This window comes from Pseudomonas sp. B22129 (assembly GCF_044218875.1).
In the GTDB taxonomy this organism is placed as follows: domain Bacteria; phylum Pseudomonadota; class Gammaproteobacteria; order Pseudomonadales; family Pseudomonadaceae; genus Aquipseudomonas.
The window spans coordinates 2,714,201-2,770,293 of sequence record NZ_CP162592.1; the positions used below are offsets into that span (position 1 = coordinate 2,714,201).

The following is a 56,093-nucleotide window of genomic DNA, read 5'->3' on the forward strand; positions in this document are numbered from 1 at the left end:
GCGTGCGTGCAGGATGATCTTCTTCTGGATACCGATCAGCTCGGCGTCACCGATTTCCACGCCCAGGTCGCCACGGGCAACCATCACGGCGTCGGAAGCCTTGATCAGGCCGTCGAGGGTTTCGTCATCGGCCACCGCTTCGGCGCGTTCGATCTTCGCCACCAGCCAGGCAGTGCCGCCGGCTTCGTCGCGCAGTTGACGGGCATATTCCATGTCGGCGGCGTCGCGCGGGAAGGACACGGCGAGGTAGTCCACTTCCATTTCGGCGGCGAGCTTGATGTCGGCCTTGTCTTTTTCAGTCAGCGCCGGGGCGGTCAAGCCACCGCCACGACGGTTGATGCCTTTGTGGTCGGACAGCGGGCCGCCGATGATCACGGTGCAGTGCAGCTCGGTCGGGGTTGCGGTGTCGACGCGCATTACGACGCGGCCGTCGTCCAGCAGCAGCTCGTCGCCGACGCCGCAGTCCTTGACCAGGTCCGGATAGTCGATACCCACAACTTGCTGGTTGCCTTCGGTCAGCGGGTGGCTGGTGGAGAAGGTGAACGTGTCACCGATCTTCAGCTCGATGCGCTTGTTGGCGAATTTGGCGATGCGGATTTTCGGGCCTTGCAGGTCACCGAGCAGCGCTACGAAGCGACCGTGCTTGGCGGCCAGGTCACGCACCAGCTTGGCGCGAGCCTTGTGCTCGTCCGGGGTGCCGTGGGAGAAGTTCAGACGGGCAACGTCCAAACCAGCCAGAATCAGCTGTTCGAGGACTTCCGGCGAGTTGCTGGCCGGGCCAAGGGTGGCGACGATTTTGGTACGACGGACGGACATGCACAGACTCCTGAGTTCAAGCGCTGAGGAAGGCTACTATGCTCTTTCGTTGTAGTCATTGTTCGTTTGCACTACTTATCGACGATCGGCTTGTTTTTGTTGCAGATGAATCGACCCACATCCTTGAAGATTTTCGACGAGGGGTCGATACACTGCACAAGACAGGAGAACCCCCATGCGTATTTTGCTCGTTGCTGCCCTGGCCGTCAGTGTTGTCGGCTGTACCCGCTGGTCGATGGACCACCATTTGAACAATGCGTACCGCGCCTACGGGGTGGGTGATTGCGAGCGTGTCACCCTGGAGTTGTCCCAGGTCGACCGTGAAAGCCGCACCCGTCGGTACGTGCAGCCGGAGGTTTCGATGCTGCGCGGACAATGCCTGGAGCGGCAAAAACTGTTCGTCGATGCTGTGCAAACCTATCAATTCATCATCAGCCAATACCCGTCGAGTGAGTACGCTTATCGCGCTCGCGCCAGGCTGGATACCCTGCAGCAGTTGGGGCACTACCCCGGCGCCAGCGCTGCGCAGCCACGCCCGGCGTCTTTATGATTATATTTGTCATTCTATAGCTGGCCTGTCGCCAGTCTTGGGCTATTCTTTGGATATTCGTTTGTACAAGTTTCCATGCAAACGAATGCCAAACCCGATTCGGCAGCTGTGCGACGACACAGAGGATGTGCGTTGTCATGCCCAGATCTGGGAGAGTGAGCTATTGGCTTATTCCGAATCACTGGCCCGGCCAACATGGCCAATGGATGGCGACCTCACATGTTTAACCACCGACGAATTGAGCGGCATCAATTATCCTGCTTTCTGCAGGTGTTCAATCGCCTCACTGACAAGCCTATCGGCTATCTGGGTAATGTCTCGGCAAACGGGCTGATGTTGATCAGCCAATTGCCGATGATGGTCGATGCAGAGTTCGAACTGTGTTTGAAAATCCCTGGGCCGGAAGGTGAAATCCAGACCATTGACGTCACGGCTACGTGCCTGTGGAGCCATGAAGATATCAACCCTCAGCATTATGATTCGGGGTTCAGCGTGGTGCAGGCGTGCGACGAGTACGCGCACCTGATCGCGGCCTTGTTGAATTACTTCAGTTTCGACCCCTTGCAGGCATCAGCCTAGCGATCAACTGTTATCGGACCGGTTCGGGGATACCCCGGCCGTAGTCCGATCTGCGGTTTAGAATACACCGGCTTTTTTCCAGCCCAGGTAGCGCGTAACCAGCTCGGCACCCAGCTGCGAAGGTGAAGTGTCCACGACCGACAATCCCTGTGCGTTCAGCCGGTCATGGAGTGCATTCCGTGCATTGAGGTAGTCGACTGTTCCGCTGTAGGCCAGAGCTTCCGGCAACGTCTGCACGGGGGCCTGGCGCAATTGATCGAGGACCTCTTCGCGCAGGCTGGCCACAAGGACCCGGTGCTGCCGGCTGATACGCTTGACCGCTGTCATCAGGGCCTCTTCGTCATCATCCTGCAGATTAGTCACCACGATAACCAGCGCACGACGTTTTTGGCGTGCCAACAGTTGGCTTGCGGCGGCTTCGTAATCGGCTGTTCGACGGGTTGTGTCGAGGTCATATACCGTATTGAGCAGCAAGTTCAATTGGCCAACGCCCTTGACCGGGGCCAGGTAGCGTGGTTGATCGCCAGCGAACGTGCACAGGCCCACGGCATCGCCCTGGCGTAACGCTACATAACTGAGTAGCAGGCAGGCGTTGAGCGCGTGGTCGAAGTGCGACAGTTCGCCATCCTGGCTGCGCATGCGCCGGCCACAATCGAGCATGAACACAATTTGCTGGTCACGTTCATCCTGGTATTCCCGGGCGATGGGTGTGCGTTGGCGTGCAGTGGCTTTCCAGTCGATCTGGCGCAGGCTGTCGCCTTCACGAAACTCGCGCAGTTGATGGAATTCCAGGCCCAGCCCCCTGCGCTGGCGTTGCCGTACGCCAAGTTGGCTCAGCCAGTTATCCACGCCCAGAAGGTGTGCACCGTAGAGTTTTGCGAAATCCGGGTAGACGTGTGTGGCGTCACTCACCTGCACATACCTTCGTGCCGACCACAAGCCAAATGGGCTCGGAAGCTGAACCTCGCAACGGCTGAACCTGAAGTGCCCACGCCGCAGAGGGCGCAGGCGGTAGCCCATTTCGCTGCGCTCGCCAGGGCGCAATTCAATGGTCTGGGGCAGGTTTTCCAGGCTCAGGCCGTCCGGGACGTGATCAAACACCGTTACCCTCACCGGTTGCGAGTAGCTGTGCGTCAGGGTCAGGCGTACTTCACCCCAGCGGCCCAACGCCAGGCTCCCGGGCATTTGCCGTTGCACCTGTACAGAGGGGCGGCGACGCAAGCGAATGGCGTCTAACACCGCCATCAGTAGCAGCGCCAGCAGCAGGCCCCAGGCTATCGAGTGCAGCGTGCCCGGTACGTTGAACTGCAAGGCTACAGCGCCGCCGAGCAGGGCATTGAGGCCCAGCAGCACGCTCAGCCAGCTCAGCAACAGTCCCGTCGGCTTCATGGGTGGGTCACTGCCGTGGAGCCGCAATCTGGTCAAGCATTTGCTGGAGCACCTGATCTACCTCCAGGCCGTCGATGTCCAGCTCCGGCGCAATGCGCACCCGATGACGCAATACCGCCAGCGCGCAGCCCTTGATGTCATCGGGGGTGACAAATTCGCCCCCGCGCAACAGCGCTCGCGCCCGGGCACCGCGGACCAGGGCGATGGACGCTCGTGGCCCGGCGCCGATAGCCAGGCCGGGCCAGGTGCGCGTGGCCCGCGCCAGGCGTACTGCGTAGTCGAGCACCTGTTCATCCAGGGCCAGCGCGCTGGCGATCTGCTGCAGCTGCAGTACGTCTTCTGCCTGCAGCACGGTGCGCAGTGGCTGTACATCCAGCATGTCGGCCCGGGATGAACGGGTGACTTCGCGCACCATGTCCAGCTCCTGCTGCGCATCGGGGTAATCCATCCGCACCTTGAGCATGAAGCGGTCCAACTCGGCCTCAGGCAAGGGGTAGGTGCCTTCCTGTTCAATGGGATTCTGGGTGGCCAGCACCATGAACGGTTGGCCGATGGGCAGCGCCTCGCCCTCAAGAGTCACTTGGCGCTCCTGCATGGCTTCAAGCAAGGCGGCTTGAGTCTTTGCCGGGGCACGGTTGATTTCATCGGCCAGCAGCAGGTGGGTGAACAGAGGCCCCTTGCGCAGCTTGAACTGTTCTGTGTGCAGGTCGTATACGGCATGGCCGGTCACGTCGCTGGGCATCAGGTCCGGTGTGAACTGAATACGCGCGAAATCGCCTCCAAAGCAACGGGCCAAAGCACGTACCAGTAACGTCTTGCCCAAGCCTGGTACGCCCTCCAGCAACACATGCCCTCCGGCAATCAATGCAGTGAGCACGTCGTCAATCACCTGGTCCTGGCCAATCACCGCCTTGCGTAGTTCAACGCGCAAGGCTTGTGCTTGCCGGCTGGCTTGCACAAGCGCTTCGCTGGTTGGAAGGGTGGCTGCTGGAAAATCGCTCATAGGGCATTCCTGAGGGTCTGAAGGCACGCCACCTGACGGCTGAAATCGGCGCTGCTGAGCCGTTTTTCCGGGAGTGGGCCAAGGGCCTGGCTGATGACATTGGAGGGTTGGCGCGTCATGCGTTCGAGCACCTGACACTGTTCGGTGGTGCCCAGATATTCAAAACCCGGATGACGCCGCCTTGCAGCGTGCTGGATATCACGTTGCAAGGCGCGCAGCAGAGGGGCTTGGCCACTGCGCCGCAGCAGGAAGTCGGCGCTGGCCTGTAAATGTTCCTGCAATTGCCGACGAGCCTTGGACGCAGGTGCCTGGATCGGGCCCTGGCGCATGCCCGCTCGCCAAAGTGCAAAGGCAATCAGTGCTGCGAGCGCCACCAGAGCTTGCGGGAAGTTCCGTAGCAATAGCGTCATCAGGTTGTCCACGTCGCTATTGAACAGCACTGTCACATGGGTGCCCTGGTTGAGGTACCACAACAGCCAGGCATTATCGTGGTTGCCGATGTTTGAGGTTTTCCACAAATCGCTGTCGGTTATAACCGTTACGACGCCTTGCCCGAGGTCGCGCTGCATCAGATGACTGGATTTGGCACTGTTGGCGGAAAACTGTGAGAGGTGCTTGGGATCAACGAGGTTGAAGTCGGTATCGAAGCTGAAATAGGCCGGGGCGGTTTCATTGTCGACGTAGAGCTTGGTCAGGTCCGGCGCTTTCTTTTTGCGCGGGGAGGCCGGCTCCTCGTAGGTGTCGCTCAAGGTTTGGTGGATATCCACTCGGTCGAGCAACAGGTCGCCGCTTTTGCCGGTTTCTTCATCCCACAACGCTTCGGCGACCAGCAGCAGGTGGCCGCCGGATTTTGCCCAGTTCACAAGCTGGTCCACCTGGCGTGGGGTCATGTGGCTGCGTTCGCCCAGCAGCAGCAGGCTGTTTCCCTTGGGAGAAAGGTCGGCAAGCCGTTCGAGGCCTTTGGCCTGTTCAACGGTGATCCCTTGCTGGCGCAGGAAATATTCAGCCGCCATATAAGGGTTCGCTCGGACCTGCGGCGATGGCCCGCGATCGACCACCTCGTCATAGGGGATTGCCTTTTGCCAGAAATAAAAGGCACCGGCTCCCAGCAGGCATGCGAACAGCAGCCCCACCCAGGCGAGCGGCCGGTTCATCGGGCGGCCTCTGAATTGAACAACGCACGCCAGTCTCTGCACAGCTGCTGCTGTACGGGGGCTGGGGGCAGCCGGTGACCATAGGCAAGGTTTTGCCAGTGACGGGTCAGCTCATCGCTGAATGCCAGTACCTGGGGGTGCTGCAATTGATGTACGCGCTCCAGGACCTGGCCTTCGGTATCGGCACTTTTCAGCGGCAGGTTGAAATCGTGCAGCAAGCGGCTGAGCAGGCCACGGTATAAAAGACCAAGGGCCTCCCGTGGTCGGGTATGCCAGAGTTTTTCGGCGGTGGTGGCGATGTCTTCGGGCAAGGTTTCAATACCCAGCTCCAGGCCAAACAATTGCGTGGGGGCGGATTTTTCGGCCTTGGGCTTGCGCCCTTCGCGCCGGCTGACAAAGGCTTGCAGCCAGCTGCGGTAGTACCAGGCAAGCAGGGCGAGAGCACCGATCAACAGGCTCCACAGCAGTATTTTCAGGCCCTGTGCAATATGTTTGAAGGTATTGCTGTTGAAGTTATCCAGCAGCGCCCGTAGCCAGGCCGGTAGTTTGCCGTCGCCGTGGGCTTTGCTTGCAGGGGCTGGTTTTTCTTCGCCGAAACGGTAGCGGGTGACGGTTTCCGGGTTTTTGAAGGGCGGGTTTTCCAACTGCGCCTTGATCGATCGGCTGGCCGCTTGGGGGCTCAGTGGTTTGTGGTCATTGGCCTGGTCCGCATGGGCCGGGTGGCTGGTTTGTACCAGGATCAGCCCGACCGCCAACAGTACGCCTGTTGCAACGCTGCTCAAGCGCTGGCGCAGTCGGCGGAACACCAGCTCCAGGTCCCAGGCCTCCAGCACAGTGCGGCGGTTGAGATAGAGGCTGAAGCCGCAGGCCACGTAGACAGGTTCCCAAAACACCAGGACCAACGCATAGAAAGCATTGCTCAGATGTTCCAGCCATAGCCCTTGCGAACCGCTGGCGAGTGCCAGCCGTTGCCAGTCCCAATCCAGCTCAAGCTGTTCAGGAATGAAAAGATAAAACAGTGCCATGCAGCCAAGCCACAGGCCGATTTCCACGTGTACCCCCAGGAGGGTCAGCCAGCGTGCGGCGCCGGCGTTATGTTGCAGCAACACGCCCAGGCGCTGCTGGCGTGCCTGCCCGTCCAGCCCTTCAAGCTGGCTGACCGGCATCAGGAAACTGCGGCTCAGGCTGAGCCGTCGCCATGTCAGGCTGGCCAGCAGTTGGCTTTTGAGCAGGCGCGGCCAATGACGTATTGCCTGTTTGGTGCTGGGTGTCTCGCCAAACAAGGCTTTGGACAGGATGTACAGCGGCAAGCGGTCGAAGGCTGGCTTGAGCCACCAGAACAGAAAAAGTGCGGTTGATGGGTGCTCCCAGAGCAACACGGTAAGCAAGGCAAATACCGGCAGGCTCACGAGCGCCCAGGTACTCATCAGCAGCAGGCGATGCTCGCGGGCCATGAGTATGCCAAGGTCCATGGCTTCCCAGGCTGTACGGGGGCGAATCACGACGCTCGCATCACTCAGGCGCATGGAGGGCCCGCCCGGCGAAAATCAGGTAAGCGGCCACCAGCAGCCACAGTGTGGCGCCGACCAGGTATTTGATCCACGGGGCCACAGTCGTGGTGGATGACCAGTAAGCTTCGATAAACGCGGCGATCAGCAGGAATACCATTACGCCACACAGCATCTGTACGCTTTTGCGTGCAGCCAATCTCAGGGATTCGCTGCGTGCCAGGGGGCCTGGAGCAATCAACGCCCAGCCCAGTTGCAGCCCCGCCGCTCCGGCCAGGGCGATTGCGCTCAGTTCGAAGGCGCCGTGGCCGATCACAAACGACCAGAAGGTCTGGCCATAGCCTATTTCGGTAAGGTGGCCGGAGATTGCACCGATGATCAAACCGTTGAAAATCAGAAAAAACACGCTGCCCAGACCCAACAGCAAACCAGCGGCAAAGGTCTGGAAGGCGATGCCGGTGTTGTGCATCACGTAGTAGCCAAACATCATCCAGTCTTCACTGGAGGCCCGGTCGGCAGCCCTGCCCAGGCGACTGGCATCGGGGTCGTACATGCTTTGCATCTCGGCGACCTGTTGTGGGCTGATGATGCTGTAGATGAGGTCGGGAAACAGGTAGACCAGTAAGGCTATGCCCGCCAGGCTGCCAAAGAACAGCGCGCTGGCGATCGCCACAAAGCGCCACTGCTCGCGTACCAGGCGAGGGAAACCGGCCAGCAGGAAGCTCAATACATTCGCGGCCAATTGGCTGCGGTGGCGATACAACTGTTGGTGGCCGCGCAGGGCAAGCTGTTGCAGAGGGTCCACCAGATAGCTGCTGTAGCCCCGGTCCTGTGCCATCGCGAGGTGCTGGCACAAACGTCGGTATTGGCGGGGGAAATCGGCCATGTCGCTTGCCTTGGTTTTGCCTTGCTCCAACTGTTTCAGTTGTTCTGCAAAGGCCTGCCATTCAGGTTGGTGACGGCTTTCGAACAGGCTCTGTTTCATGTCGGCCCCAGCAAACCACGGGCCACGCCGTTGAGGTGTTCTGTCGCCCGTGCGGGAGATACCTGCAGGGGAGCGGCGAGGATGGCGGCCAGTTCCCGTACCCGTTCGCTGGACAGTTCGCCTTGGCGTTCGGCGAAGCCGAGGATGGCGCGCTGCTCACTCAGCTCCAGGGTGAATGGCAGGCGCAGCGCAGGGGCTTGGGGGATAGCGGGGCGGGCAAGCGGTAGCGTTTGGTAAATCACCAGGGTTCCGGCGGCCAAATCGCCCAGACGCTTGAAGTGAGGGTGTTGCAGGCAACTGATGGCGCCGATGAAGTAGCCAAACGGCAACATGTCGACAAAGCGCAGCAGGTTCCGGGTCAGCGAAGCGGACCAGCCAACGGGTGTGCCGTCGTCTTGAATGACCCGCAGGCCCATGACTTGCTTGCCGGGTGAGCGGCCCTGATTGAGCACTTCGAACAGCACCATGTACCACCAACTGACCAGGAACAGCAGCAATGAACCCAGGCCAATCCCTACATTGCCCAGCAGGGCCAGGGGTACCAGCAGGATGCCCATGATCAACCCGCGCACGCCCAGATCGAAAGCGAAGGCCAGCATGCGTGGCGGCAGGCCGGCAGGGCGCAAGGGCAGATCGATGCCCTCCGGGGTTTCGATCTGGTAGCAAGTGTCCAAAGGAGCTGATGGCATTGCGATCCTTGGCAGTGCGAAGCGGTTGAGAGAGTCGGATGCTAGCAGTGTCAACGGTGGAAGCAACCACTCAAGGTTTTGCTGGATGTTTGTACAGTGAAGGTATTGCTGGCCGCGAGCGCCATGCAGCGCCTAGACTTTGTCGGTCTTCAACACAGGAACAGCCCGTGACCACCATTTTCTGGTACGACTATGAAACCACTGGCATCAACCCGCGCAGCGATCGCCCGCTGCAGGTCGCCGGTATTCGTACCGACCTCGAACTCAACGAGGTCGCTGCGCCGGTCAACCTGTATTGCCTGCCCGGCGACGATATCCTGCCCCATCCGGCCGCGTGTGCAATCACCGGCATCTCCCCCGCCGTCCTGGCGGAGAAGGGCCTGAGCGAAGCCGACTTCATGACCCGGGTGCACGCCGAGTTGGCCGCACCGGGCACCTGCGGCGCCGGTTACAACACGCTGCGATTTGACGATGAGATGACGCGGTACAGCCTGTATCGCAACTTTTTTGACCCCTACGCACGCGAGTGGCAGGGCGGCAACAGCCGCTGGGATCTGATCGATGTAGTGCGCACCGCGTATGCGCTGCGCCCTGAGGGTATCGCCTGGCCTGAACAGGATGGGCGCGTCACCCTCAAGCTCGAGCGGATGACCGAGGCCAACGGCATCGATCATGGCCAGGCCCACGATGCACTGTCTGACGTGCGCGCGACCATCGCCCTGGCCCGTCTGGTGCGTGAGAAACAGCCCAAGCTTTATGAGTGGTTGTTTCAATTGCGCAGCAAGCAACGGGTCATGGACCAGGTGCGTCTGCTGCAACCGATGGTACATATCTCCGGGCGCTTTGCTGCCGAGCGTCATTACCTGGGAGTGGTACTGCCACTGGCCTGGCATCCGCGCAATCGCAATGCGTTGATCGTCTGCGACCTGGGGCTGGACCCTCAAGGGTTGCTGGATCTCGACGTCGATACCTTGCGTCAGCGCCTTTACACGCGCCGTGACGATTTAGCCGAAGGTGAGCTGCCCGTGCCGCTCAAGTTGTTGCATATCAACCGTTGCCCGGTGGTTGCCCCATTGAGTGTCTTACGGGCGCAAGACTGTGAACGACTGCACTTGGATATGGGCACCTGCCAGGCGCGGGCGCTGCGACTAACTGACGCACAGGAAGTTTGGCGTGACAAGTTGGCGGCCATTTATGCCGAGGAAGACTTTACGCCGAGTGCCGACCCGGAGCAGCAGCTCTACGACGGTTTTATTGGCGACCGCGACCGTCGTTTATGCGAACAAGTCCGCACGGCTGAACCTGTGGATCTTGCACGCCAGCAGTGGCCATTTGATGATCATCGGTTGCCCGAATTATTATTTCGCTACCGTGCCCGCAACTTTCCCGACACCTTGAACAACGAGGAACAACAACGCTGGAAACTGTTCTGCCAGCAACGTTTGTCGAATCCGGAGTACGGGGCGCCCAATACTCTCGAGGCATTTAAGCTGGCGCGTGTTGAGTTGGCTGCTAGTGCTACATCGTTTCAGTGTCAGGTGCTGGATCAGTGGCAGGAATATGCCGACACTTTAGCCGCTCGTCTGGATCTGTAGTCGGGTAGTTGTAGAATATTCGGACAATAAAAAACGCCAGCGAGCTGGCGTTTTTTATGTGCAGCGTATCAGGCAAGCGCCTGGCGAAGCTTAGCCCAGCAGGGTAGCCCAGCCTTCAACGACATCGCCGCCCCACTTGGCTTTCCACTCTTTCAGCGTTTTGTGGTTGCCACCTTTGGTTTCAATCACTTCGCCGTTATGCGGGTTCTTGTATTGCTTAACCTTGCGGGCACGCTTGGTGCCGGTAGTTTTTACAGCGCCGCGCGGTGCTTTAACTTTCGACTCTGGATCCAGCAGCGCGATGATGTCACGCAGGGATTTGGAGTATTCACCCATCAGGGCGCGCAGTTTGCCTTCGAATTCCAGCTCGGTTTGCAGCTTGTCGTCTTGGGACAGGTTCTTCAAACGGGCTTGCAGCTCTTTGATAGCTTCTTCGGTGGCGCGGTATTCGTTGATCAGTGACATGTGGACTACCTTATGTAGAGCGCTGATTGACAGGGGAGTGACTCAATAATAGTCAGGCAATTTCTCCAAGTAAACATTTAAGGGTGCATTTATGTGAATTACTTTCAATGTTTGTGGCAAACCTGCGCAATCGAGTTAATTAATAGGTGGTAAGCCTAAAGATTATTCCGCTTGTGTTTTGATAACTGGCCACCTCTGCCGTTTTACGGTCATCTAGTGGTGGTAAAACCTTAGGCAATTAAGGGTGATGGCCGGGCGCGGGTGTGGAACAAGCCTCAATCAATACTGCAGTTTTTCTGCGTAATCGCTAGAATGGCGGCCTTTGCGAAGTTCTGGAGTTTCCCCCTAATGCGCACTTTTCGGCTGGTGATTGCTTGCCCGGACCGGGTTGGTATCGTTGCCAAAGTCAGTAACTTTCTGGCTTCCCATAACGGTTGGATCACCGAGGCGAGCCATCACTCGGACGATCTCAGCGGTTGGTTTTTCATGCGTCACGAAATTCGTGCCGACACGTTGCCTTTCGGCCTTGAAGCCTTTCGCGAGGCGTTTGCGCCAATCGCTGAAGAGTTTTCGATGACCTGGCACATTACCGACACCGAGCAGAAAAAACGCGTGGTGCTGATGGCCAGCCGTGAGTCCCATTGCCTGGCCGACTTGCTGCACCGCTGGCACAGCGATGAGCTCGATTGCGAGATCGCGTGTGTGATCTCCAACCACGACGACCTGCGCAGCATGGTCGAGTGGCATGGCATTCCTTACTACCACGTACCGGTCAACCCGCAGGACAAGGAGCCGGCATTCGCCGAAGTCTCCCGCCTGGTCAAGCAGCACGAGGCCGACGTGGTGGTATTGGCGCGCTACATGCAGATCCTGCCGCCGGAACTGTGCCGCGAGTACGCCGGCAAGGTGATCAACATTCACCACAGCTTTCTGCCATCGTTTGTCGGCGCCAAGCCTTACCATCAGGCTTCCCTGCGCGGCGTGAAGCTGATTGGCGCTACTTGCCACTATGTCACCGAGGAGCTGGACGCCGGTCCGATCATCGAGCAGGACGTGGTGCGCGTCAGCCACAGCGACAGCATTGAAGACATGGTGCGCTTCGGCCGTGATGTCGAGAAGATGGTCCTGGCCCGTGGCCTGCGTTACCACCTGGAAGACCGCGTGCTGGTACATGGCAACAAAACCGTGGTGTTCTGATACCCGCGGCTTTTGATTGATCAAAAAAGGGCCTGGGCGTTAAATCGTCCCAGGCCCTTTTTCATTGTTGCTGTTGAGGATTGAACGATGAGCGATCCACTGGACAAAGCCACCTCCAAACCACCCGCGACGCTGGGGGAGGGCTGTTTGAGCCGGTTTGACCCGGATGACCTGGACGCTGAAGACGGCACCGAGTTTCCCGGTGCCGCCGAACTGTGGGAGCAGGAGAAGGGCAAGCCCGAGCCCACAGCTGAATAACGCGGGCCCAGGGTCAGATCCGGAAACTGCCCACCAACTGCTTCAAGCGCGATGCTTGTTGTTCCAGGTCGGTGCAGGCCCGCAAGGTTGCGTGCAGGTTTTCCACACCTTCCTGATTGAGGGTGTTGATCTCGGTGATGTCCATGTTGATCGACTCCACCACGGAGGTCTGTTCCTCGGTAGCGGTGGCGACCGACTGATTCATGCCGTCAATCTCGCCAATACGTTGGGTCACGCTGTTCAAGCGCTCACCCGCCAGGTTGGCAATCTCCACGCTGTCCAGGCTGTGGCGCTGGCTTTCACTCATGGTGCTGACAGATTCACGCGCGCCGACTTGCAGTTCCTCGATCATCTTCTGCACTTGTTGTGCCGATTCCTGAGTGCGATGGGCCAGGTTGCGGACCTCGTCGGCCACCACTGCAAACCCGCGCCCGGCTTCACCGGCACGGGCGGCTTCGATTGCAGCGTTCAGGGCCAGCAGGTTGGTCTGCTGGGAGATGCTGGTGATCACCTCGAGAATTTGCCCGATATTCACCGTCTTGCTATTGAGCGCTTCGATATTGGTGCTGGAAGCGCTGATCATTCCGGACAGCTGGTTCATGGCCTTGATATTGCGCTCCACCACCTGCTGGCCGTCTTGCGCCAGTTGCCGTGCGTCGGTGGCCTGATGGGAGGCTTGCGCTGCATTGCGTGCGATTTCCTGGGCGGCGGCCCCCAGTTCGTTGATCGCGGCGGCGACGCTGTTGGTACGGTTGGCTTGCTCGTCGGAGTTGACCATCGATGAGTTGGAGGCGCTGACCACGCGCAGGGCAACTTCGTTGACCTGTTGAGTGGCCGAGGATACTTCGCGAATCGACGTATGAATTCTCTCAACGAAGCGGTTGAAAGCATTGCCGAGGGTGCCGAATTCGTCGTGGTTCTGGATGGTCAAGCGGCGGGTCAGGTCACCTTCGCCATCGGCGATGTCCTGCATGGCGCGGGTCATCAGGTGCAGGGGTTGCAACAGGACGCGGATCAGCATGCCCAGCAGCGCGATGATGATCACCACGGCGATGACGGTGGCTATCACCGCCGAGGTGCGGAATTTGCTGAGCATGGCGAAGGATTTGTCTTTATCCACCGAAATGCCCAGGTACCATTTTACCGACGGCAGGCCTTTGATCGGGGTAAAGGTCACGATGTTGTCTTTGCCGTTGGCTTCGACTTCGCTGAAGTCACCGCTGATTGTCGGTGTATTTTTTGGGTACACGTCCGCCAGGGTCTTCATCACCAGGGGTTTGTCCGGGTGCACCAGCACTTTGCCATCGGCACTGACCAAAAAGGCATAGCCCATACCGCCAAAGTTCAGCGCGCCGATATTATCTACCAGGGTTTGCAGGCTCAGGTCGCCACCTACCACGCCGATGCTCTGGCCGGCTTTGGCACTGGGCGTGGCGATGGAAATAATCAACTGCCCGGTGGCTGCGTCGATGTAGGGCTCAGTCAGTGTTGAACCGTTACTGCTCTGGGCGCCTGTATACCAGGGGCGAACCCGGGGGTCGAAGCCGTCCGGCATCTTGGTATCGGGGCGGATGGTGAAGGCGCCTTTGCTGTCGCCCACGTAGGTTGCCATGAACGAGGAGGTCAGGGCTTTCTGTTCCAGCAGCGTTGCGACCGCTGCCGGTTCCGGGTTGATGGCGATGTTTTGTGCCGCGTTTTCCACCAGGGCAATACGCCCGGCGAGCCAGGTTTGAATATTGCTGGCGGTGACATCCCCCATTTCATGCAGGTAGTTGTTGAGGTCGTCGCGAATTGCGTTGCGTTGCAGGTAGTCGTTGTAGAGGGTAAACAGTGCGAAGGCGGCGATGACGATAAGGGAGGCTGCAAGCAGGATTTTGTGGCTGAAGCGCAGATTTTTATTCATGGCTTGTAGGGTCCGCTAAGGTCTTAATATCCGAAGCGCGTCCTTGTGGGAGGCGCAAAATGGCAGCGTTAAAAAAAGGTGTGATATTTCTCGTTAGTCCCTGTAGGAGCTATCTGACCTATTTTTAGACTTTGTGGGTCTCACATGTGTCTATATCGACCTGGCGATACTAAAGATTAACCATAGGTGACGAAATGCCTGACTCTTCGCAACTCCTTATCGGCGCGGGCCTGGATGGCCAACCCATCGCTCAGGCCATGCGCCTGGCCAACCGTCACGGGTTGATTGCCGGCGCCACCGGCACAGGCAAGACCGTCACGTTGCAGCGCCTGGCGGAAGCCTTCAGTGATGCGGGCGTGGCCGTGTTTGCCGCCGACATCAAGGGCGACCTGTGCGGCCTGGGCGCTGCCGCCAACCCTCAAGGCAAGGTGGCCGAGCGCATTGCGGGCATGCCCTTCCTCAATTACACGGCGAAGGCTTATCCGGTCACGTTGTGGGATATCCACGGGCAGTCCGGTCATCCGCTGCGCACCACCATCAGCGAGATGGGCCCGTTATTGCTCGGCGCGTTGCTCGAGCTCACCGACAGCCAGCAATCGGCGCTCTACGCGACATTCAAGGTGGCAGACCGCGAGGGCCTGTTGCTGCTGGACCTCAAGGACCTCAAGGCCCTGCTCAATCACCTGCGTTATCACCCGGAGTTGCTGGGCGACGACGCTGCGCTGATGACCACCGGCTCCAGCCAGGCATTGCTCAGGCGTCTGGCCGTGCTGGAACAGCAGGGCGCCGAAGCGCTGTTTGGTGAACCGGCTCTGCAGCTTGAAGATATTTTGCAACCCGCCAGCGATGGTCGCGGGCGCATCCATTTGTTGGACGCCAGCCGTCTTGTGCATGAGGCGCCCAAGGTCTACGCGACGTTCCTGTTGTGGCTGCTGGCCGAGCTGTTCGAGCAATTGCCGGAGCGTGGCGATGCCGACAAGCCGCTGCTGGCACTGTTCTTCGACGAAGCGCATTTGCTGTTCGCGGATACGCCCAAGGCATTGCAGGACCGTCTGGAGCAAGTGGTGCGTTTGATCCGTTCCAAAGGGGTGGGCGTGTATTTCGTCACTCAATCTCCGGGCGATTTACCTGACACGGTATTGGCGCAACTGGGTCTGCGTATTCAGCACGGCTTGCGTGCTTTCACAACTAAAGAACAGAAGTCCCTGAGGGCTGTGGCGGACGGCTTCCGACCCAATCCGGCCTTCGATACGCTGTCTGTGCTGACGGAGCTGGGCACGGGTGAGGCCTTGGTCGGCACCTTGCAGGAAAAAGGCACACCGCAAGTCGTTCAGCGTGTGCTGGTTGCGCCGCCGCAGTCGCGGATCGGGCCACTCAGCGAAGCTGAGCGTGCGGCATTGATCGCCAGTTCGCCGTTGCTGGGTCGGTATGACAAGCCGATTGACCGCGAGTCGGCCTACGAAGTGCTAATGGCGCGCAAGGACCTTGGGACGACCGAGGAGGCCAAGCCGAGCGCCGAAGAGCCGAGTTTCACCGATAAGGCCGGAGAATTTTTGGGGACTACGGCAGGCAAGGCGCTCAAATCGGCCATGCAGCAGGCCGCCAACCAAATGGGCCGTCAACTGGTGCGTGGCCTTTTGGGCTCGTTGTTGGGCGGTAGCAAGCGCAAGTGAGGGATCAGGGTTTGGGCCTGGCGTGGGCGGCCAACCGCTCCAGTGCTGCGCGCAAGCCCGGATCGCTGATCCCGTCGGCCGTTGCCTGGATGGTCTCGGCGGCGTTTTCCGAGAGGTCCAGCGTATGTCCCGCCGCGCCTTGCAGCACGGCGGGCGGCTGAACCTTGAACTGGATACGCGTCAGGCTGGCGAACTCATCAAACAGCATTAACTGGCGCTGCAAGCGTTTTTGCTGATAGCGCAGGCGGGTCGCCCAGTGGCCGTCGGTGACAATTAACAGCAAATTGCCTTCACGCCAGGACGCCACACGGCAATGTTCCCGCGCGGCGGGTTGCAATTGGCTGTCGAGCAAGCGCTGCAAATGGCCCAAGCGTTGCGCGTGGCCGAAGATGGCTTTTAACGGCTTGGCTTCGCGAAGCAACACGCTGGGCGCGCGGGCTGTATGTGGGCGAAATGCCATGTTTAGACACCTTAAGTAACAGAGCCGCCATCTTAGCAGAAAGCGCCCGTGTGCCCCCGGGCAAAGCGCTGGCCGGGCTTTGCCGGGGAAATCAATAGGTAACTTCTGCGCTTGATGGGTTGAAGTTCCGGTAAAAGCCCTTATTTTAAACAGGCCCTCTCACAGCACCATGCCAGCATCGGGGAACAACGCCACTTTCCTCACCCACGAATCCGGGTAGAATGCGCGTTCGCATGCGGCCGTGAGGGCTGCTCGGGCCACTCACGGTGCGCCCTCCATCCCTATGTGTGGAAGAACCTGCCGATATGTTTGCGCCTTTGTTAAAGAAACTTTTTGGAAGCAAGAATGAGCGCGAAGTTAAACGCATGCTCAAGACGGTGCAGCTGGTCAATGCTTTCGAAGAGCAGATGGTTGCCCTTTCGGACGAGCAATTGCGCGCCAAGACCCAAGAGTTCAAGGCCCGCATAGCCAAAGGTGAAACCCTCGACAAGCTGCTTCCCGAAGCCTTTGCGGTCGCCCGTGAAGCCGGTAAGCGTGTCATGGGCATGCGCCACTTCGACGTTCAGTTGATCGGCGGCATGACCTTGCATGAAGGCATGATTGCCGAAATGCGTACCGGTGAAGGCAAGACCCTGGTGGCAACCCTGGGCGTTTACCTCAACGCACTGTCCGGCAAGGGCGTGCACGTTGTGACGGTGAACGACTACCTGGCCCGTCGGGACGCCAACTGGATGCGCCCGCTCTATGAATTCCTCGGCCTGACCGTCGGCGTGGTTACGCCGTTCCAGCCGCCGGAAGAAAAGCGCGCCGCCTACGCTGCCGACATCACCTACGGCACCAACAACGAATTCGGTTTCGACTACCTGCGCGACAACATGGCGTTCAGCATGGAAGAAAAATTCCAGCGCGAACTCAACTTTGCCGTGATCGACGAAGTCGACTCCATCCTCATCGACGAAGCCCGTACCCCGCTGATCATCTCCGGCCAGGCTGAAGACAGCTCGCGTCTGTACACCGAAATCAACAAACTGATTCCGCGCCTGACCCAACACGTTGAAGAAGTTGAAGGTGTGGTGACCAAAGAAGGTCACTTCACCATCGACGAGAAGACCCGTCAGGTCGAGTTCAACGAAGCCGGTCACCAGTTCGTCGAAGAGATGCTGACCCAGATCGGCGAGCTGGCCGAAGGCGAAAGCCTGTACTCGGCACACAACCTGGGCCTGTTGACCCACGTGTATGCCGGCCTGCGCGCCCACAAGCTGTTCCACCGCAACGTTGAATACATCGTGCAGGACGGCCAGGTTGTACTGGTCGACGAACACACCGGTCGCACCATGCCGGGGCGTCGCCTGTCCGAAGGCCTGCACCAGGCCATCGAAGCGAAGGAACACCTCAACATCCAGGCCGAAAGCCAGACGTTGGCGTCCACCACCTTCCAGAACTACTTCCGTCTGTACAACAAACTGTCCGGCATGACCGGTACGGCCGACACCGAAGCGTTCGAATTCCACCAGATCTACAGCCTGGCCGTGATGGTGATTCCACCGAACAAGCCACTGGCACGTAAAGATTTCAACGACCTGGTGTTCCTGACGGCCGAAGAGAAATACGCGGCAATCATCAACGACATCAAAGACGGCATGGCCCAGGGCCGTCCGATCCTGGTGGGTACTGCCACCATCGAGACTTCCGAGCACGTGTCCAACCTGCTCAACAAGGAAGGCATCGAGCACAAGGTTCTGAACGCCAAGTTCCACGAAAAAGAAGCCGAGATCATCGCCCAGGCCGGTCGCCCTGGCGCGCTGACCATTGCCACCAACATGGCCGGTCGTGGTACCGACATCCTGTTGGGCGGTAACTGGGAAGTGGAAGTTGCGGCACTGGAAAACCCGAGCCCCGAGCAAATCGCCCAGATCAAGGCTGATTGGCAGAAACGCCACCAGGCCGTTCTGGAATCCGGTGGCCTGCAGGTGATTGCGTCCGAGCGTCACGAATCGCGCCGTATCGACAACCAGCTGCGTGGTCGTGCCGGCCGTCAGGGTGACGCCGGTTCCAGCCGCTTCTACCTGTCCCTGGAAGACAGCCTGATGCGCATCTTCGCCTCTGACCGGGTGAAGAACTTCATGAAGGCCTTGGGCATGCAGTCCGGTGAAGCGATCGAGCACCGCATGGTGACCAACGCCATCGAGAAGGCGCAGCGCAAGGTTGAAGGCCGTAACTTCGACATTCGCAAGCAACTGCTCGAGTTCGATGACGTCAACAACGAACAGCGTAAAGTGATCTATCACATGCGTAACACGTTGCTGGCCGCCGACAACATTGGCGAGACCATCGCCGATTTCCGTCAGGACGTGCTCAACGCCACCGTCAGCGCACACATTCCGCCACAGTCCCTGCCAGAGCAGTGGGATGTTGCCGGTCTGGAAGCGGCTTTGAAGAGCGATTTCGGTGTGGACTTGCCGGTTCAGCAATGGCTGGACGAAGACGACCACCTGTACGAAGAGACGCTGCGCGAGAAGCTGATGACCGAGCTGCTGGCCGCGTACAACGAAAAAGAAGAGCAGGCGAGTGCCGAAGCACTGCGCACCTTCGAGAAACAAATCGTACTGCGCGTGCTGGACGACCTGTGGAAAGACCACCTGTCGACCATGGACCACTTGCGTCACGGTATCCACCTGCGTGGCTACGCCCAGAAGAACCCAAAGCAAGAGTACAAGCGCGAGTCGTTCACGCTGTTCTCCGAGTTGCTGGATTCGATCAAGCGCGATTCGATTCGCGTGCTGTCCCACGTTCAGGTGCGTCGCGAAGACCCGATCGAGGAAGAAGCTCGCCTGCGTCAGGAAGCCGAAGCACTGGCTGCGCGCATGCAGTTCCAGCACGACGAAGCGCCGGGCCTTGAGGCGCCGGAAATCCTCGGCGAGGAGGTCGATGTGGCCCTGGCTCAGACGCCGGTTCGCAACGATCAGAAGCTGGGCCGCAACGAACTGTGCTGGTGCGGTTCGGGCAAGAAGTTCAAACACTGCCACGGCGAAATCAACTAAGATTTTTGCCTGACGCTGCAACACCCTGCGCCGCGACCGGCCTTTGCCGTCGCGGCGTTTTGCCATTAATTTCACCGTCGCTCACGACGGTACAGACATCACCTCATTTTTAAGGAGCGCATTCATGGCTGTTGGTCTTGGTCCTTTGCCCACTTTGCACCCGGTCGCCGGTTTTGAACTCGGTATCGCTTCGGCCGGCATCAAGCGCCCGGGGCGTAAAGATGTGGTGGTGATGCGCTGTGCCGAAGGCTCGACCGTCGCCGGTGTGTTCACCCTTAATGCGTTCTGCGCAGCGCCGGTGATCCTGGCCAAGCAGCGCGTGGCCGGTAACATCCGTTACCTGCTGACCAACACCGGCAACGCTAACGCCGGCACCGGCGAGCCGGGCCTTGTAGCGGCTGCGCGCACCTGCGCCAAGCTGGCCCAGATTGCCGGGGTTGATGCCAGCCAGGTGCTGCCGTACTCCACCGGTGTGATCGGTGAGCCGCTGCCCGTCGAGAAAATCGAAGGCGCCCTGCAAGCTGCGCTGGATGACCTGTCTGTGGATAACTGGGCCGCTGCGGCCACCGGCATCATGACCACCGATACCCTGCCCAAAGGCGCGAGCCGTCAGTTTGTGCACGATGGCGTGACTGTCACCGTGACCGGCATCAGCAAGGGCGCGGGCATGATCCGCCCAAACATGGCCACCATGCTCGGCTACATCGCCACCGACGCCAAAGTCTCCCGTGACGTGCTGCACCGCTTGATCCTGGACGGCGCCAACAAGTCGTTCAACCGCATCACTATCGATGGCGACACCTCGACCAACGACTGCTGCATGCTGATCGCCACTGGCCAGGCTAACCTGCCGGAAATCACCGAGGCCAGCGGCCCGCTGTTCACGGCGTTGAAGCAGGCTGTGTTTGAAGTGTGCATGGACGTGGCCCAGGCCATCGTGCGTGACGGCGAAGGCGCGACCAAGTTCGTCACTGTTGAAGTGAATGGCGGCGGTAACCACCAGGAATGCCTGGACGTGGGCTACACCGTGGCGCACTCGCCGCTGATCAAGACCGCACTGTTCGCCTCCGACCCGAACTGGGGCCGTATTCTCGCCGCCGTGGGCCGTGCCGGTGTGCCGGACCTGGACGTGAGCAAGATCGACGTGTTCCTCGGCGATGTGTGCATTGCCAGCCGTGGCGCTCGTGCCGAGTCCTACACCGAAGCCCAGGGTTCGGCCGTGATGCAGCAGGAAGAAATCACCATCCGTATCGAGCTGGGCCGTGGTGCGTGCAGCGAAACCATCTGGACCACCGACCTGTCCCACGAGTACGTGAAGATCAACGCGGAATACCGTACCTGATAACACAGAGGATAAGCGCGGTGAAACGAGTGCATGTAGCAGCAGCGGTGATCCGCGGCGTCGACGGCAGGATTCTGCTGGCGCGCCGTGCCGATACACAGCACCAGGGCGGCCTGTGGGAGTTTCCCGGCGGCAAGGTGGAGGCCGATGAGTCGGTCGCCGCCGCGCTGTCGCGCGAGTTGCAGGAAGAACTGGGCATTCAGGTCACCACGGCCCGGCCGCTGATCAAGGTGCAACATGACTACCCGGACAAGCAGGTGTTGCTGGACGTGTGGGAAGTCTCGGCCTTTACCGGCGAGCCTCATGGTGCCGAAGGGCAGCCATTGGAGTGGGTGGCGCCTCGGGACTTGATCAACTATGAGTTCCCGGCGGCGAATGCGCCGATTGTGGCGGCCGCGCGTTTGCCAGCCGAATACCTGATCACGCCTGGCGAACTGGAAACCCCGACCCTGTTGCGCGGTATCCAGAAAGCCATTGCCGGTGGCACCAGGCTGATTCAACTGCGCGCGCCGAACGGTTACGACCCCAAATACCGTGACCTGGCGGTAGACGCGGTGGGCCTGTGCGCCGGCAAGGCGCAGTTGATGCTCAAGGGGCCGTTTGAATGGCTGGGGGATTTTCCTGCAGCTGGCTGGCACATGACTTCGGCACAATTGCGTAAATACGCAAGCAAAGGCCGGCCGCTGCCGAAGGATCGTTGGCTGGCGGCCTCATGCCATAACGCTGAAGAGCTGGCGCTGGCAGAAATGATGGACGTGGATTTTGTCACGCTGTCGCCGGTGCAGCCGACCCAGACTCATCCGGATGGCCAGCCGCTCGGTTGGGAAATGGCTGCTCAGTTGATCCGTGGGTTCAGCAAGCCGGTGTTTCTGTTGGGTGGGGTTGGGCCTGCCGAGCGGGAGAAGGCTTGGGAGGCTGGGGCCCAGGGTGTGGCCGGGATTCGGGCGTTCTGGCCTGAGGTTTGATGCAACTTTGATGGCCTCATCGCTGGCTTGCCTGCGATGAGGCCCTATCAATCACTAAAAAACATCAATGGGGTTTGGCCGCCGCCTGCCACAACACTTCCGCAACCCCTTGGCGCTTGGCAATCACCCGTGCCGCCACAAACAACAAATCCGACAACCGATTGATATACGACAGCCCCACGCCTTCCAGCGGCTCGACCGCATTCAACTGCTGACACCGCCGCTCCGCACTGCGCGCCAGGCTGCGGCACACATGGGCCTGGGCGATCAACGCCGAGCCACCGGGCAAAATGAAATTCTCCAGCGGCCCCACTTCCTCGTTCCAACGGTCAATCGCCGCTTCCAGCCGGTCCACTTCCGCTGCGTTCAATGCTTTGTACACCGGCATCGCCAGTTCACCGCCCAGGTCAAACAACCGATGCTGGCACGGCGTAAGCACGTCGATCACGTCCTTCAGTTCTGGATGTTTGCCGCTTTGTTCTTCCAGGTTGGCCAGCAGCAATCCCAACTGGCTGTTCAGCGTATCCACTTCACCGATAGCCTCAACGCGCGGATGATCCTTGGGCACGCGACGGCCGTCGCCCAGGCCCGTCTCGCCTTTGTCGCCGGTACGTGTGTAGATCTTCGACAGGCGAAAGCCCATGGTCATTGCTCCAGTCGGGTGAGTTCGTAAGGTGGCAGTTGGCTGCCGGCCAAAGGCAAGCGCAGGGTAAAGCAAGTGCCTTGGCCCGGTGTGGAGTGCACTTCCATCTGGCCCTTGTGGTTATTGGTGATGATGAAATACGACACTGACAGCCCGAGCCCGGTGCCTTGGCCGATTTCCTTGGTGGTGAAGAACGGCTCGAAGGTGCGCTTGCGTACGTTCTCACTCATGCCAATGCCGTTGTCTTCCACCTGGATCTCGGCCCACGGCGGGTTCAGGCGAGTACGCAGGATAATACGCCCCGGCTCGCTGTCGTCTTCACGCTGGTGAATGGCCTGGGCGGCGTTTTTCAGCAGGTTGAGCAGTACCTGTTCCAACTCGTTGGCGGTGCCGGGCACGGGGCCCAGTTGCGGGTCGAATTGACGGATGATTGCCTGGCCCTTGAAGTCGAAGCCGATGGTCAGGTCGAAGTCGTTGCCGGCAATGTCTACGGCCTGATCAATCAATGCGGGCAAATCGCAGGGCGCCATCTGGCGATTGCTGCGGCGGCTGAAGCTGAGCATGTGGGTGACGATTTTCGCCGCGCGCGCACCAGCCTGTTGAATGCCGTCGAGCAATTGCGGCACTTCGCGGCTTTGCAGGTAACGGTTCACGGTTTCCAGCTCGATGCCCGCCTGTTCGGCGTGCTCCAGGTTTTTGGGCAAGTCGGGAGACAGGCGGCGGCGAATGTTCTGCACGTTGTGCAGGATCGCCCCCAAGGGGTTGTTGATTTCATGGGCCATGCCTGCTGCGAGGCCGCCGACAGACAACATTTTCTCCGACTGCACCATCATTTCTTCCAGGGACAGGCGTTGGGTGATGTCATCGATACGGATCACCACGCCACGCCCGGCGCCGCCCATCAGCGGGTAAAAGGTGAGGGCGTAATGCTTGGCCTCGTCATCCTTGACCCACGTGACGCGCTCGATCCGCTCTACGCTGTGTTGTTCAACCGTGGCCTTGATCTGCGGCAGGTAGGGCTTGAGCGGCTGGAACGCCAGGAAGATCGGCTGGTTCAGCGCTTCATCCAGACGCGTGCCGGAAAGCGCGCTGGCTTCCTGGTTCCACTGGGTCACGTAGAGCTGTTCGTCCAGGGCGATCAGCGCCGAGGGCATGGAGTCAATGATGCTGTTCAGGTAGTTCTGGAAGCCGGTGAGTTTTTTCTCGATCTTGCTGCGAACCTGTACTTCCAGTTCCAGCTTGCGGTTGGTATGGCGGGTTTCTTCGGCCAGGCCCTGAGCCTGGTCATAAGCGGCCTGGGAGTCGTCGCGCGCGCGTTTGAGCTGCTGCTCACGGGCTTCGATGCGCGACAACATGGTGTTGAAGGCTTCAGCCAGGCTGCCGATTTCATCATGGTTGCCGCGGCGGGCGCGCAGGGCGTAGTTCTCTTCGCGGGTCACCTGGCGTGACAGTTCCTCGAGTTCGTGGATCGGGCGGGTGATCAGGCGTTTGATCTGCCGGGCGATGATCAACCACAGCAGCACACTGAAAATCAGGATGCCCAGGCTGGCGGTCAGGGTGCCGGTGTAGAAAGCCACCGGCAACTCGCTGCTCGCCACCAGGAGCAGGTGCCCGGAAGGTTGGCCGGCGCGGGGCAGCGTGATGACCTGGTTGCTGCGAAACTCGGTGACCCGCCAGGCCTCAATGTGCCGGTAGTTATCCGGCAGGTGCAGGCGGTTGCCGTGTTGCATCTGCGCCAGGCGGTTGCCGTCGCCGTCGTACAGCGCTGCGGCGCGTAGTGGTGAGTAGCTGGTCAGCTCGTTAAGCAATGCGTCGGCCTTGGCCGGCGACTCAATGGCTTCGGCAGCCAGCGACGGGTTGGAAACCAGGCGGCCAATGGCCTGCAAGGCCTGCGGCGCCATACTTTCCTGTGAAATCCAGTAGGCGGCACTGATAAACGTCAGGTTGGCGACCAGCAACACGGTGGTCAACAACACCAGCAGAGCGGCCAGCAGTTTCTGCCCTACCGGTAGATTTTCTAGACGCTGGCGCAGTGGCATCAGGGTTTTCCCAGGTGATAGACAGGTAGGCAGGGTAGCGCGTGCCTCAGTCGCTGGCCAATCCGCGTGCAGCCAGGAAGGCGATCAGCCGTGCCTGTACTTGTTGCAAGTGGGGGAGAACCAATTGATGGCGTGCGGCCGCCTGGCAAGCGTAGCCGAGCAGGTAGCTGATTTCGGTGCGCCGGGCGTTGGCCACGTCCTGATACATGGAGGAATAGTTGGCGGCAGTGGCCTGGATCACCCGCTCAACTTCGCTGTGCAAAGCCTCGGCCGCCGCCGGCTGGCCGCAACATTCGAGCAACTCGGCCAGCTCGGCGCACAGGGTGGCGACTTCACACTGATGGGCCTGCAGGCCGCCGTTGCGGCATTGATACAGCACCGTCAGCGGGTTGATTGCGCAATTGAGCGCCAGCTTGCGCCACAGGCGCGTGAGAATGTCGGTACTCCATTCGTGGGGTATGCCGGCCGCCTGCAAATCGCTCAGCCAGAGTGGCGGGGCAGGGTGGGCGGCATCGCCGAGCCAGGTGTAGCCATGCCCGGCAAATACCACGCGCCAATCGCCGTCGCGGAAGGCGCCTTCGGTGCTGGACGCAAAGAGGCAACGCGCCTGGGGCAACTGCGCAGCGACGGCGTCCTGGCTGCCGAGGCCGTTTTGCAGCAGGATCAACTCGGCGTCCGGCGCCAGCCGATGCTGCAACTGTGCGACGGCGCTTTGTGCATCGTAGGCTTTGCACGCCGCTAACAGGCGGCGAATTGGCTCTGGGCTGTCAGGCGTTTCGCCAATCACGGGGTAAGTCTGTTCCACGCCGTGCTCCACCAGCGTCAACCCGGGCCCGGCTTGGTAACTCGCCAGGCGTGCGGCATCGCGCAGGATCAAGCGCACAGGCACGCCCGCGCGGGCCAGGCGCGTGGCCCAGAGTGTGCCGAGGCTGCCGGCGCCGAGAATATGCCAGGTAGTCGACATCAGTTTGTGCTCCGTAGGGTCGCTCACGGTGAACGGGACGAAAGAACCGCTATAATGCCCCGGCATTTTAGCTCGGGCGCGCTCCATCTCTACTGAGCCCGCCCCTTATATTGGAGAAATGACATGCCTTCGTTCGACGTGGTATCCGAACTGGACAAACACGAAGTCACCAACGCCGTCGAGAACGCCGTCAAGGAACTGGACCGTCGCTATGACTTGAAAGGCAAGGGCAGTTTCGAATTCAAGGAAAAGGAACTGACCGTCAACCTGACCGCCGAAGCCGACTTCCAGCTGGAAGCGATGATCGAAATCCTCAAGCTGTCGCTGGTCAAGCGCAAGATCGACGCACAATGCCTTGAAATCAAGGATGCGTACGCCTCCGGCAAACTGATGAAACAGGAAGCGGTGCTCAAAGAAGGCATCGACAAGGAGCTGGCGAAGAAAATCGTCGCCCACATCAAGGATGCCAAGCTGAAAGTCCAGGCGGCCATTCAGGGTGAGCAGGTACGTGTTACCGGCAAGAAGCGTGATGACTTGCAGGAAGCCATCGCTGCCCTGCGCGCCAAGACCTTCGACATGCCGCTGCAGTTCAACAACTTCCGCGACTGATGGCCCTTTGGGGAACCAGTCGATGTTTTTGACGTCCCACGCCCCAGAGTCTGTGCCTGCACGTGAGCCCTCCGGGGCTCATTTGCATTTTCAGGCAGCCAACAAGCCGTACATCCGCTAAACAGGAGAAGCTACATGGATTTAAACGCAGAAGTGGATCACCTGATCAAGACCTCCGAGTCTTGGCTCCCGATGATCATGGAGTACGGCAGCCGGTTCTTGCTGGCTGTGGTCACGCTGGCCATCGGTTGGTGGCTGATCAACGTGTTGACCCACCGGGTTGGGCGTTTGCTGGCGCTGCGTAACGCTGACCTGGCATTGCAACACTTCATCACCAGCCTGGCCAACATCGCGCTCAAAGTCATGCTGGTGGTCAACGTGGCATCCATGATCGGCGTGGCAACCACCTCGTTCGTTGCCGCAATCGGTGCCGCCACCCTGGCCATCGGCCTGGCGTTGCAAGGCAGCCTGGCGAACTTCGCCGGTGGCGTGCTGATTCTGTTGTTCCGCCCGTTTCGTATTGGTGACTGGATCGAAGCCCAGGGTACCTCCGGTACCGTCGACAGCATCCAGATCTTCCACACCGTGTTGCGCACCGGCGACAACAAGACCGTGATCATCCCCAACGGTAGCCTGTCCAATGGCCTGATCACCAACACCAACCGTCAGCCAACCCGCAAGGTGGTGTTTGACGTGGGTGTCGACTACGAAGCCGACCTGCAGAAAGCCCGTGAAGTGCTGTTGGAACTGGCGAAAGACCCACGGGTGTTGACTGATCCGGCCGCCGTTGCCGTGGTTTCGACCTTGGGTGACAGTTCTATCACTGTTTCTCTGCGTTGCTGGACCAAGACGCCTGATTATTGGGATGTAGTGTTCATGCTCAATGAACTGGCGCGCGATCGCTTGAAAGCGGCAGGAATTGATATTCCATTTCCGCAGCGGGTGATTCGAGTGATGCAGGAAAGTGCTGCGAAGTAACTAGGTGAGATGCTCTCGAACTTGGCTGAAAGGTCAGGTTCGATTGCAAAAGTTTAAACTCGATAGTTAGCTTGCTAGTTATTTATTTGATGAAATAATTCTGCAATAAAAAAGCCGCTCCCTTGTGAACAGGGGAGCGGCTTTTTATTTAAGGCCGAGGCCTTAAGCCATCGTTGTAATCAAATAACCAATTACAAGATGTTCAGCGGGTATTGCGCGATCAGACGCAGTTCGTCGATCGACGCCGAACCGTAGTACACGCCGTCAGACGAACGATACGTCGCTTGACGTACACGCAGGCTCAGGTCTTTTGCCGGGCCGCTCTGGATCACGTACTTGGCTTCGATGTCGCGTTCCCACTCTTTGCCGTTCGAGGTGGTGGCGGTGTTGGCGCCACTGCCGCTGACGTAACGAGTCATGAAGCTCAGGCCTGGTACGCCGAAAGTGGCCATGTTCAGGTCGTAGCGAGCTTGCCAGGATTTCTCGTCTTCAGCGTTGAAGTCGGAACGGGCGATGGAGTTGGCCAGGAACACTGTGCCGCCGCCGTCTACGCCGTAGCCGTAGTCACCGTCACCGCTGACTTTCTGGTAGGCCAGGGTGAAGGTGTGAGCCTGGATGGTGTACGCGCCCTGCAAGCTGTAGGCACGGTTATCCAGTTTGGTGGTGCCGTCTTTTTCTGCGCGTTGCAGGCCGGCGCCATCGCTCTTGGTGCTGTAGATGTTGAAGTCAACGGCCAGGGACTGTTCGTTGCTCAGCGCGTGAGTCCAGTTCAGGTTGGCGTAGGTTTTCTTCCAGTAGTCTTCAGTCTTCGCGTAGTACAGGCTGGCGCTGACTTCCGGCGTCAGGGCGTAGACACCACCGATGAAGTCGGTTTTGGTCAGGCCCAGGCTGTCACGGTAGGTCTGGTTCTGTGCCACGCTCGAAGTGAAGTGACCGCCTTCGAGTTTCAGGCCCTTGATCTCGTTGCTGGTGATCGAGATACCTTGCGGCAGCTCTGGCAGCAAACGGCTGTCATCGGAGGCGAACACCGGTGCGGTGGTGTATTGGTCGCCGATTTTCAGCACGGTGTCGGAGATGCGGAACTTAACAGCGCCACCGCCTTTGGAGTAGTCGTCTTGCGAGCGACCGTCTGAACCGGTAGGGAACAGGCCGGTGCCCGAGCGCCCCTTGCCGCTGTCCAGTTTCACGCCCAGCAGGCCGATCACGTCAACACCGACACCGATGGTGCCTTGGGTGTAGCCCGATTGGAACAGGCCGTTGAAGCCCAGGCCGGTTTCGTTGACGCGGCTTTTGCCGGTGTCGTTGTTACGGAAGTCGCGACCGAAGTTCAGCAGGCGAGTGTTGATGCTGAACGTGCTGTCTTCAACAAAGCCCTTGGAATCGTCCTGGGCGGACGCCATTGCGAACTGCGAAACGCCGGCTGAAACAGCCAGTGCGATCATGCTCCACTTCATCACGCGCATCGTGATTTGCTCCTTTGGTTTTAGGAAGAGTACTGCCGTCCCACCTGTATTTTTATCTGGGCGGCTCTTTCTTTTATGTGTCGGCGCAAAGTTATATCACGCAGACCCTATTGACGATACTTACCCATCTATCCTTTCAGCTTCTTTACGAGGCTGTCGTAAATTGCTATCTCCCTGTCGCAAATTCACAGCCCGACGGTAACCGGGCTGACAACTTCAATGCTCTTTTCAAACCGGTTTAAAAGTTTGAACTCTTCCTTGATGAACATTGAAACGCTACTGTTTTTTATCGCGAAACACGGGCGTCCAAACCGGTGTCGTTGCCGACGATATGGGGGTCAATGCAACAAGCGTGCACAAAGCGGTAACCGAATGTCATTTTTTCGTGAAAAACGTTACGGCCGTGTAAAAACCGCATAAGCACGGGCTTTTTGCGCCCTTTGGTTTGGGCTTGACGCTCGGGTATTTCCCCTGGCCGGTGGTACACAAAACCTGTGCCAGGGTAAAACGTTACCGGTTCACCCTTATAAGTGGGTACTCGGCGGATCCCTTTGAGGCACAGGTGGGTCATTTTGGTGCGTCCCGTTGAGGCCCGGTTTAGCGTAGCTCAAATATTGATTTGCATCGAAAAGGTGCATGCTTTTTGTCGGGCGGCATCCGCGATTCCTGCATTCGCCGTGAAGCCGCAGGTTTTCAACGGTATGCTGGGCGCCTGAAATTGACCTGCTGAACGGAGTGCCCCGTGTTTGCTTTAGATCAACGCCTGCAACAAGACACACTGGCCATTGGGGACTTCCCGCTCTGCCGCCTGCTCCTGTCCAATGATTCGAATTACCCCTGGTTCATTCTGGTACCGCGCATAGACGGTATCAGCGAAGTATTTCAACTCGATGTCGTCGATCAACAAAGGTTGTGGCAAGAAACCACGGCCCTGGCGCAGTTGCTCAATGAGGAGCTGGGCGCCGACAAAATGAACATTGGTGCCCTGGGTAACGTTGTCAGCCAATTGCACGTGCATGTGATTGTGCGCAAGCGTGATGATGCCGCGTGGCCGGCACCGGTGTGGGGCAAGCACCCGGCGCAGCCTTATACGCAGGAGCAAGTGGCGGCGATTCGTGCGCGGCTGCGCGACCTCTTGCCCGCCGACTTCACCTTCACCCAGGACTGAACCATGGATCTGCAAGACCGCGTTACCGACCTGGAGACCCGTCTGGCTTTCCAGGACGACACCATCGAGACCCTCAACGACATTCTGGTCACCCAGCAGCGCGCGGTTGAGCGCCTGCAGTTGCAGATGGCCGCCTTGCTCAAGCGCCAGGAAGAAATGGGCGGCCAGTTCGAGACCTCCGAAGAAGAGGCACCGCCGCCACACTATTAATGGGCGTGCATAAAAAACCGCGATCCGGCAGGGCTGGATCGCGGTTTTTTTGTACGCCGAAGGTGGGTATCAGCGACGCGGCAGCGCCGCGATCACGTCTTCGGCTTGCAGGCCTTTGTCACGGTTCATGACGGAGAACTCCACGCGCTGGCCTTCGACCAGAACGCGGTGGCCTTCGCCACGGATGGCCCGGAAGTGGACGAAGATATCGTCGCCCGAATCGCGGGAAATAAAGCCGAAGCCTTTGGAAGTGTTGAACCACTTGACGGTACCGGTATCCCGGTTGGTCATGTCGTAGTTTTGCGACGCGGCCGCTGGGGACGAACGGTAAAAGCTGATGGCCAGGTGAAGAACGATGGCAACCAGAGCAATGACCAGGCTGAGCAGGATGGCTGGGTGGCCACCCACTTCAGGCATGGGTGCCAGGAGGGTGAGGGTTTGAACGACAACGGTCAGCACCAGCAGCGCACTGACCAGGTTTTGCAGTTGATGACGCGTGCCTTTGTTCCAGTAAGGGATCACCGGTGCGAGCGCCAGGTTAAGAAGGCCGAACAAGGCCAGGTATAGAGCGTCGTGTTGTTCCAGATACGGCAGGCTTTCAGGCTGCAGGCTCGGGATAAAGGACAGCAGCAAAGCTGCAACGCCCGTTAGCAGGTGGACGATTTTCAACATTTTGATTAACTCACGTTAAGACGGATCACAAGGAAGAGCTGACTGGCACGGTTCGCTTCTGAACAAGATGGGAGGCGTTGAGCACGTGCGCGGGAATCAGCCTATGTGGCGTGCCGCAGAAATAAACGGCAACCACACCGTGTCTATTTAACAGCAAAGGCTGTGCCTACTCAAATCAAGCATTTCAGGGGGTTGCAAGGGCCATGGCATTTATGGGGCAAATGCCTGTCCTAGACAGGTGCAGGTGTTTCGCTCGAGATTTTGAGAAATCTCCTATCCTGCGCAAAGGCTTGTCTGTCGGTAACGCGCGGGTGGCGCAGGGGCGATTTGCCGCATGCCAGGTGGGGATGCCGGGCTGCACACGGCCGGCACTCTTGCTAGAGTGGGCCTGCACCTGATCAATGAATGCACGTCAATTGAAGGGGAAAAACATGGCAATCGATATTGGTATCAGTGAAGAAGACCGTAAATCCATCGTCGACGGACTTTCACGGCTGCTGTCCGATACCTATGTGTTGTATCTGAAGACCCACAACTTTCATTGGAACGTCACGGGCCCCATGTTTCGTACACTGCACTTGATGTTTGAGGAGCAGTACAACGAGCTGGCGCTGGCGGTGGACTCCATTGCCGAGCGTATCCGCGCCCTTGGTTTCCCGGCACCGGGTGCCTACTCGATTTATGCCCGTCTGTCCTCTATCAAGGAAGAAGAGGGTGTGCCGAGTGCTGAAGAGATGATCAAGCAACTGGTCGCGGGCCAGGAAGCGGTCACTCGCACCGCGCGCGGTATCTTCCCGCTGCTCGACAAGGTCAGCGATGAGCCGACGGCGGACTTGCTGACCCAGCGCATGCAAGTCCACGAGAAAACCGCGTGGATGCTGCGCTCTTTGCTCGAAAACCAGTAACCGCCCCTCGAGCGGCGCCGCCCGGGCGCCGCTCGCTTGTTTCGCCGCATATCCTGGCGTTGTCCTACGCGTTTCAAATCCCCGTCTTCTGGCTGCCTCGCACGCCCTGCTGTTTTATAGGCCCACTGCCCATTGGGAGACGCCCATGGGTTGCTGTTTGGCAATGGAGTGTCAGGTGTATGTCACGCGCAGTTGGTAACGGAGTGATGGAAACCGCTGGTTTTCATAAGATAAAGGTCGATCCCTTTGCGAAAGGGTTCGATATGGGCCTGGCCAAGCCATTGTCCCGGTCAGTCAGGCTCAACGGGTTTTCCACTTGCCTGCGGCTTGAGCAGATCTATTGGAATATCCTCACGGAGATCGCCATGATCAATGCGTGTTCGGTCAGTGCGTTGCTTTCGTATGTCGACCGGGAAGTGCATTTGCGCTATGGCGGCGTGAAGAACTTCAGTGGGTTGGTCAGGGTGGTGTGTGTGGTTCATGTGCTCAAAGGGCGCGTGAGCCACGCTTGATCCAGCGGCTTGGGAACCGGCCTGCCGTCAAGGCGGGCCGGGTTCCGGGCAGAAAGCCGGCTGCGCTGCCTCGATTTACCAGATATAATCCCGCGCTTTGCTGTGCGTGCCGGGTCTGTACCTGGAGGGCACGGCGCAGTAACGACCTGATCGCCGAGACATCTCCATGCCCATGTACGACTATCAATGTGCTTCCTGTGGTCATCAGTTGGAAGCCATTCAGAAGATCAGCGCAGCGCCGCTGGTCGATTGCCCCGCTTGCCAGGCGCCTGAGCTGAAGAAGATGTTGTCCATGCCGGGCTTTCGCCTGAGCGGCAGCGGCTGGTACGAGACCGACTTCAAGACCGGCTCGAAGAAGAACCTGGCGGGCGGCGACAAAGCAGACTGAGTTGAACTCTACGCGCAGGCTCCTGCATTATCCGTCCCCTGCTTTAATGTACGGTGACGAGGCGGGCCTCCACCGAATTTCGAATTACGAGAAGTGAAACCACTACCATGATGCGCAGCCACTATTGCGGCCAACTGAACGAGACCCTGGAAGGTCAGGAAATCACTCTTTGCGGATGGGTTCACCGTCGCCGTGACCACGGCGGGGTGATCTTCCTCGATATCCGTGATCGTGATGGTCTGGCCCAGGTGGTGTTCGACCCGGACCGCGCCGAAAGCTTCGCCGCCGCCGACCGCGTGCGCAGCGAATACGTCGTGAAGATCACCGGCAAGGTTCGCCTGCGTCCGGCCGGTGCCGTGAACAAGAACATGGCGTCCGGCGGCATTGAAGTGCTGGGCTACGAGCTGGAAGTGCTGAACGAGTCGGAAACCCCGCCGTTCCCGCTGAACGAATACTCCGACGTGGGCGAAGAAACCCGCCTGCGCTACCGCTTCCTGGACCTGCGCCGTCCGGAAATGGCCGAGAAGCTGCGTCTGCGTTCGCGCATGACTACCAGCATCCGCCGCTTCCTCGACGAAAACGGCTTCCTCGATGTGGAAACGCCGATCCTGACCCGTGCTACGCCGGAAGGCGCGCGTGACTACCTGGTGCCAAGCCGTACCCACGCCGGTTCGTTCTTCGCCTTGCCGCAATCGCCGCAGCTGTTCAAGCAGTTGCTGATGGTGGCTGGCTTTGACCGTTACTACCAGATCGCCAAGTGCTTCCGTGACGAAGACCTGCGTGCCGATCGCCAGCCGGAATTCACCCAGATCGACATCGAGACCAGTTTCCTCGATGAAAACGAGATCATGGGCCTGACCGAGCAAATGATCCGCAACCTGTTCAAGGAAGTGCTGGACCTTGAGTTCGGCGAGTTCCCGCACATGACCTTCGAAGAAGCCATGCGCCGCTACGGCTCCGACAAGCCAGACCTGCGTAACCCGCTGGAACTGGTGGACGTGGCCGACCAGCTCAAGGAAGTCGACTTCAAGGTGTTCAGCGGCCCGGCCAACGACCCTAAATGCCGCATCGCCGCCCTGCGCGTGCCTGGCGGCGCGAGCATGCCGCGCAAGCAGATCGACGACTACACCAAGTTCGTCGGCATCTACGGTGCCAAGGGCCTGGCGTACATCAAGGTCAACGAGCGCGCCAACGGTGTTGACGGCCTGCAATCGCCGATCGTGAAAAACATCCCGCTGGACAACCTGAACGCGATTCTCGATCGCGTGGGTGCCGTCGATGGCGACATCGTGTTCTTCGGCGCTGACAAGTCCAAGATCGTCAGCGAAGCACTGGGTGCATTGCGCATCAAGCTGGGCCACGACCTGGACCTGCTGACCTGCAAGTGGGCGCCGATGTGGGTTGTCGACTTCCCGATGTTCGAAGAGAACGACGACGGCAGCTTCAGCGCCTTGCACCACCCGTTCACCGCGCCGAAGTGCACGCCGGCAGAACTTGAAGCCAACCCGGCTGGTGCGCTGTCCCGTGCCTACGACATGGTCTTGAACGGTACTGAGCTGGGTGGCGGTTCGATCCGTATCCACCGCAAGGAAATGCAGCAGTCGGTCTTCCGCCTGTTGGGCATCAACGAAGCGGAACAGGAAGAGAAGTTCGGCTTCCTGCTCGACGCCCTGAAATACGGCGCGCCGCCCCACGGTGGCCTGGCCTTCGGCCTGGACCGTCTGGTGATGCTGATGACCGGCGCCCAGTCGATCCGTGAAGTGATTGCCTTCCCGAAAACCCAGAGCGCTGCGGACGTCATGACCCAGGCCCCGGGTGTGGTGGATGCCAAGGCACTGCGCGAACTGCACATTCGTCTGCGCGAGACGCCGAAGGCTGAGTAAGGCTGCTGCGTGAGAGCGCAATAAAGTTGTAGGCAGTCAAAAAGGCGCATCTTCGGATGCGCCTTTGCGTTTAAAAGAAGGAGTTCCTGCCTGGGGCGGGATTGATCAGGTTTTTACAGAATTTCGGAGTTGCGTTATGGCTGGCCATTCCAAGTGGGCGAACATCAAGCACCGCAAAGAGCGTCAGGATGCCAAGAAAGGCAAGATCTTCACCAAGTGGATTCGTGAACTGACCGTCGCGGCCCGTCAGGGCGGTGGCGATCCAGGCTCCAACCCGCGTCTGCGTCTGGCGCTGGACAAGGCCCTTGGCGCCAACATGAGCCGCGACATCATCGACCGCGCCGTGGCCCGTGGTGCCGGCGCTGCCGACACCGACGACATGGTCGAGCTGAGCTACGAAGGCTACGGCCCGGGCGGTGTGGCGGTGATGGTCGAGTGCATGACCGACAACCGCAACCGCACCGCAGCGGCCGTGCGCCATGCGTTCAGCAAATGCGGGGGCAACCTGGGTACCGACGGTTCGGTGGCTTACCTGTTTGAGCGCAAAGGTCAGATCACGTTTGCGCCGGGCACGGATGAAGACGCGCTGATGGAAGCGGCCATGGAGGCGGATGCCGACGACGTGGTGACCAACGAAGACGGCTCCATTGACGTATTCACCTCGTTTGCCGGTTTCTACGCCGTGCGCAACGCGTTGGAAGCCGCTGGTTTCAAAGGTACCGACGCGGAAATCGTGATGCTGCCGACCACCAGCGCCGAACTGGACCTGGACGGTGCCCAGAAAGTGTTGAAGATGCTGGATATGCTCGAAGACCTGGATGATGTGCAGAATGTGTATTCCAACGCCGACATCCCGGAAGACGTAGCCGCACAGCTAGTCTAAGGATAGATGTAGATCAAAATGTGGGAGCGGGCTTGCTCGCGAATGCGATGTGTCAGTCGACGCATGTGTTAACTGACACATCGCATTCGCGAGCAAGCCCGCTCCCACATTGGGTCTCCTCTGTATCAAAAATTGTTTTACCCAACCCGCAGGCGTTATGACTTTAATCCTAGGTATCGACCCCGGTTCGCGCATCACCGGTTTTGGCGTGGTGCAACAAACCCCTCGCGGCTGCATCTACGTCGCGTCGGGCTGCATCCGCACCGGTGCGGGTGAGTTGCCCGAGCGCCTGCAGATCGTCTATCGCGGCGTGCGTGAGGTGATCCAGACCTACGGCCCGGTCACCATGGGCATCGAAAAGGTCTTCATGGCCAAAAACGCCGACTCCGCACTAAAACTCGGCCAGGCCCGTGGCGCCGCCATAGTTGCTGGTGCTGAGGAAAGCCTGGAAATCGCCGAGTACACCGCCACCCAAGTCAAACAGGCGGTGGTTGGCACCGGTGCGGCAAATAAAGAGCAGGTGCAGATGATGGTCATGCACATGCTCAAGCTCACTTCAAAGCCGCAAATCGACGCCTCCGACGCCCTGGCCATCGCCATTTGCCATGCGCACACGCGCTCCAGCCTGCTGCCGCATGGCCTGGGTACCGCACGCAGTCGTGGCGGGCGGCTGCGTCTCTGATAGCATCAGCGCAACCGTATTTTCCGGTCAGGCCTTGATCTGACCCCAAGCTTTAAGGATCGAACCGTGATTGGACGCTTGCGCGGCACCCTGGCTGAGAAACAGCCGCCGCACCTGATTCTGGATGTAAACGGGTTGGGGTATGAGCTGGAAGTGCCCATGACCACCCTCTACCGCCTGCCGTCGGTCGGTGAACCGATCACCTTGCATACCCATCTGGTGGTGCGCGAAGACGCGCAATTGCTCTATGGTTTCATTGGCAAGCGTGACCGTGACTTCTTTCGCGAGCTGATTCGCCTCAATGGCGTGGGGCCCAAGCTGGCGCTGGCATTGATGTCGAGCCTGGAAGTGGATGAGTTGGTGCGTGCCGTTTCCGCTCAGGACACCTCGGCCTTGACCAAGGTGCCGGGCGTGGGCAAGAAAACCGCTGAGCGCCTGCTGGTGGAACTCAAGGACCGTTTCAAGGCCTGGGAAGTGGTGCCAAGCATGTTTGCCCTGGTGCCGAACCAGCCGGATCTGCCGGCAGGCCAAATGGCCAGCGCCGAAAGCGATGCGGTCAGTGCGTTGATCTCCCTGGGCTACAAGCCGCAGGAAGCCAGCAAGGCCGTGTCGGCCATCAAGGACAAGAACCTGAGCAGCGAAGACATGATCCGCCGAGCCCTGAAGGGAATGATTTAAGTGATTGAAGCTGATCGTCTGATCGCGGCCACCGGCCCGCGCGACCGTGAAGAAGTCCAGGACCGGGCCATTCGCCCGCTGAGCCTGGCCGACTATATCGGCCAGCCCACCGTGCGCGAGCAGATGGAGTTGTTCATCCAGGCTGCGCGAGGGCGCAGTGAGTCCCTGGACCACACGCTGATTTTCGGCCCGCCCGGCTTGGGTAAAACCACCCTGGCCAACATCATTGCCCAGGAAATGGGGGTGTCGATCAAGTCCACCTCCGGCCCGGTGCTGGAGCGTCCGGGCGACCTGGCGGCGTTGCTGACCAACCTTGAACCGCACGACGTGCTGTTTATCGACGAGATTCACCGGCTGTCGCCGATCGTCGAGGAAGTGCTGTACCCGGCCATGGAAGACTTTCAGCTCGACATCATGATCGGCGAGGGCCCGGCTGCGCGTTCGATCAAGCTCGACCTGCCGCCGTTCACCCTGGTAGGTGCAACCACCCGAGCCGGCATGCTGACCAATCCGTTGCGAGACCGTTTCGGCATTGTTCAACGTCTAGAGTTCTATAGCACCGCCGACCTTGCGACCATTGTCAGTCGTTCGGCGGGCATTCTCGGCTTGCCGCTGGACCCGGAAGGCGCGTTTGAAATCGCCCGCAGGGCCCGTGGCACGCCACGGATTGCCAACCGCTTGCTGCGGCGGGTGCGCGACTTTGCCGAGGTGCGTGCCAAGGGGCATATCACCAAGGCGGTGGCGGACCTGGCCTTGAACCTGCTGGATGTGGATGAGCACGGCTTTGATCATCAGGACAGGCGTCTACTCTTGACCATGATCGAGAAGTTCGACGGTGGCCCGGTCGGGGTCGACAGCCTCGCTGCGGCCATCAGTGAAGAGCGCCACACGATTGAGGATGTGCTGGAGCCGTACCTGATCCAGCAGGGCTATATCATGCGCACACCGAGAGGGCGGGTGGTGACGCGACATGCCTATTTGCACTTCGGGTTAAACATTCCGTCACGATTGGGTGAGATGCCCGTGGTAGACGAATTCCTCGATGCAGTGGACGATTAAAAAGGTCACGCCACGCGATTTATCTGAAGTTTGTGCTGTCCTAGTGGCTGGCGTCGTCATTCAGTCGTTGGAAATGTGCTTCATCATGTACAGCCGAATGAAAAAACAGTTGCCTGGCCGGATTGGCAACCTGAGGAGTAAGCACTAGAGTATGCGCGCGCAAAACGGGGATCAGTCGTTCGCACATCGCTGTCGCGTTTATTACGAGGACACCGATGCTGGCGGCATCGTGTATTACGTCAACTACCTCAAGTTCATGGAGCGGGCTCGAACCGAGCGGCTACGGGAGCTGGGCTTTGCCCAATCCCAGCTGGCAGGGGAGGACCTGTTATTCGTCGTGCATTCCAGCGAGGCGCGCTACCACGCGCCGGCGCGGCTGGACGATGAGTTGCTGGTCAGCGCTGAAGTAATCGAATTGAACCGTGTCAGCCTGCGTTTCAAGCAGCAGGTCAGGCGGGCAACGGATGCAACGCTGCTCTGTGAGGGGCAGTTCCTGGTGGCTTGTGTGCGCACCAATAGTTTGAAACCCCGGGCCATTCCCGAAGCTCTACGTGCGGCCTTTGCCGGCGTAAGCGGCGCGGGTAAACAATCAAAGCAGGAGATTTAGCGTGGAACCTACCGTCGTCGACCATTCCTCCATGTGGAGCCTGGTCAGCAATGCCAGTGTTGTGGTTCAACTGGTGATGCTGGTCCTGGTAGCCGCATCGGTTACCTCTTGGGTCATGATTTTTCAGCGCAGCAACCTGCTGCGTGCCGGTCGACGTGCCCTGGAGAGCTTTGAAGAGCGCTTCTGGTCGGGTATCGACCTGTCCAAGCTGTACCGCCAGGCCGGCAGCAACCCTGATCCGGATTCGGGCGTAGAGCAGATCTTCCGCGCCGGTTTCAAGGAATTTTCCCGCCTGCGCCAGCAACCGGGCGTTGACCCGGAAGCGGTCATGGAAGGCGTGGCCCGTGCCATGCGCGTTGCCATTTCCCGCGAAGAAGAGAAGCTTGAGCAAAGCTTGCCGTTCCTCGCGACCGTAGGCTCGGTGAGCCCGTATATCGGCCTGTTCGGTACCGTGTGGGGGATCATGAACTCCTTCCGTGGCCTGGCGCAGGCCCAGCAAGCGACCCTGGCTACTGTGGCCCCGGGTATCGCCGAAGCCCTGATCGCTACCGCGATCGGCTTGTTCGCTGCTATCCCCGCAGTAATCGCTTACAACCGTTTTGCCGCTCGCGGCGAAACCTTGATCAGCCGTTACTACACCTTCGCCGACGAATTCCAGGCGATCCTGCACCGTAAAGTGCACACCAGCGAAGAATAAGCAGGTAATTCCCAATGGCTTTAATCGCTCGAGCTCGCAAAAAGCGCAAGCCGGTCGCCGAGATGAACGTAGTGCCTTACATCGACGTGATGCTGGTGCTGCTGGTGATCTTCATGGTGACCGCGCCGATGCTCAATCAGGGCGTGAAGGTTGATCTGCCCAAGGTTTCCAGCGAAGCCTTGCCGCAAGACAACAACACTCAGGTCCTGACCATTTCGATCAAGGCTGACAAGACCTATTACTGGAACCTTGGCAGCGAAGTCGATACCCAGAAACAGCAGGACAAGGCCATGACCTTGCCGCAGATGACCGACGCCGTGACCAAGATCATCCGGTCCGGCAACGAAGGCGGCAAGCACACTCAGGTGTTCATTCGCGGCGACAAAGTGGTCGACTATGGTTCCGTCATGGGCGCCATGGGCGGGCTGCAGAAGGCCGGCGTGGGTAACGTTGGCTTGATTACCGAGGCGCCCTGATGCAGCAACAGCGAGAGCCGTCCGCCTCGGAAAGCTACTTCTGGCCTAGCGTCTGGGCAATTGCCCTGCACGTCCTGGTGTTTGGCATGCTGTTCGTCAGCTTTGCCATGACCCCGGACCTGCCGCCAGCCAAGCCGATCGTGCAGGCGACCCTGTATCAGCTGAAATCGAAAAGTCAGGCCACCACCCAGACCAATCAAAAGATTGCGGGTGAGGCCCAGAAGTCGGCTGCGCGCCAGACTGAAGTCGAGCAGATGGAACAGAAGAAGGTCGAGCAGGAAGCGGTGAAGGCTGCTGCGGAACAAAAGAAAGAAGAGGCGGCTCAAAAGGCCGAGGAATCGAAAAAGGCTGACGAGGCCAAGAAAGCTGACGAGGCGAAAAAGGCTGATGAAGCCAAGAAAGCCGACAAAGCTGCCGAAGCCAAAAAGGCCGAAGAGAAACAATTGGCTGATATAGCCAAGAAGAAGTCTGAAGAAGAAGCCAAAAAGGCTGCCGAAGAAGAGGCCAAGAAAAAGGCCGCTGAAGACGCCAAGAAAAAGATAGTCGAAGACGCGAAGAAAAAAGCCGCCGAAGACGCCAAGAAAAAAGCTGAAGCAGACGAGGCGAAGAAGAAAGTCGCCGACGACGCGAAGAAGAAAGCTGCCGCCGACGCCACCAAGAAAAAGGCCCAGGAAGCAGCGCGCAAATCCGCCGAAGAGAAAAAGGCCCAGGCCTTGGCAGACTTGCTTTCCGACACGCCTCAGCGTCAGCAGGCCCTGGCCGATGAGCGTGGTGATGAAGTCGCGGGCAGTTTCGACGACCTGATTCGGGCGCGGGCAGCAGAGGGCTGGACACGTCCACCTTCGGCACGTAAAGGCATGACAGTAGTGCTGCAGATCGGCATGTTGCCGGACGGTACGGTGACTTCGGTCGGCGTGGCCAAGTCCAGTGGTGACGGTTCGTTCGACAGTTCGGCGGTTGCCGCGGTCAAGAACATTGGCCGGTTGACCGAGATGCAGGGAATGAAACCAAGCGACTTCGCTCCCTATCGTTCATTCAAGATGACATTCACACCTGAGGATCTAGCCTTGTGAGAAACCTTCTTCGAGGAATGCTTGTCGTTATTTGCTGTATGGCAGGGATAGCGGCGGCGGATGAAAAGAACATTCTGGTCACCAGCGGTAGCGATCGGGCCACCCCGATCGCGGTAGTACCGTTCGGCTGGCAGGGCGGCAGCGTGCTGCCGGACGACATGGCCCAGATCGTCAGCGACGACTTGCGCAACTCCGGCTACTACGCACCGATTCCCAAAGGCAACATGATCAGCCAGCCGACTCAGGCCAGCGAAGTCATCTTCCGTGACTGGAAAGCCGTGGGCGCCCAGTACCTGATGGTCGGCAGCATCACGCCGGCCGGCGGTCGCCTGCAGATCCAGTACGCGTTGTTCAACGTGGCCACCGAGCAGCAGGTCCTGACCGGCAGCGTATCGGGCACCGCCGAGCAACTGCGGGACATGGCCCACTACATCTCGGACCAGTCGTTTGAAAAACTCACCGGTATCAAGGGTGCGTTCTCGACTCGCCTTTTGTATGTGACGGCTGAGCGTTTCTCCGTAGACAACACGCGTTACACCCTGCAACGTTCGGACTACGACGGTGCGCGCGCAGTGACCCTGCTGCAATCGCGTGAGCCAATCCTGTCGCCGCGCTTTGCGCCGGATGGCAAGCGTATTGCCTACGTGTCTTTCGAACAGCGTCGTCCGCGTATCTTCGTCCAGCACATCGATACGGGCCGTCGTGAGCAGATCACCAACTTTGAAGGCCTGAACGGTGCACCTGCGTGGTCGCCGGATGGTTCGCGCCTGGCGTTCGTGCTGTCCAAGGACGGCAACCCGGACATCTACGTGATGAACATGGCTTCGCGCCAGATCAGTCGCGTGACCAGCGGCCCGGGCATCAACACCGAACCGTTCTGGGGCAAGGATGGCTCGACCATCTACTTCACCTCCGACCGTGGCGGCAAGCCACAAATCTACAAGACGAGCGTTGGCGGTGGGGGTGCGGAACGCGTGACCTTTATCGGTAACTACAACGCCAACCCCAAGCTTTCGGCTGATGAAAAGACGTTGGTGATGATTCACCGTCAGGATGGTTTCACTAATTTCCGGGTTGCGGCCCAGGATTTGCAGCGTGGAACGGTAAAAATCCTCACAGATACCAACCTTGATGAGTCAGCTACTGTTGCGCCCAACGGCACCATGGTAATCTACGCCACCCGCCAGCAGGGCCGGGGAGTCTTGATGCTCGTGTCCATTAATGGACGCGTAAGGCTCCCGCTTCCTACCGCACAAGGCGAAGTCAGAGAACCGTCCTGGTCCCCTTACCTGAACTGACGCGGCGCTACAAAAAGATTTGCTTAACACACTGGGGTTCATTAGGAGTTTCACGATGGAAATGCTGAAGTTTGGTAAGTTTGCTGCTCTGGCTCTGGCTCTGTCCGTAGCCGTTGGTTGCTCGTCTAAAGGCGGCGACAATGCCGGTGAAGGCGCAGCTGTTGATCCAAACGCTGGTTACGGCGCTAACACTGGTGCAGTTGACGGCTCCCTGAGCGAAGAAGCTGCTCTGCGCGCTATCACCACTTTCTACTTCGAATACGACAGTTCGGACCTGAAGCCAGAAGCCATGCGCGCTCTGGACGTTCACGCCAAGGACCTGAAAGCTAACGGCGCTCGCGTTGTTCTGGAAGGTAACACTGACGAACGTGGTACTCGCGAGTACAACATGGCACTGGGCGAGCGTCGTGCGAAAGCCGTTCAGCGCTACCTGGTTCTGCAAGGTGTAGCTCCAGCCCAACTGGAACTGGTTTCCTACGGTAAAGAGCGTCCAGTTGCTACTGGCCACGACGAGCAGTCCTGGGCTCAAAACCGTCGCGTCGAACTGCGTAAGTAATTCGTCATGCGAACGTGCCGTCGTGCTCTGACTGTATTGGCTCTCAGCCTCGCACCGCTTGCGGTGTGGGCTGCGGTTCCTGTGGAAGATAGCAACTCTGGCTATAACAATAGCGGGAGCAGCTATCCGCCAGCGGGTTATGGCACGAACGGCGCCTATGCTGGGGGACCGGCAACTGCCGCTCCCTCGGCACAGGGCGAACTGTTCAACCAGCTGCAACGCATGCAGGATCAATTGGCGCAGCAACAAGGCACCATTGAGATTTTGCAGAACCAGGTGAACCAGCTGAAGCAAGAAGGCCTGGAGCGTTACCAGGATCTTGATCGACGTATTGGAGCCGGCGTTACACCTGCCGCCACTCCTGATAATTCCTCTGCCGGTGGCGCGCCTGTTGCGGCCGCCGGTGGTGCAGCAGCGGGGGCTGCAGCCGCAAGCCAAGCCCCTGCCGCCAGCAGCGAACCGGGTGATCCGGCGAAAGAAAAACTGTATTACGATGCAGCTTTCGACCTGATCAAAGCCAAGGATTTCGATAAGGCCAGCCAGGCTTTTACCGCCTTCCTGCGCAAGTACCCGAACAGCCAGTACGCGGGCAACGCCCAGTACTGGTTGGGTGAGGTCAACCTGGCCAAGGGTGACCTGCAAGGTGCCGGCCAGGCATTTGCCAAGGTCAGCCAGCTATACCCAAAACACGCCAAGGTGCCTGATTCGCTGTACAAACTGGCTGATGTGGAACGCCGCCTGGGTCATACCGACAAGGTCAAAGGCATTCTGCAGCAGGTGGTCGCCCAGTATCCGGGTACCTCCGCTGCCCAGTTGGCCCAACGGGATTTGCAACGCCTGTAAGCGATGCTCGCCCGTTTAGAAGAAACCCGCGCCTGGCGCGGGTTTTTTCGTTAGAATCCACGCCCTTTTATGAAACACGCTTCCTGGGGTCTACGCGTTGGCGGGATCGCTTGAAGTGCCTGACGGAGGCGGACAGCCTGTTTAGCTGTTACGCCCGTGGCGACTATGCAAGACACATTACGCATTACCGAAGTTTTTTACTCGTTGCAGGGTGAAACGCGAACGGCTGGCCTGCCCACTGTATTTGTACGGTTGACCGGCTGCCCGTTGCGTTGCCAATACTGTGACAGCGCCTACGCCTTCAGTGGCGGCACCGTACGCACCCTCGACGACATCCTTGAGCAGGTTGCCGGCTTCAAACCGCGCTACGTCTGTGTGACCGGCGGCGAGCCCCTGGCTCAGCCCAATGCCATCCCGTTGCTCAAGCAGCTGTGTGATGCCGGTTACGAAGTCTCGCTGGAAACCAGCGGCGCCCTGGATATCTCGGCCGTGGATCCGCGTGTAAGCCGCGTGGTCGACCTCAAGACCCCAGGTTCCAAGGAAGCGCACCGCAACCTTTACCAGAACATGGACCTGCTGACGCCTAACGATCAGGTCAAGTTCGTGATCTGCTCGCGCGATGACTACGACTGGGCCGCTTCCAAGCTGATCCAGTACGGCCTGGACCGTCGCGCTGGCGAGGTGTTGTTCTCTCCGAGTCACCATGACCTGAACGCCCGTGATCTCGCGGATTGGGTCGTGGCCGACAACCTGCCGGTGCGCCTGCAATTGCAGCTGCACAAATACCTGTGGAATGACGAGCCAGGGCGCTGAGATGACGGATCAAAAGCGTGCCGTCATCCTCCTCTCCGGCGGCCTCGACTCCGCCACGCTGGTCGCCATGGTCCGCGCTGAAGGCTATAGGTGTTACACCATGAGCTTCGACTACGGCCAGCGCCACCGCGCCGAGCTGGACGCCGCGGCCCGTGTCGCCCGTGACTTGGGTGTGGTCGAGCACAAGGTGGTCGGCTTGAACCTCAATGGCATCGGCGGTTCTGCCCTGACAGACAGCAGCATTGACGTGCCCGAAGCGCCCAGCGAAGGCATCCCGCTGACCTATGTGCCGGCGCGCAACACCGTGTTCCTGTCCCTGGCCCTCGGTTGGGCTGAAGTGCTCAATGCCCGCGATATCTTCATCGGCGTCAATGCACTGGACTACAACGGCTACCCAGACTGCCGCCCCGAGTACATCGAGTCATTCGAACGCATGGCCAACCTGGCGACCAAGGCGGGTGTGGAAGGACAGGGCTTTCGTATCCGGGCGCCGCTGCAAAACCTGAGCAAAGCCGACATTGTGAAGGCTGGTGTAGGACTTGGCGTCGACTATGCGCTGACTGTTTCCTGCTACCAGGCAGACGATTCCGGCCGTGCTTGTGGGAAATGTGACGCCTGCAGACTGCGTGCTGAAGGCTTCAAAAACGCCGAAATTGCCGACCCAACGCGTTATTTCTGATTTATTTCAAATAAGGTGTTGAATAATCCTTAGAAATCAGTATTATACGCGCCACCACACAGCGGGTCGTTAGCTCAGTTGGTAGAGCAGTTGGCTTTTAACCAATTGGTCGTAGGTTCGAATCCCACACGACCCACCATTTTTGGCGGTTTAGAAAATCCGGAAGGCCCACGCAAGTGAGGATTTCCGGGTTTTTTTTTGCTTGCGATTTAGGTCGGTGGACGGAGCTGAAGGTGCGCAATGCACTCGATATCTTCGTAGACGTGCAGCCGTCTGAAGCGAAATCTAGTGTTGGCGTTTTGTGATGTCAATATGAGGCGGGCAGTAAAATGGGTGTTTTCGGTGATTTGCGGTGGGTCTGTCAGATTCAGGCTTGAAGATTGTTAGGAAAAATCCTCAGTGCTTGTAGGCTTCTATCGGTTCTCACCTTCCTACACGCAAAACGCGGGACTTGTTCAAGTCGTAATGTGGTTTTGCGGGGCTCAGTGACTTGGCTACTGCAATCAAGAAACTAGAAGTGGAAAAACCGGCTTTCGCCGGCTTCTCCCCCCGACGATACGAGGCGCACGTATTGGGACGCCGTCTGGATTAAATTGCTTCTGTGATGGTTTCTGTCGCATCCAGTAGCTGAGTGAGAACGCTGAAGCCTTCTTGATCGTTTATCAGATTGTTGACCAGGTCAGTTGCATCGAAAGTGAACGGTTCGTGAACGTGAACCATCCTGAAGAATTTTGAAGCCAATAGGGTGCCAGCCATACTGAGTAATTTTTGTTCTCTTTTGGTAACCAGCTGGGGGAAAAATACTGACATGACAGCGGTCCCCAAAGGGCGCATCTCTGTTGATATTTGTATGTACTCCCAATGCCAGCGGCCTTTGGCTGGGCAAAATGTTGGCACGTCTTCATCGAGTAGATAATTCCAGCTACTGCTTTCCGTCATCCATAGGGGCGGTGTCAGCAGGTAGGGCGCTTCATAGTTTGACTGTACCGTCACCTCGTGATTTCGACCGCTCCCCCAGATTGTCAAAGGTCGTTCTTTCAGGAAGTTGAGTGCTCTCTGCCTCAAATGGAAGATCGCCAATCGCCCGTTAATTTCGCTTTGTAATTCTGCCTGAGTCATTCCTTCAGCTACCCCCAAAACGGTTGTTCCGATATCGAGACTCAGGTTGTGAAGCGGCTGTAGGTTCAAGTAGAGGCGACCATTTAAAGGCGCTGGAAGATCTTCTGTGCATCCAGATTCCAAGATTAACGGAACAATCCTGACCCCGGGTTCGTCTGCAATCTGCGCTAGCATGCGTAGCTCTTCGTACAAGCCCTTTCCTACCCGCTGAGCTGCTTCAAGGTAGTCTTGATCGCATAGACACAAAACCAAGAGTGGCCTCTCTGTCAGTGCGTCAGCGATGGTGCGTTCGATTGATTCGCCCAATGCGATGCTGTCACGGTCCCAAAATACATTGTGTTTCCAATCAAGGCTGGCGACGATACCTTGCCGAATCCACTCCTTTTTTTTGAATCCCGCCCCCCAAGCATATGAGATGAAGATAGAGTTGCCGTTCTCTGCTGTCGTCATTGTCCTCTCCATGAACCGTAGTTTCGTTAAAGCAACGTTGTACCGGGCTAGACCGTATAGATTTTCATTGAGCTCACCTCGCGCCGACAAGTTGAATACGGCTTGCATTTTTGGGATTCTATTTGTATGCCGTAAAAAACTTCGTAAATTGCGTCAGTTTCAAGTCCCTAAATCCAGCTTTTCCTGCCGCCCAGACCGATCATCAGTGTGAGCATCATTGAATGCTCCGCGCTGTCTTCCATGGATGATGGCGGTAACGCCAGATCCTCCCACCATGTACCAGGCCCATCCCAGCACAATTCGTGACTGAGCCCCGTACTCGCCGGAAGCATGGCATGGTCCAGTGAATACCTCTCGGACTCCAGGCTCTGCACTTGGGTCAACAGCTTGTATGTCGCGAGCTCCTCCTGCGGAGGTATCGGAATTGGCGGATCAGCTGTGACGCATGTGACCGGTTGATCCGGGTTGTGTGTGATCAACAAGGACACCGCCTCAGGCTCTGGCGCCTCAGCGATCTGCAGCGGTTCCACAGGTATTGGCACAGGTATTCGGTCGTCTACTCGGCGTTCCACCTTGAGTGACCCTTGGGCCATGCTGCGCTCCTGCATCACCGCTCGCATGCCGCTGTACACGGTGTAAGCCAGTACCTTACGGCCTTTGGCTTTCTCCGCGAGGCATAGGTCAATCAGCGCCTGTTCCTTCGGCATCCGTTGTTCATCCGCAAAGACCGACGGCACAAAGGCCAGCGTGTCCTTACTACGCGGATGTTTAACGATCTCCGGTCGAAAGCAGCAATCCGGCCAGGCTAGCAACACATTGAGTACAACCCCCAAAAGCGTCGTATCCCGTCGTGCCAGTGCCTGACGTAGCTCCTGAGTCAGTTTTCCAGCCAGTTGCTGATAGGCGGCAGCCTGTTCCGCAGACATGGCAACGTCGATGAACTCTTCCTGATACGCCGGCAGCACATTCCCGCCAATGTCTTTGAGTTTGAGAAACACGGTAAACGGCAACACAAACCGGTGAATGCCTTTGGGGCCGAAGCCCGGGGCTTTTACCGTTCGTACCGAGAGCTTTTTGCCCTTAGCCGTTTTGTGCGATTCGTTGTCCCGCTCTGTGTAGATGTCCTTCAACACGCCATGATCGCGCATGAAGGACATTGCCGCCGGAGCCATGCTGCCGCGTGCGTTGGGTCGGTAACCGTCCTCGATCATGCGACGGGTGAGGATGCGGAACAGGAGGTAGAACAGGTCGTCGGCATAACCACCCATGAGGGTGCCGGTCAGTAGCACGCATTTGCGGGCTTTCGCTGCCAGCACGCCCATGGCTTGGCCTTGGGCCGAACCGCTGTTTTTATACTCGTGCCCTTCATCCACCACCAGCAGGTCGAAGAATCCGTCCGGCAGGTAGCGTTTGATGAACTCGGTGGGTTGGTAGCCGCCTTCGCCAAAGCCGAACTCGATGTTGGCCATTGCGCGCTCCATCCGTTTGGCTTGGCGGTCGTTGAAGACGAAGTTGCCCTTGGCGTCCAACAGGTTGATGAATTCGCTGACGTTGTCGATCAGCATCGAGGCGAGAAAGTCTTCCCCGAAGTCGTTGAGCAATTTGTCAGCGCGGACTGGGCCGATGGTCGGGATCCGGCACATCGATTTGAGGATGGTTGCTCGGCGGGTGCCGTTTTCGGCTTTGCCTGGGCGCATCAGCGTCCAGAGCGGGCCGTGGCACTGAGGGCAGCTTCGGCCGCGTTCCTCTCGGTTAAATGCTTCGAGTGCGATCCGGTTGCCTTCCTGATCCTCCAGCAGGCGGCCGCAGTCGGGACAGCTTGCCCAATGATGCCCGCCACCAGATCGACGTGGCCAACACACGGGGCGCCAATGGAACCCCATCCGCATGCGCACGCGCCCGAGGATGAAGAACTCTTGTCGACCGTCGTGAGGCTCGCCCACCCGTTGGCGGGTTTCGTTGATGTGGCCGGTGTAAACCGGTGGGTTGGAGCGGTTCAGTGAGTCGAGCAGTTCGTCGCCGAACTCGTTGATGAACTCGGTCAGGCCGATGGCCAAGGGTGGTGGTAGATCGTAGTGTGGTGTGCGGTTTGTCAGGTGTTGGAGATCTTCCAAACCTGCAGTTTGAAGTTGTGCACGTAGCCGAGCTCTGTGAGTCGATTGCACTGTTGGCGCAATTGCTTGCGGTCAACGGTGGTGTCCAGCCTGACCATATCGCCGAGGGGCCAGATCGTGCCGAATAGCGCAGAGTCTGTCTCCAGGTCGGTGGTGCTGTCTGACGGTGTCATCCCGAAAGGAGCATCATCTGGTTCCGCAGATGCGGTTGGCGGATTTGTACCTGGTTGGGTTTTCGCCGGTGCTTCTTCATCCAGCGGATCAGGCTCATTCGGTGAAAGCCTGGCTGCGTCTTCTGCAGTCAGGTTGTCCACGTCGTTAAGGCTCATGCTGTCGAGCTTGGCGCGGATTTCGACGACCAAACGTCCGGCGCTGGAGTAATACGACGGGCGGATTTCTGTGATCAGAAAATCGCCGTGGTACTTGCCTTCGCCGTACTGGTCGAGGAGAGCGTCCTTGATGACGAAGTCACCGATTGAGGTTGAAAGCCGCCCGACGTTGAAGTCGCCATTGCGGCCGCTGATGGTGCGAATGGCCAACTGGCCTGGGATGTTGATCATGGGCAGCTCCACACTGCGACGAAGAAAAGCCCGACAGTGTCGGGCTGGGGGAGGGCTGCGGGGTTAAGGGCAAGAGGTTTGGGTTTCCTCTTTGAGCGATACGTACAGGTAGAAAACGCCGGGAGGCGATTCTATGCGTTCGACTTTCAGGTCCAGCCAGTAGCGATCAAGGCTTTCGCCGGAGGGCAGCAGCCGGTAGAGACCGAAGTTGAGCGATGTACTGTCAGGTTGAAGATGCAGTTCGCGGTACACCATCCAGACAACATCGCTTAGGCGGTTACTGATGGCTGATGTATCGGGTGCGTTTTCGAGGTGCACAGCTTCTTGCCATGCCCCGGGGGTTAGAACCACGGGGAGTTTCATGAAGTCAGCTGTTTTGGTGGTGTGCATGGTGATTCTCCAGGAGCAGGAAATCACCAGGCCCGGCCGGGAGGTGAGTTCCCGGTGACGGATGTGAAAGTTGTTTAGGTATGTGGTGTTAGATCGGCGCCTCGAAAGATGTCCTGGTCCTGTTACGCGGACTGACGCATTTCTGCTTCAGCTGGGTTTTGATCATCATCCGAACTATTCCCAGCGTCGCCAGACTGGCTAAGCAAAGGCTCATCGGAGTCTTTTGGTTTGGCTTGGTGGACGATTTTTCCATCTACCTTAATCCAGCCGATAAAAAGCAGGCGACCCTTGATGCTTGCACCGGGTTGGCCTTTTTTCTCGCCTTTCAAATAGGTAAACGCGTCCGCCCAGATGTCACCGATTCGGAAGCTCACTAGAACCTTCTTGCCGGCATCTACGGCTGCTTGGCATCGACGAATAAGGCATTCAGCCTCAGTGCCGACGACGTTGCAGTCGATGTAGGTGTACTCGGCGTCATCACACGAACCGTGCAATGCAGCGACGGCAACAGACAGGATTGGCTTGCCTTTGCCGCGAGGTTGGACTTCACGGATACGGTTGAGGTAACCGATACCGGTGGTGTGCAGGTCGAAGAATTTGGCTTCGTTGGTTTGAGCGTTGCTCATGGTGGTTCTCCCATTTCGGAACGACAGAAAGCGGAGAAACACCTCGCCCAGCGGGGGAGTGTTCCCCGCGAGGTTGGGTGGAGCAGAAGGTGATGCTTAGATCATGAGTCGCATCGATGCGATCACAACGCCAGCGAATGCTGACAACATGACACCCATGCGAATGGTCATTTTGACTTCAAGCTGCGAGAGCCCAGTTTTCAACTCGGCTGTGAGTTCGGAGCGAAGCGCAGAGATATCAGCCTTGGTTGCGAGTAGCGATTGCATGTCGGTCTCCATTGCATCAATGACTGCGTTAGCTTTCTGTTCCGTGACGTTAATCGAGATCAACGCTTGGTAGAGAGCCAGTTCTGTTTTCATTAGACCTCCAAAAAAATATAGAGGCCTGCCCAGACGGGACAGGCCCGTCGTGGGTGGGGGATAAGGTGCTTCCATCGACTGGTGTCGATTGATCGCGCTACCGGAAGCTATGGCGATCTTGGGAGTGGATCAATGCGGTGAACCGCATCGTAGTCTCGCGGATCCTGACTACATGGGCATGTTGCTGACGACGTCAGCGGTACATGGGCATAGGATGAAAAATTCGCTTGGTGCTTGTCAAGCCCCTGAAAAAACCTGAATCACCAGATGCTGTTGAATGAGCTTCGGCCGAAGCTAACCCGGAGATCGCCGACTTGGTTACCCCACATTCACTTACTTGTTGGGCAAAAAAAACCCAGCTTAAGCTGGGTTTTATATTATTTCCGCTTTGCGGAGAAGTTCTTAAGAACCATCGCTTTAAGCTCATCTCTCGCTTGCTCGAAAGCTTTGTTAGTTTTGCTTTCTTGTTCTTCTTCTTTATACTTGCTTCTTAAAACTTTTAGAGAAGTCATGGTTTCCTCCTGAAAGTAGTATTGACAATATAAAGGTTATTCATCCGGCTCAACCTCTGCTATCGATTCTAGCATTTTTGCGAAATGATAGCAAATAGGCTCCATTAATTGCGCAAAGCTCATTGCGCTGTCAATATCCCTAAATATACCCGTTCTGTTGCGATATATATTCAATACGGCAATTGTTTCGTATTGTAATGGCAGCGGGATGCTAGGATCGAAATCGTCTTTTATTCTGCGTTGAATTGGTATTGAAAGAATTGATTGTGCTTCGTCTATCGAGTTGTAGTACTCATTCACATCGCTTTTGAATCTGTCGCAGAACTCTCTGTTTTTATGTTGCGTGTTTTTTAGGAATGTTTCTATTTCCTTTCCTGTGTCATTTAAATATTGGGCCGCGCCAAAGCTTGCGCAAGCAGGTGCTCCCGGGATTATCGGTTGATTTTTTGAACCGTTGTAATTTTGGTCCGTATATGGGAAGCATATTGGCTTTTGTATTGAGTCGTCAATTTCCCCAAATGCTACGTTGGTTGAAACCGTAAAGCTGTTGTTCTCTAGAATAAGCACTCCGCTACACATTCTTGCCTTTGTTAAGAGTGAGCTGTTGTAAAGAAATAGTTTTCCGCTATCTGTGATGTCCACCACCTTTTTCAAAAAATCATCGGAAATGGATACTGGGTTGAAATAGTCAGAAGGGACCATGGTCATAATGTTCGCACGGTATATATACGACCTCCCGTCATTCCCGTCCCAGTACTTGGCAAGGGAAATGATTCCATGCAGGCAACTGCGGATGTAGTTATGTATCTCTTCGATATTAGGGTTGTCAGCCTTTACCGCTTTCTTGATTTCAAGCCTATAAGTTCCTATCAGTCTCATGAGTGTCGTATAATGTTCGAGAAATGATTTTGAAGGCGTATTTTTAATGATGTCTTGAAGTTTGTTTCTTGCGGAATTATTTTCGTGAGCTACGGAGAGTTCTCGAGTGAGTAGGACTGCCGCAAGTAAAAGCATGAGGATGATTGCAATTGATATTTCGGGATATGCTCCCTTTCCGCAAGGCTTCAGGATTGGCAAGCAGATTTTGTCAAATTGTCCCGTGATTGTTGTGCTGTAAAGAGAGATATAGGCGCCAACAACGACGGTCGCGAGTACGGCAATCGAGCTGAAAAGTGCGCTGCTGGTAAAAGCGAAATAGAACTTTTTAAATCCATTTATCATTATTTAATCGCCAATAAATTAATAGCGGTTTGGTGTCATGTGTTCGCCGTGCAGGTGTGAATCTAATTTAGCGGGATTTGATCTCCTTGGAAAGAAAGGAACAAGCACCGAACGTGAGTGAGTTTTCGCACGTTCGGCTTGGTCTAGCGGCGCGTAGTTCCAGGATGAAAGTGCCACCCGCAAGGACGGAACGTCTTCAACCTCTGGGCTGTGATCTTGACGTTCATTCTTCACCTGACCAATTATCGTGGCTGAGGCCAGTAATCAAAAGGCACGCATCCGCGCACAAAAGGAGCCCTACGTTTCGCCGGCGGGCCACCGGCCAGGAAAAGCAGCTACCAAAAGGTAGCCTGATGATCCTTTTCAAGACCTTCAGGCTACCTTTCGCGTGAGCTTAAAAAAGCATGGACCGCAACACCAGTGCGGCCCTATGACTATTGTGCTTCGAACCTCAAGAGAACCCTATGTGCCTTTGAAACTCGCTTTTCACGAGTTGACGGCTGCGTGTCTGCTTGGAACAGGGAGACACAGGGAAAGTCCTCAACCAGGTCCGCACGCCCTTCCCGGAGCTATGCGTGCTTTGGGGTTGGTGACGGGTAAACCGCGTCACCGGGCGCTACTGATGACCGTCAGTAGCCAGCGGGGTGAAACTGTATAAGCGCACATTGTGGCACAAGTTTTTTCGCGGTTTAAGTTGAAATTTTTACGGTACGTGTACGTCTCTGATGTAGGTATTTACCTTCAGCTGAATGATCCATTCGTACCGCGATAGATGAGTGCGGAGAGTCAAATGTGCTAGGCGAGAAACGGCGAATCCCTCTCAGGGAGGGATTCTCAGCTACCGAGTAATGGTAGGGCAGGTCGCTGTTACCTCGTCGTGGACGAACTACCTTTCAGTAGTAGCGGGGTGCGATCCCAAGATCCCTGTATCCACCCTTGTTACGACACAGTTGCAAAGCTAATTTCCACTGATCGCTGAATGGATTCAAGGACCATTGATTATTTTGTCTCATGGGACTTGATAGCCTTGGCGCAGGACATGGCAAACCTCACGTTTAACCTCATCCACCTGCACCTGCCACGCGGCACCCGCTAGCACTTGCAGAGTATTACGTAGTGTCATTGGGCCAAGTTTGTATTGGGATGCTGGCAGTGGTCGGCCGTAGATAATCCTGACAGGGTCGGTGTCCGCTGCGCACAGGGAATATCCCGAGCGATCCAAGACGTACTGCATTGCATCCCCCACGTTCGGGTGCATGTGGGCAGGGATAGTGATATCGATGATCTGAGCCATCAGGTCATGCTGGCCAGGCGCGGGCAACGTGCTGACCAGTGTGTAGCGACCATAGCGAACTACGGGTTCTTTTTCAGAAACTGCATCAATGGAGTAGAGGTCCGGCGCAAGCAGCGCTGGGTTACGGCTGTTATCGTGCATTGGCTCGGGAGCCGGTACTGTTTGCGTGGTACAGCTGATAACAAACGCGAGAAGGGAGAGGGTGCTGAGGTGCCTGATCATGTGCCGAAAAGCCTCCTTTGAACAGACGGCGACATTGACACGGTGGTCCCTGCTACGCAGTGAACAATGGATTTTCAGGTTGCAACAAATTCCGAAAAAACGCGCTTCTGGGCGGTTTTTCACATCGCCCAAAAAACACAAAGCCCGATTGGTGGGCTCAGGAGAGCAAATCGGTCTTGCTCCGTCTTGTACGAATTCATCTCGTCAAGATCCTCAAAGCTGGCGCTTTCGCCGGTTTCGACTTGCTCACCACGGTCGAGCTTTTGAGCAAGCAAAGTCATCCGTGCGAAAAAATCCTCTTGAGTTTCGTGCCTGATGGTCTTCATTTGTTTTTCCTCTTTTTGAGGCTTGTTGCCATTCATCTTGAAACAACTCAAACGTCTTCGCGAAGGATTCGAACTCAATGAGTACGTACCTGCCCATGCCATGCTTGTGATGCACGTCGTGAGGCTAAAGTGCTGCCGTAATCTCAGCCCGATTCATCGCCGCCGCATTCGGCTCAATCAGATCCTGCGTCAACTGGCGCTTATCCAGCAACATCTGCCACAGCATCTGATCAATGGTGTTTTCCACAAGCGGGATTTTGACCACGACCAACCGTCGCTGGCCGTTACGAAACGCTCAATCTTCTGCCTGATCCTGAATCCCTGGGGGCCACGGCAGACCGAGGAACATCACGTAGTTCGCAGCGGTCAGGTTGTTGCCGGTGCCGGCAGCTGACGTAGTGGCAGCAAAGACCCTGGTCTCCGGATCGTCCTGGAACTGGTCGATGGCTTTCTGGCGTTTAGCAACCGAGTCACAGCCCACCACTGATACACAGCCATAACCTGCTTCCTGGGACAGATTCCGCAACACACCGACTGTCTCTTTAAACTCACAGAGCAGAATCACCTTGTCCTCTGCATCCAACTCGCCCAGCAGCTCCATGGCAACTCGTACCTTTACCCTCTCCAGCAACTGACGCAACGATCCCAACCTGGCAAGCCCTGGTCTATCCTCGTGCCGGATTCGCTCGTACTCTCGGCGCTCCTGCGCAGATAATTCCACTGGCAGTGTTTGCCGCTGCTTCCCTTTGAGTCCAGGCAATACGTCCTTTCGCCGACCAAGCATCCAGTCACCGATAGCGCCCCGTAAGTTTTTTCGAAAGTCTTGACTGCCGGCGAACTGTTCGCAGAACTCCTTGAAGGTAACTGCGCAACCGGATGACCCGACAGGCGCAGTAGGGTATGTAGTTCAGACTCACGGTTGAGGACGGGCGTGCCGGTCAGCAGGTAGCGATTGGGCACTTTCGCCGCGATGTCGAAACCATGACGCGTCCAGGCTGCCGTTGGCTCTTTCAGGCGATGGGCCTCGTCGATGATCATCACTTCGAAGTGACCTGCTTCGCTTACAGACGAGACGATGATTAGGTGAGGCAGGACGTCTTCAGATGAATATTCAAGCTTTTACCTCTATTTCCCCGTTTGGCAGGGAGGAAGGTTCAAGGAGAATGGTGGCAATCTGATATCCTGCACGTTGCAAGAGAAATGATTTGTCTGCGATGGTCTGCGATGGATTGCGAGCGGAGTCGCCATGCAGGATCGCTTGCGCATCAGGCCGGGCACAATCAAGGTGATGTGGCACCGGCGATGCAACGTTTTATCGAACGGTAGACGGTGCCTGACGCCTACGCCTGGTCAGCCAAACCTCCCCGTAATGTAATCTTCCGTCTGTTTCATCTTCGGCGTGGTAAAGATCTGATCTGTCTTGCCATGCTCAATCAATTCCCCCATGAACATGAACGCGGTGCTGTCCGACACCCGCGCCGCTTGCTGCATGTTGTGGGTCACGATGATCACGGTGTACTGCGTTTTCAATTCAGTGATCAATTGCTCGATGCGCCCGGTTGAGATGGGGTCGAGGGCTGAGGTCGGTTCATCCAGCAATAGCACCTGTGGGCGCAGCGCAATGGTGCGCGCAATGCACAAACGTTGTTGCTGGCCGCCGGAGAGGCTTTGCGCGCTCTGGTTGAGTTTGTCTTTCACTTCGTCCCATAACGCGCCGCCGCGCAAGGCTTGCTCGACGCGGTCATTCATTTCGCGGCGGGACAGCTTTTCATGGTGGCGCACGGCGTAGGCGATGTTGTCGTAAATCGACATCGGGAACGGCACCGGCTTCTGGAACACCATGCCGACGTGGCTGCGCAGGCGGTTCATCGAATAGCCCGGGGCGAGGATGTTTTCGCCGTTGAGCAGCACTTCGCCACGGGCTTCCTGTTTCGGGTACATCGAATAAATGCGGTTGAACACGCGCAGCAACGTGGACTTGCCACAGCCCGAAGGGCCGATGATCGCGGTGATGCGTTTTTCCGGGATGTCGATGTCGATGGACTTCAGGGAGCGTTGGTTGTTGTAGAAAAACTCCAACCCACGCACACGGATTTTGGTTTTTTCGGGATCAATGCCAGTGGCGTCCATCAGTGAGACCTATTGCGTAAAAGGATCAGGCGAGATGCCAGGCTGAGTACCAGCACGAACAGCGTCAGGACCAGCGCGCCGGCCCAGGCGAGGGCGTGCCAGTCGTCGAACGGGCTCATGGCGTACTGGAAAATCACCACGGGGACGCTGGCGATCGGCTTGAGCAGGTTGCTGCTCCAGAACTGATTGCCGAACGCGGTGAACAGCAGGGGCGCGGTTTCCCCGGTGATGCGAGCAAGGGCGAGCAGGATGCCGGTGACCACGCCGGCCTTGGCGGCCCTCAGCACAATTTGCAGCGTCAGCTTCCACTGCGGCACGCCCAGAGCCAGCGCGGCTTCGCGCATGGTCGAGGGTTGCAACTGGAGCATTTCATCGGTGGTGCGCACCACCACTGGAATCACCAGCAAGGCCAGGGCCAG

Annotated in this window: 56 protein-coding genes, 1 tRNA gene and 3 pseudogenes (2 of these 60 running past the window's edge); 31 read left to right on the plus strand and 29 right to left on the minus strand. The window is 57.9% G+C overall.

What is annotated here, in order from left to right:
* A protein-coding gene (gene pyk / locus AB4P94_RS12345; RefSeq protein ID WP_395610743.1) for a pyruvate kinase crosses the window boundary here: on the minus strand, positions 1-816 show its 5' portion. The gene continues 636 nt to the left of window position 1, outside the view; the window shows 816 of its 1,452 coding nt (coding positions 1-816); the start codon lies at positions 814-816; its stop codon lies off the left edge, out of view.
* Between the two features lie 175 nt (positions 817-991).
* Between pyk and AB4P94_RS12350 the strand changes: the two genes are divergently transcribed.
* Positions 992-1,366, plus strand: a complete 375-nt coding sequence (locus AB4P94_RS12350; protein WP_395610744.1) for a tol-pal system YbgF family protein — start codon at positions 992-994, stop codon at positions 1,364-1,366.
* A gap of 219 nt (positions 1,367-1,585) precedes the next feature.
* Positions 1,586-1,945 carry a PilZ domain-containing protein gene (locus AB4P94_RS12355; RefSeq protein WP_395610745.1) on the plus strand — a complete coding sequence of 120 codons (360 nt, stop codon included), beginning with the start codon at positions 1,586-1,588 and terminating at the stop codon, positions 1,943-1,945.
* Between the two features lie 57 nt (positions 1,946-2,002).
* On the opposite strand, the gene AB4P94_RS12360 is transcribed toward AB4P94_RS12355, so the two are convergent.
* Genes AB4P94_RS12360 through AB4P94_RS12385 form a run of 6 tightly spaced genes read right to left on the minus strand, consistent with a single transcriptional unit; the run spans position 2,003 to position 8,673 of the window.
* On the minus strand, positions 2,003-3,334 hold the full coding sequence (locus tag AB4P94_RS12360; RefSeq protein ID WP_395610746.1) for a DUF58 domain-containing protein: 1,332 nt from the start codon (positions 3,332-3,334) through the stop codon (positions 2,003-2,005).
* A 7-nt stretch (positions 3,335-3,341) separates the two neighbouring features.
* Entirely contained in the window at positions 3,342-4,337 is a 996-nt protein-coding gene (locus tag AB4P94_RS12365) for an AAA family ATPase (RefSeq protein WP_395610747.1), read from the minus strand.
* Positions 4,334-5,491: a DUF4350 domain-containing protein gene (locus tag AB4P94_RS12370; protein WP_395610748.1), complete on the minus strand. Its 1,158-nt coding sequence runs from the start codon at positions 5,489-5,491 to the stop codon at positions 4,334-4,336. The genes AB4P94_RS12365 and AB4P94_RS12370 overlap by 4 nt, the downstream gene beginning before the upstream one ends.
* Positions 5,488-7,017 (minus strand): DUF4129 domain-containing protein, encoded by a 1,530-nt coding sequence (locus AB4P94_RS12375; protein WP_395610749.1) that lies wholly within the window; start codon positions 7,015-7,017, stop codon positions 5,488-5,490. The genes AB4P94_RS12370 and AB4P94_RS12375 overlap by 4 nt, the downstream gene beginning before the upstream one ends.
* A complete protein-coding gene (locus tag AB4P94_RS12380) occupies positions 7,004-7,984 on the minus strand; it encodes a stage II sporulation protein M (RefSeq protein ID WP_395610750.1) in 981 nt (326 codons plus the stop codon). Before AB4P94_RS12380 ends, AB4P94_RS12375 begins: the two co-directional genes overlap by 14 nt.
* Entirely contained in the window at positions 7,981-8,673 is a 693-nt protein-coding gene (locus AB4P94_RS12385; protein WP_395610751.1) for an RDD family protein, read from the minus strand. The genes AB4P94_RS12380 and AB4P94_RS12385 overlap by 4 nt, the downstream gene beginning before the upstream one ends.
* 167 nt (positions 8,674-8,840) lie before the next feature.
* On the opposite strand from AB4P94_RS12385, the gene sbcB reads away from it, so the two are divergent.
* Positions 8,841-10,268 (plus strand): exodeoxyribonuclease I, encoded by a 1,428-nt coding sequence (sbcB, locus tag AB4P94_RS12390; protein ID WP_395610752.1) that lies wholly within the window; start codon positions 8,841-8,843, stop codon positions 10,266-10,268.
* Between the two features lie 90 nt (positions 10,269-10,358).
* Here the strand turns inward: sbcB and mvaT are convergent, their stop codons facing one another.
* Positions 10,359-10,733 carry a histone-like nucleoid-structuring protein MvaT gene (gene mvaT, locus AB4P94_RS12395; RefSeq protein WP_016970296.1) on the minus strand — a complete coding sequence of 125 codons (375 nt, stop codon included), beginning with the start codon at positions 10,731-10,733 and terminating at the stop codon, positions 10,359-10,361.
* Between the two features lie 348 nt (positions 10,734-11,081).
* Between mvaT and purU the strand changes: the two genes are divergently transcribed.
* Entirely contained in the window at positions 11,082-11,930 is an 849-nt protein-coding gene (purU, locus tag AB4P94_RS12400) for a formyltetrahydrofolate deformylase (RefSeq protein ID WP_005790961.1), read from the plus strand.
* Positions 11,931-12,017: 87 nt separating this feature from the next.
* Positions 12,018-12,188: a hypothetical protein gene (locus AB4P94_RS12405; RefSeq protein WP_395610753.1), complete on the plus strand. Its 171-nt coding sequence runs from the start codon at positions 12,018-12,020 to the stop codon at positions 12,186-12,188.
* Between the two features lie 13 nt (positions 12,189-12,201).
* Here AB4P94_RS12405 and AB4P94_RS12410 read toward each other — a convergent pair whose 3' ends face one another.
* Together AB4P94_RS12410 and AB4P94_RS12415 are read right to left on the minus strand one after the other, a co-directional pair.
* The gene (locus AB4P94_RS12410) at positions 12,202-12,966 is read right to left on the minus strand and encodes a methyl-accepting chemotaxis protein (RefSeq protein WP_395611327.1); all 765 of its coding nucleotides are present in this window, start codon (positions 12,964-12,966) and stop codon (positions 12,202-12,204) included.
* Between the two features lie 141 nt (positions 12,967-13,107).
* A pseudogene (locus AB4P94_RS12415) lies at positions 13,108-14,091 on the minus strand (cache domain-containing protein); the annotation flags it as partial.
* 194 nt (positions 14,092-14,285) lie between these two features.
* Between AB4P94_RS12415 and AB4P94_RS12420 the strand changes: the two are divergent.
* Complete coding sequence (locus AB4P94_RS12420) at positions 14,286-15,764, plus strand: helicase HerA-like domain-containing protein (protein ID WP_395610754.1); 1,479 nt, start codon at positions 14,286-14,288, stop codon at positions 15,762-15,764.
* Between the two features lie 4 nt (positions 15,765-15,768).
* Here AB4P94_RS12420 and AB4P94_RS12425 read toward each other — a convergent pair whose 3' ends face one another.
* Positions 15,769-16,224 (minus strand): DUF721 domain-containing protein, encoded by a 456-nt coding sequence (locus tag AB4P94_RS12425; protein WP_395610755.1) that lies wholly within the window; start codon positions 16,222-16,224, stop codon positions 15,769-15,771.
* Positions 16,225-16,529: 305 nt separating this feature from the next.
* On the opposite strand from AB4P94_RS12425, the gene secA reads away from it, so the two are divergent.
* The 3 genes from secA to AB4P94_RS12440 all read left to right on the plus strand — a co-directional run bounded on the left by secA (position 16,530) and on the right by AB4P94_RS12440 (position 21,572).
* On the plus strand, positions 16,530-19,265 hold the full coding sequence (gene secA, locus AB4P94_RS12430; RefSeq protein WP_395610756.1) for a preprotein translocase subunit SecA: 2,736 nt from the start codon (positions 16,530-16,532) through the stop codon (positions 19,263-19,265).
* A gap of 124 nt (positions 19,266-19,389) precedes the next feature.
* Entirely contained in the window at positions 19,390-20,607 is a 1,218-nt protein-coding gene (argJ, locus tag AB4P94_RS12435) for a bifunctional glutamate N-acetyltransferase/amino-acid acetyltransferase ArgJ (protein ID WP_395610757.1), read from the plus strand.
* Positions 20,608-20,627: 20 nt separating this feature from the next.
* Positions 20,628-21,572, plus strand: coding sequence for a Nudix family hydrolase (locus tag AB4P94_RS12440; RefSeq protein ID WP_395610758.1), 945 nt, complete (start codon positions 20,628-20,630; stop codon positions 21,570-21,572).
* Between the two features lie 64 nt (positions 21,573-21,636).
* Here the strand turns inward: AB4P94_RS12440 and AB4P94_RS12445 are convergent, their stop codons facing one another.
* The 3 genes from AB4P94_RS12445 to AB4P94_RS12455 are packed head-to-tail and all read right to left on the minus strand — an operon-like array spanning position 21,637 to position 25,218.
* Positions 21,637-22,215: a cob(I)yrinic acid a,c-diamide adenosyltransferase gene (locus AB4P94_RS12445; RefSeq protein WP_395610759.1), complete on the minus strand. Its 579-nt coding sequence runs from the start codon at positions 22,213-22,215 to the stop codon at positions 21,637-21,639.
* A gap of 2 nt (positions 22,216-22,217) precedes the next feature.
* On the minus strand, positions 22,218-24,254 hold the full coding sequence (locus AB4P94_RS12450) for an ATP-binding protein (RefSeq protein ID WP_395610760.1): 2,037 nt from the start codon (positions 24,252-24,254) through the stop codon (positions 22,218-22,220).
* A 46-nt stretch (positions 24,255-24,300) separates the two neighbouring features.
* Positions 24,301-25,218 carry a putative 2-dehydropantoate 2-reductase gene (locus tag AB4P94_RS12455; protein WP_395610761.1) on the minus strand — a complete coding sequence of 306 codons (918 nt, stop codon included), beginning with the start codon at positions 25,216-25,218 and terminating at the stop codon, positions 24,301-24,303.
* A gap of 123 nt (positions 25,219-25,341) precedes the next feature.
* Between AB4P94_RS12455 and AB4P94_RS12460 the strand changes: the two genes are divergently transcribed.
* Both AB4P94_RS12460 and AB4P94_RS12465 read left to right on the plus strand, forming a co-directional pair.
* Positions 25,342-25,827: a YajQ family cyclic di-GMP-binding protein gene (locus AB4P94_RS12460; protein WP_003175814.1), complete on the plus strand. Its 486-nt coding sequence runs from the start codon at positions 25,342-25,344 to the stop codon at positions 25,825-25,827.
* Positions 25,828-25,962: 135 nt separating this feature from the next.
* On the plus strand, positions 25,963-26,805 hold the full coding sequence (locus tag AB4P94_RS12465; RefSeq protein ID WP_395610762.1) for a mechanosensitive ion channel family protein: 843 nt from the start codon (positions 25,963-25,965) through the stop codon (positions 26,803-26,805).
* A gap of 191 nt (positions 26,806-26,996) precedes the next feature.
* On the opposite strand, the gene AB4P94_RS12470 is transcribed toward AB4P94_RS12465, so the two are convergent.
* Positions 26,997-28,268, minus strand: a complete 1,272-nt coding sequence (locus AB4P94_RS12470) for an OprD family porin (protein ID WP_395610763.1) — start codon at positions 28,266-28,268, stop codon at positions 26,997-26,999.
* A 742-nt stretch (positions 28,269-29,010) separates the two neighbouring features.
* On the opposite strand from AB4P94_RS12470, the gene AB4P94_RS12475 reads away from it, so the two are divergent.
* Both AB4P94_RS12475 and AB4P94_RS12480 read left to right on the plus strand, forming a co-directional pair.
* A complete protein-coding gene (locus AB4P94_RS12475) occupies positions 29,011-29,436 on the plus strand; it encodes an HIT domain-containing protein (protein ID WP_395610764.1) in 426 nt (141 codons plus the stop codon).
* A gap of 3 nt (positions 29,437-29,439) precedes the next feature.
* A complete protein-coding gene (locus tag AB4P94_RS12480; protein ID WP_395610765.1) occupies positions 29,440-29,646 on the plus strand; it encodes a SlyX family protein in 207 nt (68 codons plus the stop codon).
* Between the two features lie 69 nt (positions 29,647-29,715).
* Here AB4P94_RS12480 and AB4P94_RS12485 read toward each other — a convergent pair whose 3' ends face one another.
* Complete coding sequence (locus tag AB4P94_RS12485; RefSeq protein ID WP_395610766.1) at positions 29,716-30,318, minus strand: cold shock domain-containing protein membrane protein; 603 nt, start codon at positions 30,316-30,318, stop codon at positions 29,716-29,718.
* Positions 30,319-30,749: 431 nt separating this feature from the next.
* On the opposite strand from AB4P94_RS12485, the gene AB4P94_RS12490 reads away from it, so the two are divergent.
* From AB4P94_RS12490 to AB4P94_RS12575, 18 genes are all read left to right on the plus strand, one after another.
* The gene (locus AB4P94_RS12490) at positions 30,750-31,223 is read left to right on the plus strand and encodes a Dps family protein (protein ID WP_003193874.1); all 474 of its coding nucleotides are present in this window, start codon (positions 30,750-30,752) and stop codon (positions 31,221-31,223) included.
* Between the two features lie 179 nt (positions 31,224-31,402).
* Entirely contained in the window at positions 31,403-31,735 is a 333-nt protein-coding gene (locus tag AB4P94_RS12495) for a ribbon-helix-helix domain-containing protein (RefSeq protein WP_395610767.1), read from the plus strand.
* Positions 31,736-31,901: 166 nt separating this feature from the next.
* Positions 31,902-32,123: an FmdB family zinc ribbon protein gene (locus AB4P94_RS12500; RefSeq protein ID WP_010208103.1), complete on the plus strand. Its 222-nt coding sequence runs from the start codon at positions 31,902-31,904 to the stop codon at positions 32,121-32,123.
* A gap of 107 nt (positions 32,124-32,230) precedes the next feature.
* Entirely contained in the window at positions 32,231-34,006 is a 1,776-nt protein-coding gene (gene aspS, locus AB4P94_RS12505; RefSeq protein ID WP_395610768.1) for an aspartate--tRNA ligase, read from the plus strand.
* Positions 34,007-34,142: 136 nt separating this feature from the next.
* Positions 34,143-34,889, plus strand: a complete 747-nt coding sequence (locus tag AB4P94_RS12510; protein ID WP_262209769.1) for a YebC/PmpR family DNA-binding transcriptional regulator — start codon at positions 34,143-34,145, stop codon at positions 34,887-34,889.
* A 157-nt stretch (positions 34,890-35,046) separates the two neighbouring features.
* Positions 35,047-35,571: a crossover junction endodeoxyribonuclease RuvC gene (ruvC, locus tag AB4P94_RS12515; protein ID WP_395610769.1), complete on the plus strand. Its 525-nt coding sequence runs from the start codon at positions 35,047-35,049 to the stop codon at positions 35,569-35,571.
* Positions 35,572-35,637: 66 nt separating this feature from the next.
* Complete coding sequence (gene ruvA / locus AB4P94_RS12520; protein ID WP_395610770.1) at positions 35,638-36,249, plus strand: Holliday junction branch migration protein RuvA; 612 nt, start codon at positions 35,638-35,640, stop codon at positions 36,247-36,249.
* Positions 36,250-37,308 (plus strand): Holliday junction branch migration DNA helicase RuvB, encoded by a 1,059-nt coding sequence (gene ruvB, locus AB4P94_RS12525; protein ID WP_015885611.1) that lies wholly within the window; start codon positions 36,250-36,252, stop codon positions 37,306-37,308. It abuts the gene before it with no gap.
* Between the two features lie 151 nt (positions 37,309-37,459).
* Positions 37,460-37,915 (plus strand): tol-pal system-associated acyl-CoA thioesterase, encoded by a 456-nt coding sequence (gene ybgC, locus AB4P94_RS12530; protein ID WP_071484353.1) that lies wholly within the window; start codon positions 37,460-37,462, stop codon positions 37,913-37,915.
* Between the two features lies 1 nt (position 37,916).
* Positions 37,917-38,612 (plus strand): protein TolQ, encoded by a 696-nt coding sequence (tolQ, locus tag AB4P94_RS12535; RefSeq protein WP_003209819.1) that lies wholly within the window; start codon positions 37,917-37,919, stop codon positions 38,610-38,612.
* Positions 38,613-38,635: 23 nt separating this feature from the next.
* Positions 38,636-39,088 carry a protein TolR gene (tolR, locus tag AB4P94_RS12540; RefSeq protein ID WP_161630238.1) on the plus strand — a complete coding sequence of 151 codons (453 nt, stop codon included), beginning with the start codon at positions 38,636-38,638 and terminating at the stop codon, positions 39,086-39,088.
* Positions 39,088-40,161, plus strand: coding sequence for a cell envelope integrity protein TolA (gene tolA, locus AB4P94_RS12545; protein ID WP_395610771.1), 1,074 nt, complete (start codon positions 39,088-39,090; stop codon positions 40,159-40,161). The genes tolR and tolA overlap by 1 nt, the downstream gene beginning before the upstream one ends.
* Before the next feature lie 17 nt (positions 40,162-40,178).
* Positions 40,179-41,459, plus strand: a complete 1,281-nt coding sequence (tolB, locus tag AB4P94_RS12550; protein ID WP_395610772.1) for a Tol-Pal system beta propeller repeat protein TolB — start codon at positions 40,179-40,181, stop codon at positions 41,457-41,459.
* A 55-nt stretch (positions 41,460-41,514) separates the two neighbouring features.
* Positions 41,515-42,015, plus strand: coding sequence for a peptidoglycan-associated lipoprotein Pal (pal, locus tag AB4P94_RS12555; protein ID WP_101272732.1), 501 nt, complete (start codon positions 41,515-41,517; stop codon positions 42,013-42,015).
* 6 nt (positions 42,016-42,021) lie between these two features.
* Positions 42,022-42,858 carry a tol-pal system protein YbgF gene (gene ybgF / locus AB4P94_RS12560; protein WP_395610773.1) on the plus strand — a complete coding sequence of 279 codons (837 nt, stop codon included), beginning with the start codon at positions 42,022-42,024 and terminating at the stop codon, positions 42,856-42,858.
* Positions 42,859-43,023: 165 nt separating this feature from the next.
* Positions 43,024-43,671, plus strand: coding sequence for a 7-carboxy-7-deazaguanine synthase QueE (gene queE, locus AB4P94_RS12565; RefSeq protein WP_395610774.1), 648 nt, complete (start codon positions 43,024-43,026; stop codon positions 43,669-43,671).
* Between the two features lies 1 nt (position 43,672).
* Entirely contained in the window at positions 43,673-44,350 is a 678-nt protein-coding gene (gene queC, locus AB4P94_RS12570; protein WP_395610775.1) for a 7-cyano-7-deazaguanine synthase QueC, read from the plus strand.
* A 63-nt stretch (positions 44,351-44,413) separates the two neighbouring features.
* Positions 44,414-44,489: transfer RNA gene (locus AB4P94_RS12575), tRNA-Lys, on the plus strand.
* A gap of 449 nt (positions 44,490-44,938) precedes the next feature.
* On the opposite strand, the gene AB4P94_RS12580 is transcribed toward AB4P94_RS12575, so the two are convergent.
* From AB4P94_RS12580 to pstA, 13 genes and pseudogenes are all read right to left on the minus strand, one after another.
* Entirely contained in the window at positions 44,939-45,919 is a 981-nt protein-coding gene (locus tag AB4P94_RS12580) for a toll/interleukin-1 receptor domain-containing protein (RefSeq protein ID WP_395610776.1), read from the minus strand.
* A gap of 167 nt (positions 45,920-46,086) precedes the next feature.
* A complete protein-coding gene (locus tag AB4P94_RS12585) occupies positions 46,087-48,033 on the minus strand; it encodes a hypothetical protein (RefSeq protein ID WP_395610777.1) in 1,947 nt (648 codons plus the stop codon).
* Complete coding sequence (locus tag AB4P94_RS12590; RefSeq protein ID WP_395610778.1) at positions 48,012-48,593, minus strand: DUF3275 family protein; 582 nt, start codon at positions 48,591-48,593, stop codon at positions 48,012-48,014. The genes AB4P94_RS12585 and AB4P94_RS12590 overlap by 22 nt, the downstream gene beginning before the upstream one ends.
* Before the next feature lie 63 nt (positions 48,594-48,656).
* Entirely contained in the window at positions 48,657-48,983 is a 327-nt protein-coding gene (locus tag AB4P94_RS12595; protein WP_395610779.1) for a hypothetical protein, read from the minus strand.
* Between the two features lie 122 nt (positions 48,984-49,105).
* Positions 49,106-49,609, minus strand: coding sequence for an STY4534 family ICE replication protein (locus tag AB4P94_RS12600; RefSeq protein WP_395610780.1), 504 nt, complete (start codon positions 49,607-49,609; stop codon positions 49,106-49,108).
* Between the two features lie 96 nt (positions 49,610-49,705).
* Positions 49,706-49,969: a hypothetical protein gene (locus AB4P94_RS12605; RefSeq protein WP_395610781.1), complete on the minus strand. Its 264-nt coding sequence runs from the start codon at positions 49,967-49,969 to the stop codon at positions 49,706-49,708.
* Between the two features lie 377 nt (positions 49,970-50,346).
* Positions 50,347-50,481, minus strand: coding sequence for a hypothetical protein (locus tag AB4P94_RS12610; protein WP_395610782.1), 135 nt, complete (start codon positions 50,479-50,481; stop codon positions 50,347-50,349).
* A 36-nt stretch (positions 50,482-50,517) separates the two neighbouring features.
* A complete protein-coding gene (locus AB4P94_RS12615; RefSeq protein ID WP_395610783.1) occupies positions 50,518-51,702 on the minus strand; it encodes a hypothetical protein in 1,185 nt (394 codons plus the stop codon).
* 1,012 nt (positions 51,703-52,714) lie between these two features.
* Positions 52,715-53,218: pseudogene (locus AB4P94_RS12620) on the minus strand (PilL N-terminal domain-containing protein); the annotation flags it as partial.
* A 119-nt stretch (positions 53,219-53,337) separates the two neighbouring features.
* On the minus strand, positions 53,338-53,580 hold the full coding sequence (locus AB4P94_RS12625; protein ID WP_395610784.1) for a hypothetical protein: 243 nt from the start codon (positions 53,578-53,580) through the stop codon (positions 53,338-53,340).
* Positions 53,581-53,668: 88 nt separating this feature from the next.
* Positions 53,669-54,609, minus strand: a pseudogene (locus tag AB4P94_RS12630) (SNF2-related protein); the annotation flags it as partial.
* 285 nt (positions 54,610-54,894) lie between these two features.
* The gene (pstB, locus tag AB4P94_RS12635; protein WP_078738856.1) at positions 54,895-55,674 is read right to left on the minus strand and encodes a phosphate ABC transporter ATP-binding protein PstB; all 780 of its coding nucleotides are present in this window, start codon (positions 55,672-55,674) and stop codon (positions 54,895-54,897) included.
* A protein-coding gene (gene pstA / locus AB4P94_RS12640) for a phosphate ABC transporter permease PstA (RefSeq protein WP_395610785.1) crosses the window boundary here: on the minus strand, positions 55,674-56,093 show its end. It continues 453 nt past the right edge of the window; only the last 420 of its 873 coding nucleotides appear in the window; its start codon lies off the right edge, out of view; it ends in the stop codon at positions 55,674-55,676. The genes pstB and pstA overlap by 1 nt, the downstream gene beginning before the upstream one ends.

Bases quoted from the DNA above. Each gene is read 5' to 3' on its own strand.
- purU (WP_005790961.1), top strand. From the start codon at position 11,082: ATGCGCACTTTTCGGCTGGTGATTGCTTGCCCGGACCGGGTTGGTATC.
- AB4P94_RS12490 (WP_003193874.1), top strand. From the start codon at position 30,750: ATGGCAATCGATATTGGTATCAGTGAAGAAGACCGTAAATCCATCGTC.
- AB4P94_RS12605 (WP_395610781.1), bottom strand. From the start codon at position 49,969: ATGAAAACAGAACTGGCTCTCTACCAAGCGTTGATCTCGATTAACGTC.
- AB4P94_RS12485 (WP_395610766.1), bottom strand. From the start codon at position 30,318: ATGTTGAAAATCGTCCACCTGCTAACGGGCGTTGCAGCTTTGCTGCTG.
- AB4P94_RS12615 (WP_395610783.1), bottom strand. From the start codon at position 51,702: ATGATAAATGGATTTAAAAAGTTCTATTTCGCTTTTACCAGCAGCGCA.
- AB4P94_RS12380 (WP_395610750.1), bottom strand. From the start codon at position 7,984: ATGAAACAGAGCCTGTTCGAAAGCCGTCACCAACCTGAATGGCAGGCC.
- AB4P94_RS12425 (WP_395610755.1), bottom strand. From the start codon at position 16,224: ATGGCATTTCGCCCACATACAGCCCGCGCGCCCAGCGTGTTGCTTCGC.
- AB4P94_RS12355 (WP_395610745.1), top strand. From the start codon at position 1,586: ATGTTTAACCACCGACGAATTGAGCGGCATCAATTATCCTGCTTTCTG.
- AB4P94_RS12460 (WP_003175814.1), top strand. From the start codon at position 25,342: ATGCCTTCGTTCGACGTGGTATCCGAACTGGACAAACACGAAGTCACC.
- AB4P94_RS12610 (WP_395610782.1), bottom strand. From the start codon at position 50,481: ATGACTTCTCTAAAAGTTTTAAGAAGCAAGTATAAAGAAGAAGAACAA.
- AB4P94_RS12600 (WP_395610780.1), bottom strand. From the start codon at position 49,609: ATGAGCAACGCTCAAACCAACGAAGCCAAATTCTTCGACCTGCACACC.
- AB4P94_RS12595 (WP_395610779.1), bottom strand. From the start codon at position 48,983: ATGCACACCACCAAAACAGCTGACTTCATGAAACTCCCCGTGGTTCTA.
- queE (WP_395610774.1), top strand. From the start codon at position 43,024: ATGCAAGACACATTACGCATTACCGAAGTTTTTTACTCGTTGCAGGGT.
- AB4P94_RS12350 (WP_395610744.1), top strand. From the start codon at position 992: ATGCGTATTTTGCTCGTTGCTGCCCTGGCCGTCAGTGTTGTCGGCTGT.
- argJ (WP_395610757.1), top strand. From the start codon at position 19,390: ATGGCTGTTGGTCTTGGTCCTTTGCCCACTTTGCACCCGGTCGCCGGT.
- queC (WP_395610775.1), top strand. From the start codon at position 43,673: ATGACGGATCAAAAGCGTGCCGTCATCCTCCTCTCCGGCGGCCTCGAC.
- AB4P94_RS12360 (WP_395610746.1), bottom strand. From the start codon at position 3,334: ATGAAGCCGACGGGACTGTTGCTGAGCTGGCTGAGCGTGCTGCTGGGC.
- mvaT (WP_016970296.1), bottom strand. From the start codon at position 10,733: ATGTCACTGATCAACGAATACCGCGCCACCGAAGAAGCTATCAAAGAG.
- AB4P94_RS12580 (WP_395610776.1), bottom strand. From the start codon at position 45,919: ATGACGACAGCAGAGAACGGCAACTCTATCTTCATCTCATATGCTTGG.
- AB4P94_RS12450 (WP_395610760.1), bottom strand. From the start codon at position 24,254: ATGCCACTGCGCCAGCGTCTAGAAAATCTACCGGTAGGGCAGAAACTG.
- AB4P94_RS12625 (WP_395610784.1), bottom strand. From the start codon at position 53,580: ATGAATGGCAACAAGCCTCAAAAAGAGGAAAAACAAATGAAGACCATC.
- AB4P94_RS12480 (WP_395610765.1), top strand. From the start codon at position 29,440: ATGGATCTGCAAGACCGCGTTACCGACCTGGAGACCCGTCTGGCTTTC.
- AB4P94_RS12495 (WP_395610767.1), top strand. From the start codon at position 31,403: ATGTCACGCGCAGTTGGTAACGGAGTGATGGAAACCGCTGGTTTTCAT.
- AB4P94_RS12375 (WP_395610749.1), bottom strand. From the start codon at position 7,017: ATGCGCCTGAGTGATGCGAGCGTCGTGATTCGCCCCCGTACAGCCTGG.
- pstB (WP_078738856.1), bottom strand. From the start codon at position 55,674: ATGGACGCCACTGGCATTGATCCCGAAAAAACCAAAATCCGTGTGCGT.
- pal (WP_101272732.1), top strand. From the start codon at position 41,515: ATGGAAATGCTGAAGTTTGGTAAGTTTGCTGCTCTGGCTCTGGCTCTG.
- AB4P94_RS12370 (WP_395610748.1), bottom strand. From the start codon at position 5,491: ATGAACCGGCCGCTCGCCTGGGTGGGGCTGCTGTTCGCATGCCTGCTG.
- AB4P94_RS12365 (WP_395610747.1), bottom strand. From the start codon at position 4,337: ATGAGCGATTTTCCAGCAGCCACCCTTCCAACCAGCGAAGCGCTTGTG.
- AB4P94_RS12455 (WP_395610761.1), bottom strand. From the start codon at position 25,218: ATGTCGACTACCTGGCATATTCTCGGCGCCGGCAGCCTCGGCACACTC.
- AB4P94_RS12590 (WP_395610778.1), bottom strand. From the start codon at position 48,593: ATGATCAACATCCCAGGCCAGTTGGCCATTCGCACCATCAGCGGCCGC.
- tolB (WP_395610772.1), top strand. From the start codon at position 40,179: ATGCTTGTCGTTATTTGCTGTATGGCAGGGATAGCGGCGGCGGATGAA.
- secA (WP_395610756.1), top strand. From the start codon at position 16,530: ATGTTTGCGCCTTTGTTAAAGAAACTTTTTGGAAGCAAGAATGAGCGC.
- ruvC (WP_395610769.1), top strand. From the start codon at position 35,047: ATGACTTTAATCCTAGGTATCGACCCCGGTTCGCGCATCACCGGTTTT.
- AB4P94_RS12385 (WP_395610751.1), bottom strand. From the start codon at position 8,673: ATGCCATCAGCTCCTTTGGACACTTGCTACCAGATCGAAACCCCGGAG.
- ybgF (WP_395610773.1), top strand. From the start codon at position 42,022: ATGCGAACGTGCCGTCGTGCTCTGACTGTATTGGCTCTCAGCCTCGCA.
- AB4P94_RS12510 (WP_262209769.1), top strand. From the start codon at position 34,143: ATGGCTGGCCATTCCAAGTGGGCGAACATCAAGCACCGCAAAGAGCGT.
- AB4P94_RS12420 (WP_395610754.1), top strand. From the start codon at position 14,286: ATGCCTGACTCTTCGCAACTCCTTATCGGCGCGGGCCTGGATGGCCAA.
- tolA (WP_395610771.1), top strand. From the start codon at position 39,088: ATGCAGCAACAGCGAGAGCCGTCCGCCTCGGAAAGCTACTTCTGGCCT.
- AB4P94_RS12445 (WP_395610759.1), bottom strand. From the start codon at position 22,215: ATGGGCTTTCGCCTGTCGAAGATCTACACACGTACCGGCGACAAAGGC.
- AB4P94_RS12470 (WP_395610763.1), bottom strand. From the start codon at position 28,268: ATGCGCGTGATGAAGTGGAGCATGATCGCACTGGCTGTTTCAGCCGGC.
- AB4P94_RS12500 (WP_010208103.1), top strand. From the start codon at position 31,902: ATGCCCATGTACGACTATCAATGTGCTTCCTGTGGTCATCAGTTGGAA.
- AB4P94_RS12410 (WP_395611327.1), bottom strand. From the start codon at position 12,966: ATGGTCAACTCCGACGAGCAAGCCAACCGTACCAACAGCGTCGCCGCC.
- ybgC (WP_071484353.1), top strand. From the start codon at position 37,460: ATGCGCGCGCAAAACGGGGATCAGTCGTTCGCACATCGCTGTCGCGTT.
- AB4P94_RS12405 (WP_395610753.1), top strand. From the start codon at position 12,018: ATGAGCGATCCACTGGACAAAGCCACCTCCAAACCACCCGCGACGCTG.
- AB4P94_RS12465 (WP_395610762.1), top strand. From the start codon at position 25,963: ATGGATTTAAACGCAGAAGTGGATCACCTGATCAAGACCTCCGAGTCT.
- aspS (WP_395610768.1), top strand. From the start codon at position 32,231: ATGATGCGCAGCCACTATTGCGGCCAACTGAACGAGACCCTGGAAGGT.